This window comes from Flavobacterium chungbukense (genome assembly GCF_020805785.1).
Taxonomy (GTDB): Bacteria; Bacteroidota; Bacteroidia; order Flavobacteriales; family Flavobacteriaceae; genus Flavobacterium; species Flavobacterium chungbukense.
This window is the reverse complement of record NZ_JAJGZV010000001.1, coordinates 57,672-115,342: the sequence shown is the minus strand read 5'-3', so window position 1 is coordinate 115,342 and position 57,671 is coordinate 57,672. Positions and strand designations below refer to the sequence as shown.

The 57,671-nt window shown below is 32.5% G+C and carries 53 protein-coding genes (2 of these 53 cut by a window edge); 24 read left to right on the top strand and 29 right to left on the bottom strand.

Going from position 1 to position 57,671, the window contains the following annotated elements; all coding sequences use genetic code 11:
• Both LL966_RS00565 and LL966_RS00560 read right to left on the bottom strand, forming a co-directional pair.
• Window positions 1-1,271, bottom strand: partial view of a sialate O-acetylesterase gene (locus tag LL966_RS00565; protein ID WP_229349176.1) — the 5' portion only. It extends 112 nt beyond the left edge of the window; only the first 1,271 of its 1,383 coding nucleotides appear in the window; the start codon lies at window positions 1,269-1,271; the stop codon falls past the left edge of the window.
• Window positions 1,261-2,322, bottom strand: coding sequence for an SGNH/GDSL hydrolase family protein (locus LL966_RS00560; protein WP_229349174.1), 1,062 nt, complete (start codon window positions 2,320-2,322; stop codon window positions 1,261-1,263). Before LL966_RS00560 ends, LL966_RS00565 begins: the two co-directional genes overlap by 11 nt.
• A gap of 257 nt (window positions 2,323-2,579) precedes the next feature.
• Here LL966_RS00560 and LL966_RS00555 point away from each other — a divergent pair, with 257 nt between their 5' ends.
• Window positions 2,580-3,089: a C40 family peptidase gene (locus tag LL966_RS00555; protein WP_229349172.1), complete on the top strand. Its 510-nt coding sequence runs from the start codon at window positions 2,580-2,582 to the stop codon at window positions 3,087-3,089.
• Between the two features lie 101 nt (window positions 3,090-3,190).
• Here the strand turns inward: LL966_RS00555 and LL966_RS00550 are convergent, their stop codons facing one another.
• Window positions 3,191-4,771 (bottom strand): L,D-transpeptidase family protein, encoded by a 1,581-nt coding sequence (locus LL966_RS00550; RefSeq protein ID WP_229349169.1) that lies wholly within the window; start codon window positions 4,769-4,771, stop codon window positions 3,191-3,193.
• A gap of 124 nt (window positions 4,772-4,895) precedes the next feature.
• Window positions 4,896-5,312: a DUF1573 domain-containing protein gene (locus LL966_RS00545; RefSeq protein ID WP_229349167.1), complete on the bottom strand. Its 417-nt coding sequence runs from the start codon at window positions 5,310-5,312 to the stop codon at window positions 4,896-4,898.
• 164 nt (window positions 5,313-5,476) lie between these two features.
• On the opposite strand from LL966_RS00545, the gene LL966_RS00540 reads away from it, so the two are divergent.
• Together LL966_RS00540 and LL966_RS00535 are read left to right on the top strand one after the other, a co-directional pair.
• On the top strand, window positions 5,477-6,742 hold the full coding sequence (locus LL966_RS00540) for a sensor histidine kinase (protein WP_229349165.1): 1,266 nt from the start codon (window positions 5,477-5,479) through the stop codon (window positions 6,740-6,742).
• Window positions 6,739-7,425, top strand: coding sequence for a response regulator transcription factor (locus LL966_RS00535; RefSeq protein WP_229349163.1), 687 nt, complete (start codon window positions 6,739-6,741; stop codon window positions 7,423-7,425). Before LL966_RS00540 ends, LL966_RS00535 begins: the two co-directional genes overlap by 4 nt.
• A 688-nt stretch (window positions 7,426-8,113) precedes the next feature.
• Here the strand turns inward: LL966_RS00535 and LL966_RS00530 are convergent.
• The gene (locus LL966_RS00530) at window positions 8,114-8,419 is read right to left on the bottom strand and encodes a GIY-YIG nuclease family protein (protein ID WP_229349161.1); all 306 of its coding nucleotides are present in this window, start codon (window positions 8,417-8,419) and stop codon (window positions 8,114-8,116) included.
• Window positions 8,420-8,514: 95 nt separating this feature from the next.
• Here LL966_RS00530 and LL966_RS00525 point away from each other — a divergent pair, with 95 nt between their 5' ends.
• Window positions 8,515-9,279, top strand: a complete 765-nt coding sequence (locus LL966_RS00525; protein WP_229349159.1) for an MBL fold metallo-hydrolase — start codon at window positions 8,515-8,517, stop codon at window positions 9,277-9,279.
• Between the two features lies 1 nt (window position 9,280).
• On the opposite strand, the gene LL966_RS00520 is transcribed toward LL966_RS00525, so the two are convergent.
• Complete coding sequence (locus LL966_RS00520; protein ID WP_229349157.1) at window positions 9,281-11,467, bottom strand: B12-binding domain-containing radical SAM protein; 2,187 nt, start codon at window positions 11,465-11,467, stop codon at window positions 9,281-9,283.
• 112 nt (window positions 11,468-11,579) lie between these two features.
• Between LL966_RS00520 and LL966_RS00515 the strand changes: the two genes are divergently transcribed.
• Window positions 11,580-15,647, top strand: coding sequence for a DUF7948 domain-containing protein (locus LL966_RS00515; RefSeq protein ID WP_229349155.1), 4,068 nt, complete (start codon window positions 11,580-11,582; stop codon window positions 15,645-15,647).
• A 69-nt stretch (window positions 15,648-15,716) separates the two neighbouring features.
• Here the strand turns inward: LL966_RS00515 and LL966_RS00510 are convergent, their stop codons facing one another.
• Window positions 15,717-16,994, bottom strand: coding sequence for an MFS transporter (locus tag LL966_RS00510; RefSeq protein WP_229349153.1), 1,278 nt, complete (start codon window positions 16,992-16,994; stop codon window positions 15,717-15,719).
• Between the two features lie 272 nt (window positions 16,995-17,266).
• On the opposite strand from LL966_RS00510, the gene bshC reads away from it, so the two are divergent.
• From bshC to LL966_RS00495, 3 genes are all read left to right on the top strand, one after another.
• The gene (gene bshC, locus LL966_RS00505) at window positions 17,267-18,856 is read left to right on the top strand and encodes a bacillithiol biosynthesis cysteine-adding enzyme BshC (protein WP_229349151.1); all 1,590 of its coding nucleotides are present in this window, start codon (window positions 17,267-17,269) and stop codon (window positions 18,854-18,856) included.
• Between the two features lie 122 nt (window positions 18,857-18,978).
• Window positions 18,979-20,250, top strand: a complete 1,272-nt coding sequence (locus tag LL966_RS00500; RefSeq protein ID WP_229349149.1) for an acyltransferase family protein — start codon at window positions 18,979-18,981, stop codon at window positions 20,248-20,250.
• A gap of 174 nt (window positions 20,251-20,424) precedes the next feature.
• Window positions 20,425-20,844 (top strand): nucleoside-diphosphate kinase, encoded by a 420-nt coding sequence (locus LL966_RS00495; RefSeq protein WP_031456090.1) that lies wholly within the window; start codon window positions 20,425-20,427, stop codon window positions 20,842-20,844.
• 100 nt (window positions 20,845-20,944) lie between these two features.
• On the opposite strand, the gene LL966_RS00490 is transcribed toward LL966_RS00495, so the two are convergent.
• Genes LL966_RS00490 through LL966_RS00480 form a run of 3 tightly spaced genes read right to left on the bottom strand, consistent with a single transcriptional unit; the run spans window position 20,945 to window position 22,130 of the window.
• A complete protein-coding gene (locus LL966_RS00490) occupies window positions 20,945-21,382 on the bottom strand; it encodes a hypothetical protein (RefSeq protein WP_229349147.1) in 438 nt (145 codons plus the stop codon).
• A gap of 30 nt (window positions 21,383-21,412) precedes the next feature.
• Window positions 21,413-21,709 (bottom strand): DUF721 domain-containing protein, encoded by a 297-nt coding sequence (locus LL966_RS00485; protein WP_229349145.1) that lies wholly within the window; start codon window positions 21,707-21,709, stop codon window positions 21,413-21,415.
• Complete coding sequence (locus LL966_RS00480; protein ID WP_229349144.1) at window positions 21,690-22,130, bottom strand: lipocalin family protein; 441 nt, start codon at window positions 22,128-22,130, stop codon at window positions 21,690-21,692. Before LL966_RS00480 ends, LL966_RS00485 begins: the two co-directional genes overlap by 20 nt.
• Window positions 22,131-22,447: 317 nt before the next feature.
• On the opposite strand from LL966_RS00480, the gene LL966_RS00475 reads away from it, so the two are divergent.
• On the top strand, window positions 22,448-22,969 hold the full coding sequence (locus LL966_RS00475) for a hypothetical protein (RefSeq protein ID WP_229349142.1): 522 nt from the start codon (window positions 22,448-22,450) through the stop codon (window positions 22,967-22,969).
• An 87-nt stretch (window positions 22,970-23,056) separates the two neighbouring features.
• Window positions 23,057-24,127, top strand: coding sequence for a serine hydrolase domain-containing protein (locus LL966_RS00470; RefSeq protein ID WP_229349140.1), 1,071 nt, complete (start codon window positions 23,057-23,059; stop codon window positions 24,125-24,127).
• 17 nt (window positions 24,128-24,144) lie between these two features.
• Here the strand turns inward: LL966_RS00470 and LL966_RS00465 are convergent, their stop codons facing one another.
• The 12 genes from LL966_RS00465 to LL966_RS00410 all read right to left on the bottom strand — a co-directional run bounded on the left by LL966_RS00465 (window position 24,145) and on the right by LL966_RS00410 (window position 34,128).
• The gene (locus tag LL966_RS00465) at window positions 24,145-24,741 is read right to left on the bottom strand and encodes a Zn-dependent protease (protein WP_229349139.1); all 597 of its coding nucleotides are present in this window, start codon (window positions 24,739-24,741) and stop codon (window positions 24,145-24,147) included.
• Between the two features lie 231 nt (window positions 24,742-24,972).
• A complete protein-coding gene (gene ftsY, locus LL966_RS00460; RefSeq protein ID WP_229349138.1) occupies window positions 24,973-25,926 on the bottom strand; it encodes a signal recognition particle-docking protein FtsY in 954 nt (317 codons plus the stop codon).
• Between the two features lie 188 nt (window positions 25,927-26,114).
• A complete protein-coding gene (locus LL966_RS00455) occupies window positions 26,115-26,267 on the bottom strand; it encodes a DUF4295 domain-containing protein (RefSeq protein WP_008468081.1) in 153 nt (50 codons plus the stop codon).
• 74 nt (window positions 26,268-26,341) lie between these two features.
• Window positions 26,342-26,524, bottom strand: a complete 183-nt coding sequence (gene rpmG / locus LL966_RS00450) for a 50S ribosomal protein L33 (protein WP_011963553.1) — start codon at window positions 26,522-26,524, stop codon at window positions 26,342-26,344.
• Between the two features lie 27 nt (window positions 26,525-26,551).
• Window positions 26,552-26,788 carry a 50S ribosomal protein L28 gene (gene rpmB, locus LL966_RS00445; RefSeq protein ID WP_008468080.1) on the bottom strand — a complete coding sequence of 79 codons (237 nt, stop codon included), beginning with the start codon at window positions 26,786-26,788 and terminating at the stop codon, window positions 26,552-26,554.
• A 71-nt stretch (window positions 26,789-26,859) separates the two neighbouring features.
• A complete protein-coding gene (locus tag LL966_RS00440) occupies window positions 26,860-28,113 on the bottom strand; it encodes a CinA family nicotinamide mononucleotide deamidase-related protein (protein ID WP_229349136.1) in 1,254 nt (417 codons plus the stop codon).
• Between the two features lie 154 nt (window positions 28,114-28,267).
• Window positions 28,268-28,612 carry an Hpt domain-containing protein gene (locus LL966_RS00435; RefSeq protein ID WP_184159882.1) on the bottom strand — a complete coding sequence of 115 codons (345 nt, stop codon included), beginning with the start codon at window positions 28,610-28,612 and terminating at the stop codon, window positions 28,268-28,270.
• Window positions 28,612-29,223 carry a fumarylacetoacetate hydrolase family protein gene (locus LL966_RS00430; protein WP_229349135.1) on the bottom strand — a complete coding sequence of 204 codons (612 nt, stop codon included), beginning with the start codon at window positions 29,221-29,223 and terminating at the stop codon, window positions 28,612-28,614. The genes LL966_RS00435 and LL966_RS00430 overlap by 1 nt, the downstream gene beginning before the upstream one ends.
• A gap of 92 nt (window positions 29,224-29,315) precedes the next feature.
• Window positions 29,316-30,086, bottom strand: coding sequence for a 3'-5' exonuclease (locus LL966_RS00425; RefSeq protein ID WP_229349133.1), 771 nt, complete (start codon window positions 30,084-30,086; stop codon window positions 29,316-29,318).
• Window positions 30,087-30,304: 218 nt separating this feature from the next.
• Window positions 30,305-31,663, bottom strand: a complete 1,359-nt coding sequence (locus tag LL966_RS00420; RefSeq protein ID WP_229349132.1) for a dihydrolipoamide acetyltransferase family protein — start codon at window positions 31,661-31,663, stop codon at window positions 30,305-30,307.
• An 84-nt stretch (window positions 31,664-31,747) separates the two neighbouring features.
• Window positions 31,748-32,911, bottom strand: a complete 1,164-nt coding sequence (locus tag LL966_RS00415; protein ID WP_229349130.1) for a glycosyltransferase family 2 protein — start codon at window positions 32,909-32,911, stop codon at window positions 31,748-31,750.
• Between the two features lie 32 nt (window positions 32,912-32,943).
• Window positions 32,944-34,128, bottom strand: coding sequence for a BamA/TamA family outer membrane protein (locus LL966_RS00410; RefSeq protein ID WP_229349128.1), 1,185 nt, complete (start codon window positions 34,126-34,128; stop codon window positions 32,944-32,946).
• 145 nt (window positions 34,129-34,273) lie between these two features.
• On the opposite strand from LL966_RS00410, the gene LL966_RS00405 reads away from it, so the two are divergent.
• Window positions 34,274-34,834, top strand: a complete 561-nt coding sequence (locus LL966_RS00405; RefSeq protein WP_229349126.1) for a hypothetical protein — start codon at window positions 34,274-34,276, stop codon at window positions 34,832-34,834.
• A 213-nt stretch (window positions 34,835-35,047) separates the two neighbouring features.
• Here LL966_RS00405 and LL966_RS00400 read toward each other — a convergent pair whose 3' ends face one another.
• Window positions 35,048-36,238 (bottom strand): DUF5009 domain-containing protein, encoded by a 1,191-nt coding sequence (locus LL966_RS00400; RefSeq protein ID WP_229349124.1) that lies wholly within the window; start codon window positions 36,236-36,238, stop codon window positions 35,048-35,050.
• Window positions 36,239-36,349: 111 nt separating this feature from the next.
• Here LL966_RS00400 and LL966_RS00395 point away from each other — a divergent pair, with 111 nt between their 5' ends.
• The gene (locus tag LL966_RS00395; protein ID WP_229349122.1) at window positions 36,350-37,087 is read left to right on the top strand and encodes a tyrosine-protein phosphatase; all 738 of its coding nucleotides are present in this window, start codon (window positions 36,350-36,352) and stop codon (window positions 37,085-37,087) included.
• 6 nt (window positions 37,088-37,093) lie between these two features.
• On the opposite strand, the gene LL966_RS00390 is transcribed toward LL966_RS00395, so the two are convergent.
• Window positions 37,094-38,512, bottom strand: a complete 1,419-nt coding sequence (locus LL966_RS00390; RefSeq protein WP_229349120.1) for an undecaprenyl-phosphate glucose phosphotransferase — start codon at window positions 38,510-38,512, stop codon at window positions 37,094-37,096.
• Between the two features lie 144 nt (window positions 38,513-38,656).
• On the opposite strand from LL966_RS00390, the gene LL966_RS00385 reads away from it, so the two are divergent.
• The 4 genes from LL966_RS00385 (at window position 38,657) to LL966_RS00370 (ending at window position 42,972) form a co-directional block, all read left to right on the top strand.
• Entirely contained in the window at window positions 38,657-39,622 is a 966-nt protein-coding gene (locus LL966_RS00385; protein ID WP_229349118.1) for a T9SS C-terminal target domain-containing protein, read from the top strand.
• A gap of 49 nt (window positions 39,623-39,671) precedes the next feature.
• The gene (locus tag LL966_RS00380) at window positions 39,672-41,534 is read left to right on the top strand and encodes an ABC-F family ATP-binding cassette domain-containing protein (RefSeq protein WP_229349116.1); all 1,863 of its coding nucleotides are present in this window, start codon (window positions 39,672-39,674) and stop codon (window positions 41,532-41,534) included.
• A gap of 140 nt (window positions 41,535-41,674) precedes the next feature.
• Window positions 41,675-42,148, top strand: a complete 474-nt coding sequence (locus LL966_RS00375; protein ID WP_229349114.1) for an FKBP-type peptidyl-prolyl cis-trans isomerase — start codon at window positions 41,675-41,677, stop codon at window positions 42,146-42,148.
• 20 nt (window positions 42,149-42,168) lie between these two features.
• Window positions 42,169-42,972: an O-methyltransferase gene (locus LL966_RS00370; protein WP_229349112.1), complete on the top strand. Its 804-nt coding sequence runs from the start codon at window positions 42,169-42,171 to the stop codon at window positions 42,970-42,972.
• A gap of 55 nt (window positions 42,973-43,027) precedes the next feature.
• Here LL966_RS00370 and LL966_RS00365 read toward each other — a convergent pair whose 3' ends face one another.
• The gene (locus LL966_RS00365) at window positions 43,028-43,687 is read right to left on the bottom strand and encodes a DUF6565 domain-containing protein (RefSeq protein WP_229349110.1); all 660 of its coding nucleotides are present in this window, start codon (window positions 43,685-43,687) and stop codon (window positions 43,028-43,030) included.
• A 288-nt stretch (window positions 43,688-43,975) separates the two neighbouring features.
• On the opposite strand from LL966_RS00365, the gene LL966_RS00360 reads away from it, so the two are divergent.
• The 4 genes from LL966_RS00360 (at window position 43,976) to secA (ending at window position 49,283) form a co-directional block, all read left to right on the top strand.
• On the top strand, window positions 43,976-44,662 hold the full coding sequence (locus LL966_RS00360) for an ABC transporter ATP-binding protein (RefSeq protein ID WP_229349108.1): 687 nt from the start codon (window positions 43,976-43,978) through the stop codon (window positions 44,660-44,662).
• Between the two features lie 136 nt (window positions 44,663-44,798).
• Window positions 44,799-45,368: a cob(I)yrinic acid a,c-diamide adenosyltransferase gene (locus LL966_RS00355; protein ID WP_229349106.1), complete on the top strand. Its 570-nt coding sequence runs from the start codon at window positions 44,799-44,801 to the stop codon at window positions 45,366-45,368.
• A gap of 261 nt (window positions 45,369-45,629) precedes the next feature.
• Window positions 45,630-45,851 (top strand): DUF2795 domain-containing protein, encoded by a 222-nt coding sequence (locus LL966_RS00350; RefSeq protein ID WP_007138072.1) that lies wholly within the window; start codon window positions 45,630-45,632, stop codon window positions 45,849-45,851.
• A gap of 87 nt (window positions 45,852-45,938) precedes the next feature.
• Window positions 45,939-49,283: a preprotein translocase subunit SecA gene (gene secA / locus LL966_RS00345; protein WP_229349104.1), complete on the top strand. Its 3,345-nt coding sequence runs from the start codon at window positions 45,939-45,941 to the stop codon at window positions 49,281-49,283.
• Window positions 49,284-49,425: 142 nt separating this feature from the next.
• On the opposite strand, the gene LL966_RS00340 is transcribed toward secA, so the two are convergent.
• Together LL966_RS00340 and LL966_RS00335 are read right to left on the bottom strand one after the other, a co-directional pair.
• Window positions 49,426-50,091, bottom strand: a complete 666-nt coding sequence (locus tag LL966_RS00340) for a TrmH family RNA methyltransferase (RefSeq protein ID WP_229349102.1) — start codon at window positions 50,089-50,091, stop codon at window positions 49,426-49,428.
• A complete protein-coding gene (locus LL966_RS00335; protein ID WP_229349100.1) occupies window positions 50,084-50,719 on the bottom strand; it encodes a hypothetical protein in 636 nt (211 codons plus the stop codon). Before LL966_RS00335 ends, LL966_RS00340 begins: the two co-directional genes overlap by 8 nt.
• A 95-nt stretch (window positions 50,720-50,814) precedes the next feature.
• On the opposite strand from LL966_RS00335, the gene LL966_RS00330 reads away from it, so the two are divergent.
• The 3 genes from LL966_RS00330 (at window position 50,815) to LL966_RS00320 (ending at window position 55,476) form a co-directional block, all read left to right on the top strand.
• Window positions 50,815-51,504 (top strand): SIR2 family NAD-dependent protein deacylase, encoded by a 690-nt coding sequence (locus LL966_RS00330; RefSeq protein WP_229349098.1) that lies wholly within the window; start codon window positions 50,815-50,817, stop codon window positions 51,502-51,504.
• 207 nt (window positions 51,505-51,711) lie between these two features.
• A complete protein-coding gene (purB, locus tag LL966_RS00325) occupies window positions 51,712-53,058 on the top strand; it encodes an adenylosuccinate lyase (protein ID WP_229349096.1) in 1,347 nt (448 codons plus the stop codon).
• A 180-nt stretch (window positions 53,059-53,238) separates the two neighbouring features.
• Window positions 53,239-55,476, top strand: coding sequence for a cation:proton antiporter domain-containing protein (locus LL966_RS00320; protein ID WP_229350865.1), 2,238 nt, complete (start codon window positions 53,239-53,241; stop codon window positions 55,474-55,476).
• 166 nt (window positions 55,477-55,642) lie between these two features.
• Here LL966_RS00320 and LL966_RS00315 read toward each other — a convergent pair whose 3' ends face one another.
• Window positions 55,643-56,281, bottom strand: coding sequence for a peroxiredoxin (locus LL966_RS00315; protein WP_229349094.1), 639 nt, complete (start codon window positions 56,279-56,281; stop codon window positions 55,643-55,645).
• A gap of 110 nt (window positions 56,282-56,391) precedes the next feature.
• The gene (locus LL966_RS00310) at window positions 56,392-57,303 is read right to left on the bottom strand and encodes an AEC family transporter (RefSeq protein ID WP_229349092.1); all 912 of its coding nucleotides are present in this window, start codon (window positions 57,301-57,303) and stop codon (window positions 56,392-56,394) included.
• A 253-nt stretch (window positions 57,304-57,556) separates the two neighbouring features.
• Between LL966_RS00310 and LL966_RS00305 the strand changes: the two genes are divergently transcribed.
• On the top strand, window positions 57,557-57,671 hold the beginning of the coding sequence (locus tag LL966_RS00305) for an RrF2 family transcriptional regulator (protein WP_229349090.1). The gene runs 293 nt beyond the window's last position; only the first 115 of its 408 coding nucleotides appear in the window; it begins with the start codon at window positions 57,557-57,559; its stop codon lies beyond the right edge, outside the window.

Genomic DNA, 57,671 nt, shown 5'->3' with positions numbered 1-57,671 from the left:
CTTGTCAAAATCACTTCCTTATTTTTAATTGAAGCTTCGGCAGGATAAAAAACTCCATCGGTACCCGCAACTTCAAATTGATTCGAAACTTTATTTTTAAAATATAATCCGTCAGCGTAATCAAAAGAAACAATAAGTTTATTTTTCTCGATTTTAAAACTTTTAAAAAGTGGACTATTTGCCAAGTTTATATTTACTTTATAAGTATCAGCCAAAGCTAAATCTGCTAGACGAATTCCAACCGATTTTTTATTTTTTGGATGAATATCTATTGTATCCGAAATATCGCTGATCACGACCATTCCTGTTTTTGAAACTTCTTTTAATAATTTTCGCTGCGAATCTCTAACTGTTACATTAGAGAAATTATTCGATCCTGTTTTATAAGGCGCAATCTGAACATAATAAAATGGAAAATCGTCTTTCCATTCTTTTCTCCATGAAGTAATTAGTGCTCCTAAAGTTTTATCATAAACCAAAGAACCCACATTCGATTCTCCCTGATACCAAAGCGTTCCTGCGATTTTAAAGCCAACAATTGGATGAATCATGGCATTATAAGCACGTCCAGGTTGTCTTGGTCCGTATTCTTGTTCATTTAGTTTTTTGGCATTTTCTAATAAAACCGCATCGTTATTTACAACTTCTGCCGGCATCCAGATTTCAGCCGGAGTTCCGCCCCAGTTGGAAGAAATCAATCCGATTGGAACATTTTTCAACTCTTCGCGAAGGCGTTTGGCAAAAAAGTAACCGACAGCACTAAAATATTTCATCGTTTCGGGAGTAGATTCTGTCCAATTTCCCAATAAGTTATTCTGCGGATTTTCTGCTGTTAATTTCGGAACTGTAAAAAATCGAATGTTCGGATTAGTCGCATTTTTAGCTTCTTCTTCGCCATCGTCAATTCCCCAACTTGCTGACATTTCCATATTCGATTGTCCCGAACAAAGCCATACTTCTCCGATCAAAATATTTTTTAAAACCACTTCATTATATCCTTTTATCGAAATAGTAAAAGGACCACCCGCTTCTGGAGTTTTAATTATAATTTCCCATTTTGCTTGATTATTGGCAACCGTTTTATATTCCTGATTGTTCCAGCCAGAAACCAGTTTAATTTCTTCTTTTGGATTTCCCCAACCCCAAATTTTCACTTCAGAATTGCGCTGTAAAACCATATTGTCACTAAAAATATTCGGAAGCGAAACGTTTGCCATCATAGTACTGGAAATCAATAAAAAGAAAACAAACTTATATATATTATTTTTCATTTAGTAATTTCTTTAAAAATGGAGCATATTCCTCTGCCAAAATTTTATGATCTGCCACATCAGGATGTCCAGAACAACCTTTTGGTGTCATTGGTTTAAACTTAAAAATCTTGATAGCTTTATGTTTTTTATCAGAATCAAAGGCTGCTTTTACTTTTTTAAGACAATCTTCAAAAACAACTCCTCTTTCTCCTCCAACCATTGGACTGTTTGTAATTACAATCTGCACATTCGGATTATGTTTATACAACATTTTGATGAAGTTGATATAATTCGAAACATACTTTTCTGGATTAAAAGGCAAACGTTCTTTTTTCCCATCTCCGCCAGAAAAATCATTTGTTCCTAAAGCAATACTGATAATATTGGGCTGAAAAGCAAAATCATATTTAGGTTTTGAAGCATCTTTTGTTAAATATAAATTGGGATAAACATCTGGCATTATGGCTTCATCTTTGTTTTCATCATTCCAATTTCGATACATTCCAATTCCAGAAACACAGCTCATTAAATAATCGACACCAATTGCTCTTGAAAGCGTTGGCCCATAAGCATAATAACCATTATGATGATCCATATATTCTCCTTTATCACAAGGAATATCAGACGGATCGCTTGCTGCGCCGCAAGTAATAGAATCACCAATAAACTCGATTTTCTTTTTCTTTTTAAATGAAATTGGAATTAGTTTTGCCGTTGTTCCAGCAAATAAAACATTTCCGCTTTGTGCCTCTGTATTCTTATAGATTTCTAATCGATGCTCTTTTTTAGTTGAAGTTACTTTTATTGGAAAAGATTGAGCTGCAACTTTTTCAATTCTAATTTTTCCAATATATTTTCCATCCAAAACCAACTGAACATAATTATGATGTTCATAAGAATCAACGCTTTGAAGCGATATTGAGCATTCTTTTCCTGTAAAATTAAAAGAAACAGAAGCGGCTGTTCCGATTAAAATAACATTATCATTTTGAAGTTGATCTACTCTACCTTGATATAAAAAAGTTTTATTTGAATTTTGAGTTTGTGAAGTCGAAAAGAGTGAAATCATCAAAAACAAAATTAAAAGAGCTATTTTTTTGGGAAACATAATTAATTTGTTAAATATAAATACGATTCACAAATATATTTGAAATGAATTATACAGAAAGATACTAAAATGTCAAAATGCAATAAAAAAACACCACATAAACACATCATTTAAAGCTCAACAAATGCTTATTTGTACTTTTTAGGGTGTTTCCGTTCTTTTTCAAATGAAATAACAGTTTATATTTAGCGTTTGAATATATATTTAAGACTAAAAAAATGAAATCACGCCTACTATTATTTTTGTTCCCTATTATTTTACTTTCCTCTTTCACTCTAAAAAATAAAGAACCGCAAATAGTAGTTCAAAATACGAAGATTGAGACCGAAATTAATCGTGATTCTATCATCGTTTATGCCAAAAAATATTTAGGAACACCTTATGTATACGCTAGCAGTAATCCCAAAAAAGGTTTTGACTGTTCTGGTTTTGTAAGTTATGTTTTCAGCAATTTCGGAATGACATTACCGCGAAGTTCAAGCGGTTATAAAAATTTAGGAAAAGCTTTAAAACCAGAAGATTTTAAAGTTGGTGATATTTTAGTTTTCTACGGATATAAAGACAGAACTATCGTTGGACATCTAGGAATTATCTGCGAAGCCAACGGAATGCATTCAAAATTTATTCACGCTTCTTCAGGAAAAGCGCAACAAGTTACGATAACAGCACTTGACACAGAACACTATACTAAACGTTTTTATAAATGTATTGATGTTTTGAGTAAATAGTTTTTTTTTGCCACTAATTACACTAATTTTCACTAATTTTTTTCTGCATGTACAGATAAATTAATTCGCGGAAATTGGTGTAATTCGTGGCAAACTTAATTTTATTCCTCCGTTAAGAGTTTGATAAGACTTTCATCTCTTCCGTAAATGTCTTTATAGAAATTCAAATTTCCGTCACGATCTACCCAAGCGGTAAAATAACCGATATAAACTGGAACTTTTTTCTTAAGTGTGTACCAGCTTTCTTTTCCGGCATGCATCGCTTTGTCAATTCTCGCAGGATTCCATTGCGGATCTACTTTTAGTAATTCAATTGCCAATTCGCGCGGTTTTGCCACACGTACGCAACCATGACTAAACGCTCTACTTTCTCTCTCGAACAAACTCTTTGAGGGTGTATCGTGCAAATAAATATTGCTTGAATTTGGAAATAAAAACTTCACTAAACCTAAAGAATTATTTTTCCCAGGAAGCTGACGAACAGCTCCATTATTCCATTCCAGATTTTTCTTTTGCAAATAGTTTTTATCCTTGGCCATTCCGGGTTTAATCTCAGATTTGATAATACTCGGCGGCACATTCCAATACGGACTAAAAACAATGTTATTCATCATTCCGCTGAAAATAACTGTTTTTGTCATCGCTCTTCCAACCACAACTGCAGAAGTAAAAGCAATTTTTCCATCTTCGATTATATATAATTTAAATTCTGGAATATTAACTTCAATATATTTTTGACCTTTTTCTAATTCGGGATCAATCCAACGGCAACGCTCCATGTTCGCAATAATGGTCTTGATTCTATCAGAAACAGGAATATTTAAATCCTTAATATGTTCTAACAAAATGGTGTTTTTCGGCGTATAACCGTGATGAATTTCGTAGTTTTTAATTGCTTTTATGAAAGTCGTATCGCAAATAGGACTTTTAGTATTTTCCTTAATGTCTTTAGTTACAAAAAGTCTTTCTCTAATCTGAGCCACAACATTTGATGAATCGCCAACTTTTAAAGATTCATAATCTTCACCAACTTCAATAGTTTTCCATCCGCCATTTTTTTCAATTTTTCTGTATTCTTTTAAAGCATCACGAAGCTTGTAATATTGGCTGAACATCTTTTTTTTCTTATCATCCAAAATGGTTGATTTTTTAAAAATAGAATCTGAAAGCACTTGATAATTGAACTTTTTTCTAGGCAAAAGCCATTCTAACGAAATACTTGTTTTTTCATCAAAACCAGCATACACTTTCTCCGCATAATAGTAATACAAGTTCGAAAGCAATAAATCGGTATCTTCTTTGGATAATTTTTTAGTCGGATTATTTTCAAAAACGGAATTAAGTTCTTCCTTATAAGGATAATTGGCTTTTAATCCTTCTTGATCCAAATTTTTATATTGATTGAACAAAGTGTTTCCAAACTCTACAACTCCTTTATTATCCTGCCATAATTGAGTCGATTTGTTTTTCTGATATAAAGAAGTTACATCGGTCTTAAATTTTGACAGTTTAGGATAACTTTCGTAAAACTTTGCGATACGTGCTGTATCTATTGTAAGTTTTAATTCTGGAATCTTTTCCTCTTTTTTTATTGCCTTTTCCTCTTTTTTATCTGCTTTGGAATTACAAGAAAAAACCATCAAAAAAACAACTGCAATAAAGGGCGTATACCAAATTTTCATAAGTAGGAATTTTTATTAAAAGTAAAAAAAATTCTATTAAATCAAAATCGAATCACTGCAAATAAAAAACTCCAAACAATTTCTTGTCTGGAGTTTTCGCCATATAACCAACCTATTAAAATTCTTAAATAACCGTACCTTTTAAAGTAAGGATTTTTGGAGTAGTTTCTGCACTAGTTGTTACAGTAACTGTTTTGGTAAAAGCACCTTTATTTGCAGCATTGTAAGTTGCAGTAACTTTTGCAGACTTACCTGGCTGAATTGGTTCTTTTGTGTAATCTGTAGCAGTACATCCGCAAGATCCTTGAACGTTTGTAATTACTACCGCTGTTTTTCCTGTATTTTTAAACTCGTAAACAATTGCTTTTGGAGTTCCTTGTGGAATTTGTCCTACATCAATTGTTTCTGCTTTCCAAACAATTGTAGAAGCTGTAGTTGCCGAAATTTTAGTTTCAGAAACTAAAGATTGTACTGGAGCAATTGCCGAAAAAGACATTAAGCCAAGAGCTAAAGCTAACATAGAAATTTTGATCATTTTCATAACAGATATATTTAAAATGGTTTATAGTTCAATTTGATATTACAAAGGTAATTCAGACAAAAAGGAATCGCTGTTAACTGGTTTCAAACGTTTGTTAATGACTTGTTAATCGGCTGTTTTAAGGCTAAAATTGATTAATATTACACTCTCAAAATCCTTTATTCTTGAAAATTAATAAACTCAACAGCATCATTCTCTTAGGATTGGTAGCCATAATCAGTATTTTGGTGGCACAATTGCTTTGGACAAAAGAGGCTTTTACGATTGAACAGAAAAAACTGAGTCAGAAAGCCCATATTGCTTTATTGGAAGTGGCTAAAAAATTGTATGAGGGAACTAATCACGAACTTCCTGCACAAAATCCGGTACAGAAAATATCAAATGACTATTATATAGTAAATGTTGACAATGAATTTGAACCTGAAATTTTAGAGTTTTATCTAAAAACAGAATTCAAAAAAATGAATATCACAACGGATTTCGAGTATGCGATGTACAATTGCCAAAGTGATGAAATGGTTTATGGCGATTATGTTTCTCTTTCTAAGAAAAAAGCGGAATGCAAAAAAACGGTTTATTTCCCTAAACATAAAAATCTAGTTTACTACTTCGCTGTTCGCTTTCCTAACGAAACCACTTATTTATTTAGTTCGATGCGATTCTGGTTTATACTTTCGACAGCTTTGATTCTAATTTTACTGATTTACGTTTATTCGATTTTTACGCTTTTGCAACAGAAAAAATATTCCGAGTTGCAACGCGATTTTATCAATAATATGACGCATGAATTTAAAACACCATTAGCTTCCATTCTTATCGCTTCAAAATATTTAATTGAACAGAATCCGATTAAAGAAGACAAAAAACTTTTTACTTATACCGATATTATCATCAATCAGAGTAATAAATTGAACAGTCATATCGAGAAAATTCTAAATATTTCTAAATCAGAATACACTCCTTTAGAATTAAAAAAAGAAAACATTCTGATTATTCCGATTATTGAAGAAGCTATTTCAAATATTAAATTGAAATATCCTGAAGCTTCAGTTAAGATTGAAACTGTTTCTGATGAATATTTAATAGAAACTGATGGATTTCATTTTGCCAATTTAGTGTATAATTTATTAGACAATGCTGTAAAATATTGTAACGAAAAACCTGAAATTACCATTAAATTTAAAGAAGAAAATAATTGTTTAAAACTAGAATTTATTGATAACGGAATTGGTATAAATTCTAAAAAAATATCATTTATCTTTGATAAGTTTTATCGCGTTCAAAATGAAAAAAGCAATGAAGTGAACGGATTTGGCCTTGGATTATATTATGTAAAAGAAATCTGCAATTTGCAGAACTGGAAAATAAAAGCCGAAAATAATACTGAAAAAGGTGTTACGATAACCTTGTCAATCCCAAATAAAAAATGAGAAATTTCAAAATACTTTATGCTGAAGATGATGAAACCCTTGCGTTTCTAACCAAAGATAATTTGGAGCAAAACAATTATGAAGTTATACATTGCTCGGACGGAAAAGCGGCATTGAAAATTTTTGAGGAAGAGGAATTTGACATCTGTATTTTTGATATTATGATGCCAAAAATGGATGGTTTTCAATTGGCAGAAGCCATTCGTAAAATAGATGTTGATGTTCCTATTATTTTCCTTTCGGCTAAAACATTAAAAGAAGATCGAATAAAAGGTCTGCGTTTGGGTGCCGATGATTATTTGGTTAAACCCTTTAGTATTGAAGAATTATTGTTGAAAATTGAAATTTTCTTAAAGCGTTCGCAGAAAAATATTCCCGCAATAAAAACGATTTATGAAGTAGGAAAATATCAATTTGACACCAAAAATTTTATTCTTTATAATGATGAAGAAAAAGTAGGACTAACACAGCGTGAAGCAGAATTATTGAAGTTATTTCTAGATCATAAAAATTCTGTTTTAAAAAGAGAACAAATCTTAACCTCATTATGGGGAACGGATGACTATTTTATGGGAAGAAGTTTAGATGTTTTTATTTCTCGTCTGCGAAAAATTCTTGCCAATGAGGAAGGAATTTCAATCGAAAACCTACACGGAATTGGATTTAGGTTTTCTATTGGGTAAAAACATTCCTGAGTTCCGTAACCTTACAGTTTGTCATTCCGAGGAATGACAAACTGAACTTGAAATTAAGTAATTAAACATATAGTAACCGCAAAGGTTTGTCATTCCGACGGAGGAGGAATCTCCACGACAATTTTCCACAAAGTTATTCCACAAAGTTATTCCAATCTTTGGTTAGCCACTTACGGAGATTCCTCGTTCCTCGGAATGACATACTGAACTTGAAATTAAGTAATTAAACATATACTAACCGCAAAGGTTTGTCATTCCGACGGAGGAGGAATCTCCACGGCAATATTCCACAAAGTTATTCCAATCTTTAGCGAGCTACTTACGGAGATTCCTCGTTCCTCGGAATGACATACTGAACTTGAAATTAAGTAATTAAACATATAGTAACCACAAAGGTTTGTAATTCCGACGGAGGAGGAATCTCCACGACAATATTCCGCAAAGTTATTCCAATCTTTGGTGAGCCACTTACGGAGATTCCTCGTTCCTCGGAATGACATACTGAACTTGAAATTAAGTAATTAAACAGATAGTAACCGCAAAGTTTTGTCATTCCGACGGAGGAGGAATCTCCGCGACAATATTCTACAAAGTTATTCCAATCTTTGGTGAGCTACTTACGGAGATTCCTCGTTCCTAGAAATGACATATTAGACTTTAAAGACTTTATCTTCAATTAATAGTCTAAAAATTCCAATTCAGGATTCATAGTTTTAATTAAAGCAATTTTCTTTTCTCTTCTCCAGCCTTTGATTTCTTTTTCTCGCGAAATTGCTTCTTGAATCCAAGTAAACTTTTCATAATAAAGCAAAAATTCAACATTATATTTTGAAGCAAAAGTTTTGCTTTCCAGCAAAATATTTTCTCTATGCTTCATTATTCTTTTTTTTAAATTATTGGTAACCCCGACATAAAAAACAGATTTCGCTTTATTTGTCAAAATATAAATAAAATAGGTGTGAAAACCTTCTTGTAAATGCATAAAATTAATTAATAACAATCTTGTTAAAAATAAAGAAAAATCTGTAAATTAATTTTCGAAAAACTTTGTATTTTTAATATCTAATTTTCTTGGATATGAAATTACATCATTTGCGAAATGCCACTTTGGTGATTGAAACAGAAAAGCATGTCATTTTAGTTGACCCTATGTTAGGTAAAAGAAAAACGATTCCGCCTTTTACTATTTTCAGATACAAACCTAAAAGAAATCCGTTGGTTGCGCTGCCTAAAAACAGCCGTGAAATATTAAGCAAAGTAACGCACTGCCTAATTACACATTTGCATCCAGATCATATTGATAAAGCAGGTGAAGTTTTTTTACGACGAAAAAGTATTCCAGTAATTTGCAGTTCTAAAGATGAAAAAGCTCTAGTACAAAGAGGATTGAGTGTTATTCAAACTTTAGAATATTGGCAGCCTCAATTATTTTTGGATGGAAAAATAACTGGAATTCCGGCTATTCACGGTTACGGATTTATTGCAAAATTGATGGGAAATGTAATGGGTTTTCTTATCGAATTGGCCAACGAAAAGTCTATTTATATTAGTTCTGACACCATTTTTACAGAACATGTACAAAAAGTTCTAACCCAATTTAAACCAGACATTTCTACTGTGGCTTGTGGCACTGCAAGATTAGATTTCGGACAGCCTTTATTAATGCGAATGGACGACATTTTAAAATTTGTAACTCTTGCTCCAGGAAAAGTAATCGCTAATCACTTAGAAGCTTTAAACCATTGCCCGACTACAAGGCTACAATTGAGAACTGCACTTGCAGATCATGGACTTTTAAGTAAAACTGCGATTCCGAATGATGGTGAATGTTTGGAATACTAAATTACAAAACTAATAATCCAAATTCGCGTAGCGTGTTTATTGGTTTAGAATACCAAAACAATTCAAAATCTTCTAAAGAAGTTTCGAAGTCGTTTTTAACTTCCTGAAAAGTATAGCTTTTAGAACCTGAAACAGCTATTTTTGACAAAATTGAAATTAGCCATTCGCCTTCTTCTTTACTGGTTTGAATGTCAAAACTTTCTTTTTTATCATGAAAAGTTAGCACCATCATTTCCCAACTTCTTCCTTTTTTTGATTTTGTAAAGATTTCTGCTGAAGGTTTTCCGCCAAGCCAAACTACTTTTGCATTTGGTTTTGTATTAAAATCATTTTGCTCCTGAAGTGCATCGAAAATAAAATCGGGATGAATTTTTGTTTTCGGGATTTTGAAATCGAACCAATCTTGAAGTTCATAATCAAAACAGATTCCGTGCATGAAATTAAAAAGTGATTTCTTTAATCCGAAGCTAAATTTATTATGATTTATTCCTGTTGCATCGGTATATTCGATGTCATTATTAGCAAAAGTTCCAATTGTTTCTGTTTTCTTGGTTACACCAAATTGTTCTGGATATAATCCAACCGGACTATGTGCTGTCAGCGCAAATTGATGCCAAAATCCAGATTGTAAAACTCCGGCTTCAAACAATTGCCTAACCATTTCTAAACTATCAACCGTTTCTTGAATGGTTTGTGTCGGATATCCGTACATTAAGTACGCATGAACCATAATCCCAGCTTCGGTAAAATTTCGGGTTACTTTTGCAACTTGTTCAACCGTAACGCCTTTATCAATCAGTTTCAACAATCGATCAGAAGCTACTTCTAAACCTCCAGAAACGGCAATACAGCCCGAAGCTTTTAATAAAAGGCATAAATCTTTAGAAAAGCTTTTTTCAAATCGAATGTTTGTCCACCACGTTACAGCGAGTTTTCTTTTTAAAATTTCAAGAGCCAAAGCACGCATTAAAGCTGGCGGTGCGGCTTCATCAACAAAATGAAAACCGTTTTGGCCTGTTTTTTCGATTAATTCTTCTATTCTATCGCAAAGTAAACTTGCAGCAACGGGTTCGTATACTTTTATATAATCTAATGAAATATCACAAAAAGTACATTTTCCCCAGTAACAGCCATGTGCCATTGTGAGCTTATTCCAACGTCCATCACTCCACATTCTATGCATCGGATTTACAATTTCAATAACTGAAATGTATTTATCTAAAGGCAAATCAGAATAATCTGGGGTTCCCACATAAGCTTGTTTATAATCGTGTTTTAAAGAATTGTTTTTATAAACTACTTCTCCATTTTCTAAAAGAAATGTTCTTTTAAAAGAATCCGAATCGGGATTTTCTAAATGAAAAATTAATTCTTCAATTGGAACTTCTCCATCATCTAAAGTAATAAAATCGAAAAACTCAAAAACACGTTTGTCTGAAAGGGATCGTAATTCAGTATTTGGAAAACCACCTCCCATTGAGATTTTTATGTTGGGATGATTTTGTTTTACCCACTGTGCCGATCGAAATGCACTGTATAAATTTCCAGGAAAAGGAACAGAAATTAAAAACAAAGTTGGTTTTACGGCTTCAATTTTAGCCTTCAAAAGCGAAATTAAAATCGAATCGATATAAGTTGGCTCTTTTTGAAGCTCATTATACAATTCATCAAAAGAATTGGCACTTCGTCCTAAACGCTCTGCATATCGGCTAAATCCAAAATTTTCATCGACACATTCTACGATAAAATCCGAAATATCTTCGAGATATAAAGTGGCTAAATGTTTTGCTTTATCTTGCGTTCCCATTGTTCCAAAAGCCCAATCGAGTTCTTCTAATTGCGCAAAACGAGAAGCTTCTGGAAGAAAATCTTCTTGACAAATCTGTAATGCCAAAGTTGGGTTTTTTCCTTGCAAAAACTGAATTACAGAATCAATAGTTTTGATATATTCATCTTGTAAAGCAAAAATTCTTTTGCAGTTGTCAGTTATTGGTTGTTGGTTGTTGGACTGAAACAAACTTTCTAATCCTTTCTTCGAAAACAATTCTAAAATGACATCAATACCCAAATCTGCTTGAACCGATTCGATATTTTTAGTGTTTAGAAAACCTTTTATATAGGCCGTTGCCGGATACGGTGTATTCAGTTGTGTAAATGGAGGCGTAATTACAAAAAGTTTCGTTTTCAAAAGGAATTATTTTTTTGCAAAAATACGGGTTATTAGGGACTTTTTAGCATTTCATTTTTTGATTTGAAATTGTAAACATTTAATTACATTTGTCACTGACCAAATTACTCAAATGAAACAAAAATTACTTTTTATTTTTTTCCTTATTACTGTTCACTTATTTTCACAAAATAAAAATCAATCTATTGGTTTCAAAGAAAATAAAGGGCAAATTGTCGATCAAAATGGAAAACCAAATACTGCTGTAAAGTATTTATTGAATACAAATGGATTAAATGTTCAATTAAAGAAAAATGGATTTTCTTACGATGTTTATGAAGTAAAAAAGACGCCTATCATTCATTCTACAACTGCAAAAACACTTCCTTATTTAACTCCTGAAAAAGACAATGAAGTAAAAGAAGAATTTAATCTAGAATATGTTTTCCATCGAATAGATATTGATTTTGTAAACTCCAATTCTAAAGTTGAATTAATTACGGAACAAAAATCAGCTGATTTTGACAACTATTATAATATTCCGAATAGACCTGAAGGAGTTACTGGAGTTCATCAATACAAGCAAATTACATATAAAAATATCTATCCCAATATTGATGTTGTTTTTACAATTCCCGATGATCCCAAAAAAACGGTTGAATATAATTTTGTAATTCATCCTAAGGGAAAAATCTCTGACATAAAACTAAAATTTAGCGGTGCAGAAACTGATTTAGTTGATAATAAGATTCAGATGAATGTTCGCTTTGGGAAAATGGAAGAAACGCTTCCTGCGAGCTGGATTGAAGATGGGGGAAGTAAAAAAGAATTAGCAGTTGGTTATACCAAAGTTAAGAAGAATGTTTATGGGTTTAATGCTCCAAATAATGTTTCTGATAAAACTGTGATTATTGATCCAGTGCCTGTGAGATTGTGGGGAACTTATTATGCTGGAAATAATAGTGAGTATTCAACTGCCATTTGTAACGACCTAAACAACAATGTATACTTTTCAGGATATACTTGGAGTACTGCAAATATTGCAACTAATGGTGGGTATATAGAATATTATTATGCTCATTTTTATGGAAATGGCTTTGTAGCTAAATTTAATGCAAATGGTGTTAGACTTTGGGGAACTTATTACGCTGCAGTTCCGACGGCTATAAAAGTTGATAAAAATGAAAATTTATATTTTACCGGAAGTGTAAATGTAGGCAGTAATATTAATAATTCCTTAATAGCAACACCTGGATCCCACCAACCTGAATCTAAAGGATATTATTTTAATGCCTTTTTAGTAAAACTTAATTCTTCTGGAAATAGAGAATGGGCAACTTTTTATGGAGGCGATTATATGGATATAGGATATGATATTGCAATAGATGCACAAAATAACACCTATTTAGTTGGTATGGCCATGAGTTCTAATAATATTGCTTCTACAGATGCCTATCAACCTAGACATGCTGATGATTATTATGGAGATGACGCTTTTATTGCAAAATTTACACCACAAGGAGTGAGGGTTTGGGGAACTTATTATGGAGGAGAAAGAGATGAACGAATTCTTTCTGCTAACATTTCTGACGATGGCTTTTTGTATGTAACGGGAAGAACAAGTAGTACTTCTGGCATATCAACTACTAATAGTTTAGTTGGTTTTGTTTCAGGAATGATTTCAAAATTTAATTTGGAGGGACAACAAATTTGGGGAAGATACTTTAATGGATCAACATTTAGTTTAATAGACAAATCTACCCTAAAAGGTCAGTTTTTATATTTTATCGGTACTACAAACGATCATAATAATTTAAAAAGCATCAATACTTTCAATGAAAATTTTATTGATCTGCCAATGAATTTTGGAACCAGTAGTTATATTGCCAAATTTGATATCAATTCGCAAAATCTGGTTTGGGGAACATATTTTGGGGAAATTATTCAAGATCTAGCTGTAAACTCTAAAGACAAGATTATAATAGAAGGGTGTACTAGTTTAAAATCTGGAATTGCTACTGCTGATGCATACTCTATAACACCCCAATATGGAGATGCATATATGATTAAACTTAGCGAAAATGGACAAAGAGAATGGGGCACATATTATGGAGGAAATGCCAGCGAAGGCACTAATGGAGCTGCAGATGTAAACAATAAAATTTCTTTAGATCGTTTAGATAATATTTATTTGGTAGGAAACACTCAAAGTTCGTCTGGTATTTCTACCCCTGGTGCACATCAGGAAAATTATTCATTAAACTCGGTTGGAGGGCTTTATAACGTATATTTAGCTAAGTTTCTAGATTGTCTATCAAATCCAATAGCATCAAGCAATTCCCCAGTCTGCATAGGCAATACCTTAGAATTAAAAGCCTCAGGAGGAACTAACTACTTATGGACTGGACCAAACGGATTTACATCAACAGATCAAAATCCGACAATTCCAAATGCAACGTCTGCCAATACTGGAGAATATAGTTGTTTAATTACTGGAACAGGCGGTTGCGATGATACAAAAAAAATAAATGTCGTTATTGGAGACATTGAAAAACCTGTTCCAAATGTTACGAATCTACCATCTATAACAGGAGATTGTTCTACTTCCATAACCACAATTCCAACTGCAACAGATGCTTGCGCTGGACAAATTACAGGAACAACTACAAGTCCATTATCTTACTCTTCACCTGGAACTTATACTATTGTATGGAATTATAATGATGGAAACGGTAATTCATCAACACAAAATCAAACCATTATAATTACCAGCCAGCCCTTACCAACAGCAGATCCTCTACAAACTTTCTGCGTTAATCAAAATGCAGGATTGAATGACATTCAAATTACTGGACAAAATATAAAATGGTACAGCAACTTAACGGGAGGAACTCTTGTACCGACCACAACTGTACTTCAAGACAACGCAACTTATTATGCATCTCAAACCATTAATGGATGTGAAAGCGAAAGAGTTCCAGTCAAAATCAATATTCAGGTTACATTTCCTCCAACAGGAAACTCAAATCAACCATTTTGCACCGGACTAAATCCTACGATTTCAAATCTTCAAATTATAGGAACTTCAATAAAATGGTACGATGCATTAAGCAATGGTAATTTATTACCTGAAACAACAGCTTTAGAAAACGGAAAAACATATTATGCTTCTCAATCCGTAAATAATTGTGAAAGTCCTAGATTTGGGATTACTGTTTCAATTATCAATACACCTTCTGCTCCATCGGGAAATCCAGAGCAATCTTTTTGTAAGAAAGAAAACAAAACTCTTAATGATATTCAAATAACGGGACAAAATATCAAATGGTTCGATACCAATTTTTCTGCGGCACCGTTACCAAATACAACTTTATTAGAAGATAATCGAACTTATTATGCCTCTCAAACAATTGGATGCGAAGGAGACAGAACTCCAATTTTAGTAAAAATTTACAATACACCATTACCAACTGGAAATAACAACCAACAATTTTGTATTGATGAGATTGCTATTTTAGAAGATTTAAATATAGCAGGAACGAATATTAAATGGTACAATTCTCCAACAAACGGAAACATTTTACCTGAAACAACATTATTGCAAAATACTGTTTATTACGTTTCGCAAACATTAAACAATTGCGAAAGCGAAAGATTAGCTGTAACTGTAAAAGTACAAGACACTCCAATTCCAATTGCAGATTCTCGTCAAATATACTGCAGCCAAAAGAATGCTAAAATAAGTGATATTGTAATTTCGGGACAAAATATCAAATGGTATGAAAATGAGTTTTCAAATATTGCTATTTCAGAATCAACACTTCTTGAAAATAGAATAACATATTATGCTACACAAACTATCAATAATTGCGAAAGTGATAGAATACCTGTTACAATAAGTATTCTTGAAGCCAAAAATAGTGATTGTATCAATTTTGCTGAAGAACTTCCCTATCCAAAATTCTTTACCCCGAACGGTGATGGCTTCAACGATTTTTGGACAATAGATTCGGCATATTTGGCACCAGGTACAGGAATTAAAATATTCAACCGATATGGAAAACTGTTAAAAGAATTAGGCCTTAATACCTCTTGGGATGGAACTTTCATAGGTCAGCTTCAACCTGCAACAGATTATTGGTTTACAGCCATTAGATTAGATGGCAAAGAATTTAGAGGCCATTTTAGTTTAAAAAGATAAAAAGAAAAGTCCGCAAAGTGTATTTACCCTGCGGACTTTTTTATAAAACCTAATAATGATTCTTTCAATTTAAAACTTATGCTCGTCTTTACTAATCACCAAAAAAGAAACTAGAGATATCAGTGCGGCAATAACTAGATAAAAGCCCACATAGCTTACATCATATGTTTTAGCTAACCAAATGGCAATCATTGGCGCAAAAGCTGCTCCAAGAATTCCAGCCATATTGAAGGTCAAAGAAGCTCCAGAATAACGAACTGTTGTTGGAAATAATTCGGATAAAAAAGTTCCTAAAGGTCCATATGTAAATCCCATCAAAGACATTCCAATACAAGCAAAAATAGTGACTAAGACAATATTTCCTGAACTTAAAAAGTATGAAAAGAAAAACCCAAAAATGGCTATCGCAGCTGTAGCCAGAATTAGCATTTTACGACGTCCAATTTTATCGGCCACTACAGCTGAAACTGGAATAAAAATAGCAAAAAACAATACCGAGAACAATTGAATTAACAATCCGTCTCTTTTAACAATGCCTAAATCTGAAGTTGCCCAGCTTAAAGTAAAAACGGTCATTAAATAAAAAACCAAGAATGTTGTAATGGCAGCAAAGGTTCCAAAAATTAGCTGATTTTTATATGATTTTACCAATTCTAAAAATGGCATTTTTACCTCTTCTTGTTCTTTTTTAGAATTTTCGAATGATGGTGTTTCTGTAATTTTAGTTCTAATGTAAAAACCAACTATAACCAAAAGTGCACTTGCGATAAAAGGAATTCTCCAGCCGTAATTCATAAAATCCTCATTACTCATTGAATCAGTTAATAGCAAGAAAGTTCCACCAGAAAGCAGCAGTCCGATTGGAGCTCCTAATTGTGGAAACATTCCATACCAAGCACGTTTATTTGGCGGTGCATTTTCTATCGCCAATAAAACGGCTCCTCCCCATTCGCCTCCTAAACCAACACCTTGACCAAAACGACATAACATTAATAACAAAGGCGCGGCAACACCAATACTTTCATAACTTGGTAAAAATCCGATTGTAACGGTTGAAATTCCCATTGTAAGCAAAGCTGCCACTAAAGTAAACTTACGGCCTATTTTATCTCCATAATGTCCGAAAAATGCAGAACCTAACGGTCGAGATAAAAAAGCAATTGAAAAAGTTGCTAAAGATTCCAAAGTTGCCATCGTCGAATCTGAACTTGGAAAAAATAATTGAGGAAAAACCAATACTGCTGCATTGGCATAAATATAAAAATCAAAAAATTCGATTGTGGTACCAATAAGGCTTCCAAAAAGAACGTGTTGAAGAGAGTTCTTTTTACTAGGGATATTTTTCATGTAAAATAGATATAACTTTTTTTTTGCTCACAAAAATATGGTTTCATTATTAATAATTTATATTTAGAAGAAATAGTTTTAAAACACTCACTGTTTTTTAACAAATTTCATGTTTTTTCCATTTTAAAAACAACAATTAAAAGCAAAACTAAAAACTTGATTATCGGAGCTTTAAAACAAAAATCAAAAATCAAATCTTAAGCAATCGTTAAAAGCATTTTTAACTGTATATTTTCCTTAAATTTACAGCTATCAAAAATAAATTTAAAATTATGCCTACCGACTGTATCAGCTTTCAATCTTCTGGATATTTTTCTAAACTAATGCAAGATTATTTAGACCAGAAAACAGAATTAAAAACGCTGTACAATAATTTTCCAACAATGGAAAATTTCGAAAAACAGATTAGCGAAAAAGCAGCAAATTTTGATAACAAAAATCGAACTGCATTAATTCAGACTTTGCAAAAGCAATATCAGAATATCGAAATTTCAGACGCTACCAAACAAAACATTACGCTTTTAGCACTCGAAAATACGTTCACAATTACAACTGGACATCAATTAAATCTATTTAGCGGACCTTTATATTTTTTGTATAAAATTATTTCGACGATTAATCTAACCAAAGAATTAAAATCAAAATATCCTTCATACAATTTTGTTCCAGTTTATTGGATGGCAACTGAAGATCATGATTTTGAAGAAATTAATTATTTTAATTTTAAAGGAAAGAAAATCCGCTGGAATGCTGAAAGTACCGGCCCAGTGGGAAGACTATCAACAAATGGATTAGAAGATTTGTTTGAAGTTTATTCTAAAGAATTAGGTTCAAGTAATAATGCCAATACACTTAAAAAGCTTTTTGAAGACGCTTATTTAAAACATGAAAACCTAGCCGAAGCTACTCGTTTTTTAGCCAATAGTTTATTTTCTCAATACGGTTTAGTTATTCTAGATGCAGATGAAGCCGATTTGAAACGTGCTTTAGTTCCCTTTATTAAAGAAGAATTAGAAAACCAAACTTCATTTAAAACAGTTCAAGAATCAATTAAAAAACTTGAAAATTATAATGTTCAGGTAAATCCGCGCGAGATTAATTTATTTTATATTGAAGATAAACTTCGGGAGCGAATCATTTTTGAAAATGACAAATTTGTAGTTAACAATACCAAAATTTCATTTTCTAAAGAAGAAATTTTCAAATTGCTGGAAAGTAATCCAGAAAAATTCAGTCCTAATGTGATTATGCGTCCTTTATATCAGGAAATTATTTTACCAAACCTTTGTTACATCGGAGGAGGCGGAGAAATTGCTTATTGGTTAGAATTAAAAGATTTCTTTGATGCCGTAAATATTACTTTTCCGATTTTATTAGTTCGAAATTCAGTTCTTTTAGCAACTGAAAAACAAGCCAAAAAAGCAGATAATTTAAGTTTATCCTGGAAAGATTTATTTAGTAAATCAGAAAATTTAATCAATGAAATTACACATAAACTTTCTCCATTTCCGATAGATTTAACTGTTCAAAAAGAAGCTCTTGAACAACAATTCAATTATCTTTTTGAATTAGCAGAAAAAACGGATAAATCTTTTTCAGGAGCCGTAAAAGCTCAAGAAGTAAAACAAAAGAAAGGTCTAGAAAATTTAGAAAAACGTTTACTAAAAGCTCAAAAAAGAAAATTACAGGATCAATTACAGCGTGTAACAGATTTACAATGCGAATTGTTTCCTAATTATGGACTTCAAGAACGTCAAACCAATTTTTCTGAATTTTATTTAGAAAATGGAGAACAACTAATTCCGCTTTTAATCCAGAAATTAAAACCTTTAGAACACAATTTTGATATCATAATAATCTAAAATAATTATCTTTAGAAATTAAAAGTGATAATTTAGGAACAAATAACCAGCTCATTTCCGACATTATTGCTCTCTCAAACCAAATAGAATTATATTTTATAACCTATTAACTAACTAACCAAATGGTAAGAGAACGACTAATTTCGCTTGATGTCTTTCGCGGACTAACTATTCTATTGATGACTATTGTAAACAACCCTGGTGACTGGGGTAATGTTTATCCACCTCTTTTGCATGCACATTGGAATGGCTGTACGCCAACAGATCTCGTATTTCCATTTTTTATTTTTATAATGGGAGTTGCAGTGCCTTTAGCAATGCCAGAGAAAAAATATGACGGCACTACTTTTAATAAAATACTGATACGCTCTTTAAGAATGTTCTGCCTTGGAATTTTCTTTAATTTTTTCGGCAAAATTCAATTATTTGGATTGGATGGAATTCCGCTTCTTATTGGACGTTTAGCCATTACCATTGCTGTTGGTTATGCTTTGATGGGAAATTTTAGTAATCGACTAAAAAACATATTTGCTATCGGAATTCTGTTAATTTACCTAATTCTAGCTTATGGAGGTTTTGAGAACTATCAAGATGTTAGACTTCCTGGAGTGTTGCAACGTATTGCTATTGTCTATTTTGTTGTTTCCCTTCTATATTTAAAAACATCGCAAAAAATACAGATTGTTACAGGAATTGTTTTGCTTTTAGGATATTGGGCAGTAATGACCTTAATTCCTGTTCCTGGTGTTGGAGAAGCAAATCTAGAAATAGGAACTAATTTAGCCGCATGGGTAGACAGTATTTTGCTGAAAGGTCACATGTATCATGAAACCAATACTTGGGATCCAGAAGGAATTCTAAGCACACTGCCCTCAATCGTAAATGGAATTATTGGATTAATCATAGGTCAAATTTTATTACTTAATGTAACCAAAGTTCAAAAAGCCCAAAGAATGGGAATAATAGGAACATCACTTATATTTTTCGGATTAATTTGGGATTTGGTTTTTCCAATAAACAAATCTATATGGACAAGCAGTTATGTTTTATTCACCACCGGATTAGCAACAATATGTCTAACAGTCCTATATTTTGTAATCGACATTAAGGAATACAAAAAAAGCTTTAAACTATTTATTATCTGGGGAGTAAACCCAATGATTGTTTTCTTTGCCTCACAGATTATTCCACAGGCATTGGTAATGATTCGCTTTCAGAATCCGTCAAATCCAGCAGAACAAACTAATTTATTAGATTATTTATACCGTTTCGGAATTGCGCCTTTATTTTCTAATCCGATGACGGCTTCTTTGGCTGGCGCCTTAACTTATGTCGGAATCTGGTCTTTTATTTTATGGGTCTTCTACCGAAATAAACTCATATTCAAAGTTTAGTTTTTAAAATTATAACTTAAAGAGGCGTACGGATGTGCGCCTTTTTTTTGCCATAGTTTGATTTTTTGATCTTTCTTGCTCAAAACAGCATTCGAACACATTTAAATTAAGAATTTATTAAAATCAATTCGTAAAAAAAGTATACTTTTGCACAAAATTTAATAAAATATAAAAATGGCAACAAATAGAACTTTTACAATGATTAAGCCAGATGCTGTTGCAAATGGGCACATCGGGAACATCTTAGCAATGATCACTAACGGTGGTTTTAAAATCGTTTCATTAAAATTAACTCAATTAACTGTAGCAGATGCAAAAGCATTTTACGCAGTTCACGCAGAAAGACCTTTCTACGGAGAATTAGTTGAATTTATGTCTCGCGGACCAATTGTTGCTGCCATTTTAGAAAAAGACAACGCAGTAGAAGATTTCAGAACTTTAATTGGAGCTACAAACCCAGCTGAAGCTGCTGAAGGAACTATTCGTAAAGCATATGCTACTTCTATCGGAGAAAATGCAGTTCACGGATCTGACAGCGACGAAAACGCTGCTATCGAAGGTGCATTCCACTTTGCAGGAAGAGAGCAATTTTAATAATTAGTTTCAGTCGCAGTCACAGTTTTTCAGTGATTGTAATTCATAAAAAAATGCTGTTTGTAAATCAAACAGCATTTTTTTTATTCCCTAGCAGGAACTATTTTCTCTCTCCTAAATCGGCTACATTTTCTTTCAAACGTAACTTTAAAGCATCAAAATTTTTATGATAAAAACTCGAAATGCAGCCTATTCGTTTCCCTTTTTCAATAATAAAAATTGACTCATAAGTAATTCCCCTACCAGATTCAAATACATTTACAAAACCATCTAATGCAATATTTTTATACTCGATGGGTTTTCCAATTCCAAGGTAACGTCTCATCATGATACTATCTTGAGTAATTTTTATACTGTTGGCTCTTATTCTTAAAGCTTTAAACCAAAAGATGGCAATAAGTATTAAAAGCAAAACAGGAAAAATCACACTTACATCTGGCGAAACAAAATACAAGTAAACCGCTAATAGAGGAAAAGCACTTAAATAAGTGATCAAAATAATCGGAAAAACTTTGAATTTTGATTCTAAATATACCATAAATTAACGCTCTTATTTAGTACCGAAGGATTATCTTAAAACCACTTCTTTCACTACCTCACGTCCAAGTTCTTCATTAATCATTTTTACGATTTTAGACTTTCCGTGACTTAATTCTTCACGCAGAACGGCAGAGCCCAATTCAACATAAAGTGTGCTGCCTTTTAAAATAACATTTCTGGTATACGTGTTCACTCCGCTTCCCATCAATTGTTTCCAAGCATCACGAACATCAATTTGATCCATGCCCGGCTGTAACTTATTCACTTGAATAATCTGTTGCAAAACAGCGCTAATAGTAGATTCGTTATTTAGTCTTTTCGCCATCGTTCAGAAGATTTATTGGTGCTGCTTTTTTATAATGATATTCTATTTTTTGTGGATTTTTAGTCACAAATTTTTCATCTGAAATCGAAATAACTTCCTCACTCCATTTCGCATAATCTGTTTTATAATCTAAAAAAACCTTTTCTCCTGCAAAACGAACAGAAACATTCTCAAAGGTATCTGTCGTCAAAAACGTCCCATCAAATTGGGGCATTACTTTCGTTCGAACTCCTTTATTATTTTTAATTTGAAAAAAATCAAAAGTCTCGTTCATTTTATACTCCTTCTCCTCTCCTTTCTCAAAAACAACTTTTTCAATTTCCCAATAGCCATTTAATTTAGCCATATCATCAGGCTTAATTTCCTGTTTGCAGCTTACAAATAAAAGCGACAAAACCAAAACTATAAAAGTGTTTTTCATAAATAATAAATATTTTTTTTTAGCAGTAACTTACTTGGTTAACTGACTATAGCATCTCGCTATTTTTTGCAGAAATTTTTCTCGGACTACAAAGATAGTCTTATAATCATCAAAAGAAATACTTTATACATTAATTATTTTACTGTTTTAAAAAACATTTTTTCAAGAATAAAAACAGAAAAATGTCTTATTCTGTTACTATTAAAACTTTTATGAGTAATAATTATTTTGTAACATATAGATTTTTATAGCATAATTGTTTCGAAGAAAAATTTGCTATAAATGATCAAATTTAAAGTTCCTATTTTCAATCAAAAATGAAAAAAACATTACTATTAATTTTTAGCTCCTTAATTCTATTTTTAAAATGCGATCATCAAAAACAAGAAAAAAAAGCTCCTGTCAAATTAGAAAATCATTCAAAAGAAAACGAAAGCAAAACTGACACTCATTCTACAGTAAAAAGCATCTCAAAAACTACAAATTCAGAAGATTCTCCAATAAAAATCGTTAAAGCAATACTAATCGACAATAGCTATTCTCATCATAAGGACATCAAAATAGTTTACAAGAATTCGAGCAGAAAAACAATTAAAGCCATAAAACTTAAATGGTTTTGCATCAACTCATTTGAAGAACCCGCAAGCGGTAATTATTTTTATGGTGAAGGAAATTTTAACGGAAACATAACTTGTTTAATAAAACCTGGAGAAACCAAATCAAAAATATGGGAAGATTTCTCGACAGATGCAGATAAAATCATTAAAGTCACAGTTTATTACATTGTTTATAATGATGGAAGCAAATGGGAATTAAACGAAGAAAAAAAACCAATATAATCCTTATAAACCTAAAAATAAGTTTGTTAACACATTAAACTTTTTTACATATTTTTGGTCAAACCCCAAAACCAAAAACAAAAAGACATGACCAAATCTATTTGCACCATTTTGCTAGCGCTATTTTTTATAGCCTGCAGTAAAGATTCATCCGAAACAGATCCAACTCCAATTCCCGACGAAAAAATGTATTTCCCGCCAATAACTGGGTCTAGTTGGGAAACAAAATCAATTACTGAGCTAAAATGGAATCAAAATGCAGTACAGCCTCTTCTGGATTATTTAGAACTCAAAAACTCTAAGTCGTTTATCATTTTAGTTAATGGACGAATCGTTTTAGAAAATTATTTTAATAAACATACTGCCACAACAAACTGGTACTGGGCTAGTGCAGGAAAGACTTTAACCTCTACTATGACTGGAATTGCGCAGCAAGAAGGACTTTTAAATATCAACAATAAAGTATCAGATTATATCGGAACTGGATGGACAAGCGAAACTTTAGCTCAAGAAAACCAAATTACCTGTAAAAATTTACTTTCTATGACTTCTGGACTTGACGACGGCACAGACGATGTTGACACCGAAGATTTAATCTATAAAGCTGATGCAGGAAAAAGATGGGCTTATCATAATGTTTATGTAAAACTTCAAGACGTTGTAGCTAAAGCAAGCAAACAAACTTGGGAAAATTATTTCAACAACAAATTAAGAAATAAAATCGGAATGGACGGCAATTGGGTACAATTGGGTGTTAATAGCGTTTACACGAGCACTACAAGAAGTATGGCCCGTTTCGGACTATTAATGTTAAACAATGGAAAATGGGAAAACGAAACCATTTTGAATGAAGCTTATTTTAATGAAGCAACATCAACTTCGCAAAATATTAATTTAGGATACGGTTATTTATGGTGGCTAAATGGAAAAACGAGTTATCATTTACCCCAATCTCAACTTGTTTTTCAAGGAAGTATAATCTCAACTGGACCAAACGATATGTTTATGGCTTTAGGAAAAAATGATCAAAAGATCTATGTAGTGCCAAGCAAAAAAATGGTAGTAATAAGAATGGGAGACGCCGCAGATAATGTAAATCTCGCTCTATCAGATTTTGACAAAACTTTGTGGGAGAAAATTAATGCTTTGTATCAATAACAAATAAAATTAGCAATTCAAATTAATCGCCAACCTTTACTTTTTAAAAAGCTTTTGCAATTATTGCAGAAGCTTTTTTCTTGATCAAAAGGATTTCCGCCTTCTGCATCACGCATCAAACAAGCTTTTTCTTTACAATGGGGCAAACCTTCAGTATGTCCCAATTCATGTAGAACCAACTTATAAAACTGTTCGTTTTTATTTTTGCTAGACAATCTAAAATCAGAAACGACACAGGCTTTTCCAGGTCTATAACCCAAACCCATTATTCCCCAATCTTTGATACCATTTTTTGTAGTACTAATATCAAAATGCGACAATCCAACAATTACAGAATCTTTACCGATTTTATTTTTTAGATTTTTAATAATACTGTCCGCACGATATCTATTTCGAGGACTATAAAAGGATTTTTCAGGAAACTCAATATTATCCATCAAAATCACTTTCGAATTAATGGCTTTTATCTCCGCAAAAACCTTTTGAGATTGTTTTTGCTGGAAATTACCTAAAGGCTGAATAACAATAACTTTTTGAGCTATTATTGTATTTTCATTGTTCTTATTTTTACAAGACAACAAGCTTAAGAGAAAAATGAAAACGCAATATTTCATAAAAGTTAAATACTCAACAAATCAGTTGTTATATTTTCTTACTACTATCGTTTGGTTTGAATTCTTTTAAGAATTCCTAAAAAAAATAAAATTACCCCAAGCACCAAGAGTACATAATAAATCGAAAGATTATTATCTTTCAAAACATTCGCCAAAACAAAACTTATAATACTGGCAAAATAAAAAGTAACAGCCGATATATTTTTTATAGATTCAAAACTCATTATAAATTTATTTAAAGAAACTGTCTACGAATTCATATTTATTAAAGACTTGCAAATCTTCAATTCCTTCGCCAACACCAATATATTTTACAGGAATCTGAAACTGATCTGAAATACCAATTACAACCCCACCTTTAGCAGTTCCGTCTAATTTAGTTACAGCTAATGAAGTTACTTCTGTTGCTGCAGTAAATTGTTTCGCTTGCTCAAAAGCATTTTGACCAGTAGAACCATCTAAAACCAAAAGCACGTCGTGAGGCGCATCGGCAACAACTTTCTGCATAACACGTTTTACTTTTGTTAACTCGTTCATCAAATTAATTTTATTATGAAGACGTCCAGCAGTATCAATAATAACAACATCAGCATTTTGAGCAACAGCAGACTGCAAAGTATCAAAAGCTACAGAAGCTGGATCACTACCCATATTTTGTCTTACAATTGGCACATCTACTCTATCTGCCCAAACTTGCAATTGATCAATCGCCGCAGCACGGAAAGTATCCGCAGCTCCTAAAACTACTTTATGACCCGCTTTTTTAAACTGATACGCTAATTTACCAATGGTTGTTGTTTTACCAACTCCATTTACCCCTACAACCATTAGAACGTAAGGTTTTTTATCTTTTGGGATTTCGAATTCGGTTGCTTCACCAGTATTGGTTTCAGACAACAATGCACCAATTTCATCACGGAGAATTTGATTAAGCTCATCTGTACCTAAATATTTATCTTCGGCAACACGTTTTTCAATTCTTGAAATGATCTTCAAAGTAGTATTTACACCAACATCCGAACCAACTAGAACCTCTTCTAAATCATCTAAAACATCATCATCGACTTTAGATTTTCCAGCAACGGCTTTACTTAACTTTGAGAAAAAAGTAGTTTTTGATTTTTCAAGACCTTTGTCTAAAGTCTCTTTTTTATCAGTAGAGAATAATTTTTTAAAAAAACTCATTTTTTTGTAGATTTTTAGATTTATTAGACCTCTTGATTTTTAGATCAGAAATCCAAATCTTTAAAGAAACTGCAATTCTCTTTCAAAAAAGAGCAAATTATTACAATTCTTTAAAATTTCAGACAAATATAGGTAATAAAAAAGCTACTTCCGAAAGAAAGTAGCTTTTCTATATAATGTAATTGTAATTATTTCTTTTTCAAGAATTCATCAACTTCTTCAGGAGCCATAATAGATTCTACGAATGTATATGCACCAGTTTTTGGAGATTTTACCATTTTGATGGCTTTTGATAATCTCTTAGAAGATGTTTGTAACGATGCTACGGTTTTCTTTGCCATGATTCAATGTTATTTGAAATTCAATAAATCTTCAAATGAAAAACCATTTGAGATTTTATCAAAATCTCTAATTATTACTTAATTTCTTTGTGAACAGTTACTCTTTTCAAAACTGGATTAAATTTTTTAATCTCTAATCTGTCTGGAGTATTTTTTTTGTTCTTAGTTGTAATGTATCTAGAAGTTCCTGCAACACCAGAAGCTTTGTGCTCAGTACATTCTAAAATTACTTGGATTCTATTACCTTTCTTTGCCATCTTGCTATATATTTATTTAGGAAAAGATTATTTGATAAATCCTTCTGACTGTGCTTTTTTCAAAACAGCAGTGATTCCATTTTTATTAATTGTTTTTATCGTAGATGCTGCTACTCTAAGAGTAATCCATCTATCTTCTTCTGGAAGATAAAAACGCTTTTTAACTAAGTTTACAGAAAACTTTCTCTTAGTTTTGTTCATAGCGTGAGAAACGTTATTTCCTACCATCGCTCTTTTACCTGTAAGGTCACAAACTCTTGACATTATACTTATCTTTTATCGTTATTCAAAATCAGGGTGCAAAGAAAAGAAAAATAAACCATTGTAGCAAAAAATTATTGCACAATTTTTAAAATTTCTTTCTGTAATATTTCCAAACTCTTAACAGATGCCCTATCTATCACTTTTTCACGCGGTTGTCCGAAGTTAAATTCTTCTACTATTACTTCGTTTGGCGTTGCTAAAGCAATAAAAACAGTACCAATTTCTGCGTCAGAATCACCTTTTGACGGACCAGCATTCCCCGTCGTTGCTATTCCGTAGTCTGTTTTTAGTAAGTTTTTCACATTCAAAGCCATAGCAGAAGCAACTTCAGCACTAACTACTGAGAATTGATCTATTACATTTTGAGAAACGCCAAGAACATCCACTTTGATTTCGGTTGCATAAGAAACAACACTTCCTTTAAAATAGCTGGATGATCCTGGAACAGCAGACAAAAGCGACGCTATTCTTCCTCCAGTGCAACTTTCGGCTGTAGAAACAGTTTTATTTTGCTTAGACAGCAATTTACCAATAACCGTTTCTATTGTTTCGTTTTCTTCGTAACCAACTATGATATCATGAATTATTGCATCTAAAGATTTGACATTAGACTCAATAGCTTCTTCCAACACTTCTTTATCCGTTCCTCGAGCTGTTAAACGCAAACGAACTCTTCCCGGATTTGGCAGATAGGCCAGCTTTATAAACTCTGGAAGATTATTTTCCCATTGCTCAATACGCTCTGCAACTAAACTTTCACCTTGCCCGTAAGTTAAAATCGTTTTATGAATGATATAAGGACGTTTGTATTCTCGTACAATTTTTGGAATTATCTGCTCTTCTACCAAATATTTCATTTCATAAGGGACCCCTGGAAGCGAAATAAATACGGTATCTTCTTTTTTCATCCACATTCCCGGTGCGGTTCCAACTTGATTATGCAATACCGTACAAGTTGAAGGCACCAAAGCCTGATCTTTATTTAATTGCGAAATAGGCCTTTTATAAAAACCTTCAATCAATTGCGTAACATGCGCCAGAACTTCTGGATTCACAACCAGTTCATCATCAAAATAGTCGCAAAAAGTCTTTTTTGTAACATCATCTTTAGTCGGTCCTAAACCACCAGTAACTATTACAACATCTACTCTATTCTGAAATTGCGAAAAAGTATCTAGAATATGTTTTTTATCATCGCTAATCGAAAGCATTTCTACTACCTCAACCCCAATTCTATCAAGCGATTTAGCAATAAAAGCTGAATTTGTATCTACTATTTGACCAATTAGAATTTCATCTCCAATTGTTATGATTGCTGCTTTCATATCTACTTAAAGAAAATTTTACCTGATTTAAACAGGTTATTATTTAGGAAGAAAATCCAATATTGGAATCTGACTTTGCAGAACCTCTATTTTTAAAACTAGAAAAAAAAACCCAATCCTTTTCAAAACAAGAATTGGGTTTTATGACATTTTATTACAAATCAAAGTCTTTTTTTATCTCTTTGATCGCTTCTTTAACTTGTATCTTAATACTCTTAAAAGTCTCAATAATATCCTTTTTCTTACCTTCAGCTTTTGTCCAAGCTTCTACTTGAAGAATTTCTTCAAAAGCTACATTTAATCCCATTAAATCCAAAGTAGGCTTTATTTTATGCGCATAAGAATAGGCATATTTATGATCCTTTTTCTTGATTCCTTCTTTGATTTGTTTTAAATCTTCCGGAACTTCTGTTACAAATAAAGTCAAAATCTGATTTACAAATTCAGGATCATTGTCAGAAAGCGCATACACTTTCGAAAGGTTATATTTTAAAGCCATTATTTTACTTGTATTCTGAATAATTTTTTATCTTCTAAAAAGCCTTCTAAAACATCATTTGGTTTTACTGCCGAAACGCCTGCTGGTGTTCCTGTAAAAATAACATCTCCAATTTTTAATGTAAAAAATTGAGACACATGCGAAATCAGTTCATCAATCTTCCAAAGCATCATGCTTGAATTTCCTTTCTGAACGGTTTCTCCATTTGTTCTTAATTCAAAATTAAGGTTTTCCATAGAAACAAAATCAGTTTTTGGCAAAAAATCACCAATAACTGCTGAACCGTCAAATGCTTTGGCTTTTTCCCACGGAAGTCCTTTTTCCTTAAGCTTACTCTGTAGATCTCGCGCTGTAAAATCGATTCCAACACTTATTTCATCATAATACTTATGAGCAAATTTCGGTTCGATGTATTTTCCAACTTTATTAATCTTTACGATTATTTCAACTTCGTGATGAACGTCTTCAGAAAATTCAGGAATCACAAACGGATGCTGTTTCAACAAAACTGCAGAATCAGGTTTCATAAAAACAACTGGCTCGCTTGGACGCTCGTTTTTCAATTCTTCTATATGATTGGCATAATTCCTGCCGACACAGATAATTTTCATTCTTTTTATAGTTACTAAGGCACTAAGGATCTAAGTTGCTAAGAAACTAAGAAAAAAAACTCAGAACCTTAGAAACTTAGTCCCTTAGCACCTTATTTCGTATTTAATTTTCTTAACTTAATTGCTGTCAAAACTTTTTTGGTATACAAAGGGAAATCAGCATTTTGAATCCAGCTGAAATAGCCAGGTTCTGATTCTAAAACTTTTTCCACTTTAGCTCCCTTATGTTTTCCAAATGTAAAAATTTCTTCGTCATCTTTATCGAAAGCGATCATTCCTGCAAAATCTGCTATTTTTTTACGGGTTGTAAATTCAGACAGCGACTTCATATCGTTTTCCAGTTCAGGATAACGATCTAATTGTGCTTTTAGAATTTCGTAAGTTGCCATGGTATCTGCTTCAGCCGAATGTGCATTTTCAAGACTTTTTCCGCAGTAAAATTTCAAAGCCGCACTCAAAGTACGTTCTTCCATTTTATGGAAAATAGTTTGCACATCTACAGAAACTTTATTTTTCATATCAAAATCAACTCCAGCACGAAGCAATTCTTCTGCTAAAAGCGGGATATCAAAACGATCTGAATTAAATCCGCCCAAATCACTATCTTTAATCATGTTGTGAATTTGCGACGCAAGTTCTGCAAAGGCTGGTTCATTTGCTACTTTTTCATCGGTGATACCGTGAACAGCAGTGGTTTGCGGAGGAATTGGGATTGTTGGATTAACCAACCAGGTTTTACTTTCTTTGTTTCCGTTAGGAAAAACTTTGAATATTGAAATTTCTACGATTCTATCTTTACCGATATCAATTCCCGTTGTTTCGAGATCAAAAAAGCAAATTGGTTTGTTAAGTTTTAATTCCATTTCTAATTTTTATAAGTTTACAAATGTAATTTTTAAAGCCGAATATCCTCCTTTATTCTTATTTTTTTTGTCTAAAAATGCTTTCAAATTCGTGAATTTAACATTTACAAAACAAGCCTTAAACAAGTTTACTATACGAATCTTACTTTTTCTTACAAAACAAAAAATCCGACAAGTTTAAAACTTATCGGATTTGAATTTATTTCTATGTTTAAATTTTAGAAATCTCTATCTACATCAAAAGCTTCTAAATATTCTGCTACTCTTTTCACAAAACTTCCTCCTAATGCACCGTCTACTACTCTATGATCATAAGAGTGAGATAAGAACATTTTCTGGCGAATACCAATAAAATCACCTTCAGGAGTTTCAATAACCGCAGGAACTTTACGAATTGCACCAAGCGCTAAAATACCCACTTGCGGCTGATTGATAATCGGGGTTCCGAAAACGCTTCCAAAGGTACCAACATTTGTTACCGTGTAAGTTCCGCCTTGAGTATCGTCTGGTTTCAATTTTCCAGCTTTAGCACGGTTTCCTAAATCGTTAACCGCTTTTGCCATTCCAACCAAATTCAACTGATCTGCATTTTTAATTACAGGAACAATTAAATTTCCGTTTGGCAAAGCTGCAGCCATTCCTAAATTGATGTTTTTCTTTTTGATGATATAATCACCATCAACAGAAATATTCATTCCAGGGAAGTCTTTTAAAGCTTTTGCTACTGCTTCCATCATAATTGGAGTAAAAGTCAATTTCTCGCCTTCTCTTTTCTCAAAAGCTGTTTTTACTTTATCTCTCCATTTTACAATATTAGTCACATCAACTTCGATGAAAGACTGAACATGAGCAGAAGTCTGAACTGAAGCCGTCATGTAACCAGAAATCAGTTTACGCATTCTGTCCATTTCGACGATTTCGTCTCCTCCATTTACAGAAACCGGAACTGCCTGCTGGCTTTTTTGAACAACTGGCTCAACCACTTTTGGAGCTTCAGCAACAGGTTTTGGAGCTTCTTCAACCGCTTTTGGAGTTTGAACAACACCAGATTTACGATCTTCTATATATTTTAAAATATCTTCTTTTGTTACTCGGCCGTCTTTTCCTGAACCATTTAAATTTTCCAATTCACTTAAAGATACACCTTCTTCTTTGGCAATATTTTTAACTAATGGAGAAAAGAATTTATCTGATCCCGAAGTTTCGGGAGAGAAATGTTGAGATACAGCAACCGTTTCTTTTACTTCTTCAATTGATTTTTCAATTTCAGCAGCTTCAGCAGGAACAGCAGCTTCTTCAACTGCATTTACAGCTTCTGGCGTTGTAGTTTCTCCGCCTTCAGTTTCAATAATGGCGATAGTCTGCCCTACTTGTACCAAATCATCTTTACCAAACAATTGCTCAACTAAAATTCCTGATACTTCACTAGGCACTTCACTGTCAACTTTGTCTGTTGCAATTTCGAGTACAGCTTCATCAGCTTCAATTTTGTCTCCAACCTCTTTCAACCAATTAGTAATGGTTGCTTCAGCGACGCTTTCTCCCATTTTCGGAAGCTTTAATTCAAATCTTGCCATATTGTTAATCTAAAAGATGTTTTTGATTTTCAGATTGCGAAATTACTGAATATTTTAAACATAAATTACATTTAATATAATTTTTTACTCAATTTTTATAATTTGCCCTCTGTCATTTCTAGAATTGCTTCCAATAATAAAACGGGCTTTTTTGGGTAAAATTTTAAAAGTAATACTCTTATCTCTAAGAGTTTCTATGATTTCGATACATTTTTTAAACGAAATGTATTGATTATCCAAAATGATTTCGACCTTTTTCTCCTTAAAAATCAGGCACGAATTTACCATTTTTTCTTTTTTGAATTCTAAAAAACCAACTTTATTTTCCAAAATCGAAGCCAGTTTTTTAGTGAAATTCTCATTTTGGGAGTAGAAAATATAACTTTCTGGCAATGGCCTATCTTTTGGTTTTCCTTGAAACATTTTTGCAAATGAAAATAGAAAAGCACCTATTTGAATAAAAATACTAAAAAACCATGATTTTTTGAAATGTTTTTGATAAAAGAAATTCATCGATTCTTGAAAACGCTTCATGTACTTTTCATCTTTCACCGTACTTTCTCCTTTATAATGCAGAACTGTAGTTTCATGAAAATAATAATTTATTTTCTGCAAAAGCAAAGCGCGATACGACAAATCAATATCATCTGCATACATAAAACAATCTTCATCAAAACCATTTAATTGTTCGTAAACTTTGCTTTCTAAAAACATGAATGCTCCAACCAGAATCTCAACTTTGCCAGTTTCATCTTCATCTAAATGTTGTGCATAATATTGATTAAAAAGACTAGTTTTCGGAAATATTTTATAAAGACTAAAAACCTTTGTAAAGGCAACCCAAGGTGTTGGAATTCCTCTTTTACTTTCGGGAAGAAAATCTCCTGTTCCGTCAATCAATTTACAGCCAATAATTCCGAGATTATTCTGCCTTTCGGCGAAAGCCAGAATTTTAGTAAATGTATCTTCTGCAACAACGGTATCGGGATTTAAAATACAAACGTACTTCCCTTTCGCTTGACGAAAACCAATATTATTGCCTTTTGGAAAACCAAAATTTTCTTCGTTTTGAATCAATTTGACATCTGGAAACTTTTCTTTTATCATCAAAACACTTTCGTCTGATGAATTATTGTCTACTACAATAATTTCTGCATCTATTGTTATGATTGCTTCCTGAACACTTAAAACGCATTGTTCCAGAAAATAACGCACATTATAATTGAGAATAATAACCGATAACTGCATGAATAATTGCTCTTGTAGATTTTGGCTGAAAGTTAGAAATTTTCTGATAACCCTAAACGCAATGACCAATCGTTTTTACTAATTCCGTAATCGAGCGCCAAATTACTGCCGTTTCGTTTATTCCATTTTATACGAATTCCGGTTCCAACAGCTGGATTCCATTTTTTAAATTGGTAGGTATCCAATTTAGAAACTGATGAAATATTGGTAAAAAACACAGCCCCCAAGAAACCATTTTGAGTAATATCTGTTCGATATTCCGTTTCAAAATAAATAAGAGCATTGCTTCTATATCTATTTTTAGTAAATCCGCGTCCCGTTTTTCCTTCTCGATCCCAACCAATGCTTGGCAGATCTAAATAATGTGGTTTTCCTCCGAAAGTAGACCAATAAAAAGCTCTTGAAGCCCAAACTCTATGTTTTGTTTTACTGAAAGAATGGTATTTTCTTGCATCTATATATAAGGACCGCCATTTATCATTTTCTACTCCGCTAGTATTAATGCGCAAATCGGCTTCAATATATAATCCTTGTTCTGGATTAATGATATTTTCCCGAGAATCATACAAACCCTGAATTGCTAATCCGAAAGAAGTTTCGTCTGTATAATCTCCATTCATATATTGATAATAGTCGGTTTCCTGATCTATATAAGATTCCTCAGAAATATTTTGATAATTATCAAAAAGAAATCCCATTCCTAAACGATAATTACCAACAATTTTCCTTGTAACAAATTGGTAGAATCGCCATTGCTGATAATCAAGTGTAGACATTTTATCTTTAGAATCATGTTCGCCCAAACCATAAGTATCCTGAGGATATATCATATAGCGATAATCGCCAGTAAAATTCCATTTGTTCTCGCTTGTATAAATATAAGACTGAACAGGAAAAACGTATTGTTTAGTAAAACTAAAATAAGGCGAAAAAGTAACCTGAGACATTTTAGTCTTTTCATGATTTTCGCCTAAATAAAAAGTAGTTAAAAAGGAAACGACCAAACCTGTACTAGAGTTGACATCGACAGGAACCGGGAGCAATGAGAATGCCAACTTTTTTTGATTGTCTTTTTTGATTGTGTCGTTTTTATAAAAAATTTTATGAATGACATCTAATATATCTCTATTTCCCATAGTTAAGCTATCGTTCTGAGCATAACAAAACGAGCTTATCAGTAAAAAAAGGAAGATCTGCAGATTTTTTAAACTATTCATTTACAATATTTTAAAAAACATATCTTACAAATTTAAAATTTTAATTAAGAATTATACACAAAATTATTCGTGAATAAAAAAGAATTGAAAATGAGGCAAAAAAGTTACATTTGAGTTTCTAATTATCGGATTTAAAAAGAGTTTTATGCGTCAATTATTATACGGCTTTTTGTTTCTTTTCCTGTTTACTTTTTCAGCTAAAGCTCAGAATAAACCAATAGATATCGTGAAATCTAACAAATGGTTTATTGCAGGGCCTTCAAAAGAAAGTGAGGAAACAATAAATACCATTCGCTTAAAAAGAGGAATAATTACAGTAACAGCAAAAGACAATCCGAAAGGAGAAATTGAGCTGAATGTTATGATTACTGCATCGGAAAGCAATGACGGAGTTCCGACAAATCTACCAAGTGAATCAAAATTTGTCGAAATTACGTATCAATCTTCTCAAATTATAAAATTGCAAGCGAGAGAAGGAAATTCAGAAGGAACTGGCTGCGTGCATGGAGGCTCACATCCGAGAGTTACTCTGCCGGCTTCTCCAAACAAATTTAAAACTATAAAAATTCCTTGGACCCATTTTAAACAGGATGAACTTCCAAATGGAAAACTTTTGAATATTCACAATCTATGCAAATTCAACTTTGTGAATTATAATCCTGTTTCTGGTTCTGTATTGAAGATAAAGTCGGTTATTATAAATTGATCGAGAATATAATTTTAAATTTTAACGTAAAGCTCGCTAAGATTTTTCGCAAAGAACACAAAGCTACATTAAGTGAGTTTTACAAACTGTAAGTTCCCAAAGCTTTGTTTTGATTAGGCTTTGTGAGCTTTTTATATTTTTCTCAAAAAAAAACTTTGCGCGCTTTGCGAAAATCCTTTTTGCACTTTGCGTTAAAAATCATCCCAACAAAAACTACAAATGCAACTGAATCCTGTATTTGTTCATTATTCTCATTACGTAAAGCATAATTGTTGAAAAAACTAAAGACCATATAATTCCTGGAAGTCCTTCTGAAAAGAATGCTGGTAAAATATAAACATGGAATGTTTTAGAGAAATAGTAAATAACGCCTGGCAAAATATAAATCAATAACGGATTTGCTGCCGCTGGCATAAAAAACTCACTCCATTTGGTTTGTTTTTTAACTTCCATAATCCAATATAAAAAGTAAAATAATATAGTACAGATTCCTGCAGACAACATAGTCCAAGACGGAGTTCCTTGTATTTTTGAAATTCCAAACAAAGGTCTTAACGAAAAACCTACTACAAAAAATAATAGTATAAAAGCGATAACTGGCCAATTGATTTTATTCTCTATTTTTCGATCAAAAAAGAGTAGCGAGATTACAATACCAGCAGAAACAAGTGCAGCATGAGTAAGATGTCCTGCAATAAAACTCAACCAGGAAGTATTTTGAACAAATGAATTTTCAGTCAAGTTTAGAGAATTCATCACGACGCAGAAAACTAAAAAACCGATCATTGCCCATAAATTTCCAGAAACCAGCCAATAATAAACAACTGTAAATAGATACGCCCAACCGATTAAACCCAGAATTCCCCACCATTTTGGAGTCATTCCTATTTCTCCTGTATCTCGAATGTATAAAAAATAAAGCCCAATCAGAACTAAGATCCCTCCATATTGAAGCAGATTTTTTAACCAAACCGAAAAATCTTTAGGATATTTGTTCCAAATAAGAATTGGCATTAAGTAAGCCAAAAGTCCCCAGAATGCTGGTGTAATCAACATTTTAGCAGAATCATAACCATATTCGGCATTTACCATAAAAACACCAATAATAATCAGTGCAAAAGCTCTTTTTAAAGTGTGCGTCCAAATTGTTTTGGCACTGTCACCTTTTATCAATCTAGCATTAAAAGCAAACGGAACAGACATTCCAACAATAAATAAAAAAGCAGGAAAAACTAAATCAACAAAAGTCATTCCATCTGCATCTGCCGGCATATGTTTCATCCATTCTGGAACAGAATTAACACTCGATAATTCGTTTACGAAAATCATTACAAAAATGGTAATTCCACGCAAGGCATCAATAGAAATAATTCTTTGATTAAACAAATTCTCTTTTATTTTCATAATTTTTTACACTTTTACTAAAAATCAAATATAACATAATTCTAAAACGACTAATTGAAAATTCTACATTAATTTTGTAATCTATAAAATTGATTTGTAAAGTTTTTCCCCATGTTATCTTTTTTTAAATCCAAACCTATATTAAAGGATCTATTAGACGGGAGTTTTGTAGATATCCATTCTCACTTATTGCCTGGAATTGACGACGGAGCTCAAACTATTTCAAATTCTATAGCTCTTGCTTCGTCTTTAGAAAAAATAGGCGTTTCTCAACTTATTACGACCCCTCACATCAATCATTATATTTGGAATAATTCTCCGGAAAGCATAAAATCCAAACTTCAAGAAACTCAAAATGCGTTCGTAGAAAAGAATATTCAATTACCGCTTCAGTCTGCTGCTGAATATTTTATGGACGATTGGTTTGCGAATCATCTTAAAGAAGAAAAATTGCTAACCTTAAAAGACAATTATGTTTTGATTGAAATGTCTTATTTGAATGTACCTTTAACGTTATATAAAACTATTTTCGATTTACAAGTTGCCGGTTACGTACCTGTTTTGGCGCATCCTGAACGCTATACTTTTTTTCATAAAAAATTTGATGAATACAAGAAACTTAAAGATGCAGGATGTCTTTTTCAATTAAATTTGCTCGCTACTGTAGAGTACTACGGATCAAAAATTGCTAAGACAGCCGACGAACTTTTAAAGAAAGGAATGTATGATTTTTGCGGAACTGATGTTCATCATAAAAACCACATCAGAGCATTTGATCAAAAAGTAAAAATTGAGAGTATTGAAAATCTAAAAGAAATTATCACTAATAATCAGTTTTTTAAATTCTAAAATTGATTAATATGCGTTCTCTTCTCCTTTAAGAATATTGATTACAGTTTTTATGACAATTTTTATATCAAGCAAAAAACTCCAGTTTTCGATATACCATATATCATATTCTACTCTATTTTCCATATCACTTAAAACTTTCGTTTCTCCTCTATAACCATTTACCTGCGCCCAGCCCGTAATTCCGGGTTTAGCATATTGACGAACTAAATAATTGCTAATTAGGTCACTATATTCTTTGGCAAGATTGACCATGTGCGGCCTTGGTCCAACTACTGACATATCGCCCCAAAAAACATTGAAAAATTGAGGTAGTTCATCTATACTGGTTTTACGAATAAATGCTCCAAATTTAGTAATTCTCCTATCTCCTTTTTCGGCTTGCTTATTGTCTGCCAAAACATTGACATGCATACTTCTAAATTTCAAACACATAAAAGAACGATTATCTCTTCCTGCTCTTTCTTGTTTAAAAAAAATAGGCCCTGGAGATTCTAATTTTATGATAATCATTATTATAGGAAAAAGCCAAGGAAAAACAAACAATATAACCAGACCTGAAAAACAAATATCAAAAACCTTTTTCAGAACCCTGTTTGAAGCGTACTCCATTGGTTCTGTTCGGAACATTAATACAGGTATATTTTCATAAAAAGTTACCTCGACTTTACTGGCTTTTGTATAGAGCTGAAAATCTGGAATAAATTTAATACGAATCATATTCTGTTCGCAGATTTCAATCAATTCATTTATTACTTCAATATTATCAATATGCAAAGCAACATACATTTCATCTATCTTCTTGTCTATTGCAAACTTTTTTACATTTTCAAATGAACCTACAATCAATTTAGGATCAACAAATGTCTGACTTTGTTTTTCATCAAAAAAACCTAAAAATTTATAGCCATAAGTCAAATCTTTAGCCAATACTTTACGGATTTTTTCACCGGTTTCGTTGGCACCGACAATAATAAAGGTTTTAAAATTATATCCTTTGCTTCGAATATATTTTAGAAGTTTCATTGATAAATACCTTGTAATCATCAACAATCCAAAAAAGATCAAATAAAAATATACCATTCGAAGTCTCGAAATATCGGCATATTTCAAATAAACAACTGATATAGAAATTATAGCGGCATGAAAAGAAATCTTTTTTATTGTTCTCCATAAAATAGATTCAATCGGTTCAACACGAATACTCCTGTTGGAGTCGTTCTGAAGCAATAAAGCAATCCATACAAAAATTGCCAAAAGCGAAATAGTCTGCTCTTCTTTTGTCAGTAATTTATCTAAACTCCCAAATCTTGCCAATGAAGAAAGTACCGTTGCCAAATTGAGCAATATTACGTCGACTATAACAAACAATAGCTTGAAGTAACGTGAGATTCGGTAATGCGACAGTTTTTGTAAAATCTTCATTATAGGTTTAACTTTATTCTAAAGAATAGAAAACAATGGTATTTTAGTGCTGCAAAGTAACATTTAAATTATATTTTTTAATACATATTTTATTCTATTATTTAAAACTTTACTTTTAAGGTATGCAAATTTAATATTGCAATCATGCTAAAAATTATTTTCTTCTTTCTTACAATAAGCACAGCGGCTTACGCACAAATTTCGGGATGCACAGATCCTAAAGCCGACAATTACAATTCCGAAGCTACTTTAAATAACGGAAGTTGCAGTTATAAAAATTTAAAGCTGAAACCTGAATATTCCATTCGCTTAAGCGATTCTATAAAAGAAACTTCTGGAATAATTGCTTTTCAAAATTTATTATGGACACATAATGACGACCATGACCAAACGATTTACGGATTGGATTCCTTGGGAAAAATTAAAAGAAAAATTATTCTTAGCACCATAACAAACAACGATTGGGAAGAGATCACACAAGACAATACGCATATTTACATTGGTGATTTTGGCAATAATTACGCTGGAAACCGATCTGATCTTAAAATATTTAAAATCGAAAAAAAATCATTTTTAGAAGGAAATCCAAAAATAGAAACGATTTCTTTTTCTTATGCTGATCAAAAAGATTTTTCTGCTTCAAAACCCAATAAAACCGATTTTGACTGTGAAGCTTTTATTGTTTTTGAAGACAGTATTTATCTCTTTACAAAACAATGGAAATCTTCTAAAACAGCCATTTACGTTTTACCCAATCAATCAGGAACTCAAATCGCTTCCTTAAAATCTACTTTAGACACAAAAGGTTTAGTTACTGGAGCGACTTTTTTGGAAGAAAAAAAATTGATTACTCTGTGCGGCTATACCAAAGTCGGAAAACCTTTTCTCTACCTCCTATATGATTTTAAAAATGATGATTTTTTATCTGGAAATAAAAGGCGAATTGATTTAAAACTTCCTTTTCACCAAATTGAAGGTATCGCAACTAAAGACGGACTTCATTATTTTTTAACCAATGAAGCCTTGGTTCGAAAACCAGTTATTAATATTTCACAACAGATTCATTACTTAGATTTAAGTGATGCACTTGACTCGTACCTCCATAAATAATTCGCAAATAGTGAGATAATAGTTTACTTTTGCAAAAAATTTTATTCTTGTGAATTATCTATCTGTAGAAAATATATCGAAGTCATTTGGAGAAAGAGTCCTTTTTGACAACATTTCTTTTGGAATCAACAAAGACCAAAAAATCGCTTTTATAGCTAAAAACGGTTCTGGAAAAACAACTATTATGAGTATCATTAATGGTTTGGACGAACCCGATACTGGACAAGTTGTTTTAAGAAAAGGAATTAGAATGGCGTTTCTTTCGCAAGATAACAATCTGCAGGATGAACTTACGATTGAAGAAAGTATTTTCGCTTCAGATAATGAAACGCTAAAAATCATTGAAGCATACGAAAAAGCACTCGAAAATCCTGATGATGAAGAAGCATATCAAAAAGCTTTTGACGGAATGGATCAGCATAATGCATGGGATTTTGAAACGCAATACAAACAGATTTTATTCAAATTGAAACTGGAAGATTTTAAACTTAAAGTAAAAAATCTTTCAGGAGGTCAAAAAAAGCGTCTTTCATTGGCTATTATATTAATCAACAGACCTGATTTATTGATTTTGGATGAGCCAACCAACCACTTAGATCTTGAAATGATCGAATGGCTGGAAAGTTACTTTGCCAAAGAAAACATCACTTTATTTATGGTAACGCACGACCGTTTCTTTTTGGAGCGTGTCTGTAACGAAATCATTGAATTGGACAATGGAAAGCTATACCAATATAAAGGAAACTATTCTTATTACTTAGAGAAAAAAGAAGAACGAATTACTTCTGAAAACTCTAGTATTGACAAAGCTAAAAATCTTTTTGTAAAAGAATTAGAATGGATGCGCCGCCAGCCAAAAGCGAGAACAACCAAATCTAAATCGCGTCAGGATGATTTTTATGTAATTAAAGAAAAAGCACAAAGCCGCCGAAAAGAAAATAAAGTGGAACTTGAAATTAATATGGAAAGAATGGGGAGCAAAATTATTGAGCTTCATAAACTTTCTAAAAAATTCAAGGATAAAGTTATTCTGGATAATTTTAGTTTCGATTTTCAGCGTGGCGAAAGAATAGGAATTATTGGTAAAAACGGAACTGGAAAATCGACTTTCTTAAATCTTTTGACAGGAACAATTCCGCCAGACAACGGACGAGTTGTGAAAGGAGATACCATTAAAATTGGATATTACACACAATCTGGAATTAACCCAAAACCGGGACAGCGTGTTATTGACATTATTAAGGAATACGGAGAATATATTCCGTTGGCAAAAGGAAAAATTATCTCGGCTTCGCAATTGTTAGAGCGTTTTCTTTTTGATGCAAAAAAACAATATGATTATGTCGAAAAATTGAGTGGTGGAGAATTAAAACGTTTATATTTATGTACGGTTTTAATCCAAAATCCAAACTTTTTGATTCTCGATGAGCCAACAAACGACTTAGATATTGTAACGCTTAACGTTCTAGAGAGTTTTCTTTTAGATTATCCTGGCTGTTTATTGGTAGTTTCGCACGACCGTTATTTCATGGATAAAATTGTGGATCATTTATTTGTTTTTAGAGGACAAGGCGAAATTGAAAATTTCCCAGGAAACTATTCTGATTTCCGTGCTTATGAAGACAGCGCCGATGTTGCTCAAAAAGAAGAAAACAAAGCAGAAAAGAAAGACTGGAAACAAAATAATCCAACAGGAAATCTAAGCTTCAACGAGCAAAAAGAATATCAGAAAATTGAAAGAGAAATAAAAGATCTAGAAATCGAAAAAACTAAAATCGAACAATTGTTCTCTGACGGAAAAGTAGCTGATGCTGATATTGAGAAAAAAGCGAATGAACTGCAAAACATCATAAAAAAAATCGACGCAAAAGAAGAACGCTGGTTCGAGCTTTCTGCAAAGATTGAAGGGTAAATTTGTCACACAGAGATTCACAAAGAAATCTCAGAGCTACACAAAGCTTTTTGTGAATCTTTGAGTCTACTTTGTGAATCTTTGCGAAACATAAAATCATTTTTTACTATATTCGGAGCATTAAAAAACAAAATACCACAATGAAAAAATTATTAGTCGCATTATTTAGTTTAACGTTATTTGTTTCATGCGTAAGTTCAGATAAAGATTCATCTTCTGAACCGGCAAAAGATTACAAAGAACAAAATGAACAAGAAATCAAAGATTATATTGCTAAAAACAATTTAACGGCACAACGATCAGCTTCTGGCTTATACTACATTATTAATGAGCCTGGAACTGGCAAACAACCAACCGCTACATCATCTGTTACAGTTGCTTACACGGGTTCTTTCACAAGCGGAAAAACTTTCGATCAAAGCACTAGCGCTGGAATCACCTTTCCTTTAAATCAAGTTATACAAGGATGGACAGAAGGAATTCCGTTATTTAAAGAAGGCGGCAGCGGAACACTTTTGATTCCTGCTCATTTAGGATACGGAAGTTATGACAGAGGAGGAATTCCTGCAGGTTCTGTACTTATTTTTGACGTAAAATTGATTAAAGTAAATTAATCTCTCATTGCAAATTTCTAATGCTTTTTCAAATAAAATCTTATCTAAAATTCCTTTGGAATTCTAAAAATGAACATGCCGTTCATTCGCCTTTTGTTTTTAATTTATTAACGAAATGTTTTTATGATAAGAAAAGAAAACCTGAATATCGCATTCTGGAAAATTACAGAAAGTCACTTTTAAAGAATAAAAATTTCATTGAAGTAACCGATTTTGGCGCAGGTTCTAAAGTTTTCAAATCAAACCGAAGACAGATTTCCAAAATCGCGCAAACAGCAGGAATTTCGTCAAAACGGGCAGAATTATTGTTTCGTGTAACGAATTATTTTCAGCCAGAAACCATTTTAGAAATCGGAACATCTTTAGGATTAGCCACTTCTGCTTTGGCTTTAGGATCCCGAAGCCTCGGGACGAAAGCGAAAGTGATCACGCTTGAAGGCTGTCCGAATACTGCAGGAATTGCAAAAAATCAATTAAATGAATTTGATTGTAAAAATGTAGAGAATATAATTTCAGAATTTGAATCTTTTTTAATTGCTGAAAATCTATCCCGAGACTTCGGGACTAAAATCTACGATCTAATATATTTCGATGGTAATCATTCTAAGAAAGCAACTTTAGCTTATTTTGAGCTTTTACTATCAACCATTAACAACGATTCAGTTTGGATTTTCGATGATATTCATTGGTCAGAAGAAATGGAAGAAGCTTGGGAAAACATTAAAAATCATCCAAAGGTAAAAGTCACAATCGATACTTTTCAATGGGGATTTGTATTCTTTAGACGAGAACAGGAAAAAGAGCATTTTATAATAAGAGCATAAAAAAAAGACAATCATTTCTGATTGTCTTTTTTTATACTAATTCAAAATTTTAAGCTTATTTTTTAGCTTCTTTATTTTCTTCTGCTTTTGCTCCCATTCTGTTTACAGTATACATTGGTGCAAATTTAATTTTCAATCCAGCAATTTTTCTATTGTCTTCAGAAGTTAAACCTTCTTTTTCAACAGTATTTTTACGGCTGTCAAGCGCTTCATACAATACTTTAATTTCATCCCAGTCTTCTCTAGTATATTTATCTTTATTATTTTCTACTGTATGAACAAACTGTTGGTAAACACTATGAATATTTTGAGCATTTACCCAAGCAAAGCTCATATCATCTCCAATTTTCCCTTCACCAAATAAGGCATTTCTTAATTGTTGTTTAGGACTTGGAGCCGGTGGGGCAAGAAGGGTGGTCATTTCATTTTTAAAATCTTCGTACTTCGCTTTACTCGTATTTATTTTTTCTGTTTGAGAAGCATTATCTTTAATATCTGCCAAAGCTAAACTAGCTTCTGCAGATCTTCTATCATATTCTGCTTCTACAGCTTGCCAATTTTCTTTTAAATCTTCAGCTTTTACATTTTTAACCGAATCGACGTAGGTTACATAAGAATCAATTGTTCGCTGTGCTTTTTCTTGTTTTTCATCTTTACATGATGTGAAGCTTAACGCTAATAATGCAATTCCTGTAGCTATTTTGATATTTCTCATAATTTTGTTTGTTTAATTAATAATATCAAATTTAGTCAAATCACAATGCCTAAAATTACATTATTACCATATTTTAACAATTAAAAATGTATTAAAACTATAAAAACATTTAAATAATGAGAATTATACAACACGAATCAAAAATAGTATAACATTCTTTAAAATAAATTATGCACATCTATAGAGTAACAATAAAAATTGCCAATTGTAACAAAAACCAAATATCAGCTACTTATCCATTTTATTGAAAAGTGTTTTGTACTTTTAAATCCAAAATTGTAAAGCAAAATGGCCGAACCATTAATTAAAATAACCGACATTAAACGAGATTTTGTTCTAGGAAATGAAATTGTATATGTTTTAAAAGGAATTAATCTAGAAATAAAAAAAGGCGAATATGTCGCTTTAATGGGTCCTTCTGGATCTGGAAAATCTACTTTAATGAATTTATTAGGCTGTTTAGACACTCCTACTTCTGGACATTATGTTTTAAACGGAAAAGACGTCAGTCAAATGAAAGACGACGAATTAGCCGAAATTAGGAACAAAGAGATTGGTTTCGTTTTTCAAACCTTTAATCTTTTACCAAGAACAACCGCTTTAGACAACGTAGCGCTTCCTATGATTTATGCCGGTTATGGAAAATCGGATCGTATAGCACGTGCAACAGAAGTGCTGAAACAAGTAAATCTTGCTGATAGAATGGATCACCAGCCGAATCAGCTTTCTGGAGGACAACGTCAGCGTGTTGCAGTTGCAAGAGCTTTAGTGAATAAACCTTCGATTATTTTGGCCGATGAACCTACAGGAAACTTAGACAGTAAAACTTCTGTAGAAATCATGAAGCTTTTCGGAGATATTCACGCACAAGGAAATACTGTAATTCTAGTAACTCACGAAGAAGATATTGCTGCTTATGCACACCGCGTAATTCGTTTGCGTGATGGTTTAATTGAAAGCGACACGACTAAATAATTTTAGATTTCAAATAGTTTAACCGTTTATTTGGTTAATTGTTTAATCGGAAAAGAAAAGCTAAAATTTAGATAATTCATAAAGAGAGAAACCTTAGCACCTTTAGCACCTCAGAACCTTAGCATCTTTAAAAAAAATGAAAGTATATACCAAAACAGGCGATAAAGGTACAACAGCTCTTTTTGGAGGAACTCGCGTACCTAAAGACCATATAAGAATTGACAGTTATGGAACTGTTGATGAATTGAATTCCTATATCGGATTAATCCGTGACCAGGAAATTGATTCTCATTACAAAACGATTTTAATAGAAATTCAAGACCGTCTATTTACTGTTGGTGCCATTTTGGCAACTCCACAGGAAAAAGAAGTTTTAAAAAATGGAAAACTTCGGTTAGAAAATTTAGGCATAATTGATTCGGATATTGAATTATTAGAAAACGAAATAGATAAAATGGAAGAAAGTCTTCCTCAAATGACTCATTTTGTTTTGCCAGGTGGTCATCCAACCGTGTCACATTGTCATATAGCCCGTTGTATTTGCCGTCGCGCCGAGCGTTTAGCTGTACATTTAAGCCATAATGAACACGTTCCTGAAATTGCAATTATGTACTTAAACCGACTTTCTGACTACCTTTTTGTCTTGGCACGGAAGTTGTCGTTTGACTTAAAAGCGGAGGAAGTGAAATGGATTCCGAGGAAGTAAAATTTCTTAAAAATTCCAAATTTTGTAAATCCCAAATTCCAAATAAAAAATTAAATTCTTTCGAATTTTTAAAGTGAAATAAAGTTCTAAAAATTGGGATTTTGAATTTAAACATTGAGATTTCAAATATCTTTTTTGGGATTTGGAATTTAAATTTTGGAATTTAACAAGAGACGTTCTTAAATTTTATTAAAATAAATCAAAATTTACTTGTCTTTTTCAGTAAAAAATTTATTTTTGCACAAACTAAACAGATAACAGATGTATTGGACATTAGAATTAGCATCTTATTTAAGTGATGCGCCATGGCCTGCTAACAAAGACGAACTTATTGACTACGCTATTAGAGCTGGTGCTCCATTAGAAGTAGTGGAAAACCTTCAGTCAATCGAAGATGAAGGCGAGATATATGAATCAATGGAAGAAATTTGGCCAGATTATCCAACAGACGAAGATTATCTTTGGAATGAGGATGAATATTAAAAAAATAAACCAAAGGAAAAAGTCTCATCACAGAGACTTTTTTTTTGGTTCAAATACATATTAAATAATAAAGAAATACAATAAATCATGAGTTTCATAAACAGTATTATTAAAGTCTTTGTAGGTGATAAATCACAGAAAGATGTCAAAGCTTTACAACCTTACTTAAATAAAATTAAAACATTCGAAGCTCCCTTAATGAGTCTATCTAACGACGAGTTAAGAGGCAGAACTGTTTATTTTAAAGATAGAATAAAAGAAGCTAGAGCTGATAAAGATGCTAAAATTGCTTCGCTTAAAGCGGAAGTAGAAAACATCGAAGACATCGACAAAAGAGAAGATCTTTATGATGCTATTGATGCTCTTGAAAAAGAAGCTTACGAGATTTCAGAAAAAACTTTGTTGGAAATTCTTCCAGAAGCATTTTCTGTTGTCAAAGAAACGGCTCGTCGTTTTAAAGAAAACTCACATATCGAAGTTACTTCAACTCCAAGAGACCGCGAATTCTCTGCAACAAAACCATATATTACTATTGATGGCGAAAAGTCTATTTGGGCTAACAAATGGAATGCTGCCGGAAAAGACATCACTTGGGACATGATTCACTACGATGTTCAATTAATTGGTGGTATGGTTTTGCATGAAGGTAAAGTTGCCGAAATGCAAACGGGTGAAGGTAAAACTTTGGTTGCTACTCTTCCACTTTACTTAAACGCTTTGACTGGAAATGGAGTTCACTTGGTAACAGTGAATGACTACTTGGCAAAACGTGATAGTACATGGAAAGCACCTTTATTCGAATTCCACGGTTTATCTGTTGATTGTATCGACAATCACCAGCCAAGTACAGAACAAAGAAAGAAAGCTTACGATGCTGATATCACTTACGGAACCAACAACGAATTTGGTTTTGACTATTTAAGAGATAACATGGCGCACTCGCCTAGCGATTTAGTGCAGAGAAAACACAATTATGCGATTGTCGACGAGGTCGATTCTGTATTAATTGATGACGCTAGAACACCGCTTATTATTTCAGGACCAGTTCCGCAAGGAGATCGTCATGAATTTAACGAATTGAAACCAAAAATTGAAAACTTAGTTGCTCAACAACGTCAGTTAGCAAATGGTTTCTTAGCAGAAGCTAAAAAATTAATCAAAGAAGGAAATACTAAAGAAGGTGGTTTCTTATTATTAAGAGCTTACAGATCTTTACCTAAAAATAAAGCATTAATTAAATTTTTAAGTGAAGAAGGAATTAAACAATTGCTTCAAAAAACTGAAAATCAATACATGCAAGACAACAATCGCGAAATGCATAAAGTGGATGAAGCTTTATATTTTGTGATTGAAGAAAAAAACAATCAAGTAGAATTGACAGATAATGGTATTAAATACCTTTCTGGAGATACTGATGCTGATTTCTTCGTGTTACCAGACATTGGAACAGAAATCGCTGCGATTGAAAAACAAAAATTAGACAAAGACGCTGAAGCAGAAGCTAAAGAAAGATTGTTCCAAGATTTTGGAGTAAAAAGCGAGCGTATTCACACACTTACTCAACTTTTAAAAGCATACGCTTTATTCGAAAAAGATGTAGAATATGTGATCATGGACAACAAAATTATGATTGTCGATGAGCAAACAGGTCGTATCATGGACGGACGTCGTTATTCTGACGGTCTTCACCAAGCGATCGAAGCGAAAGAAAACGTAAAAATCGAAGCTGCTACACAAACTTTTGCTACAGTTACATTACAGAATTATTTCAGAATGTACAGCAAATTAGGTGGTATGACAGGTACAGCGGTTACAGAAGCTGGAGAGTTATGGCAGATTTATAAATTGGATGTTGTTGAAATTCCAACAAACCGTGGAATTGCAAGAATTGACAAAGAAGATTATATCTACAAAACAACTCGTGAAAAATTCAACGCTGTTATTGAAGACGTTACTGAATTATCACAAGCTGGAAGACCAGTATTGATTGGAACAACTTCTGTAGAGATTTCAGAATTATTAAGCCGTATGCTTAAAATGAGAGGAATCACTCATAACGTATTGAATGCTAAAATGCACAAGCAAGAGGCTCAAATCGTTGAAGAAGCTGGTAAAGCTGGAGTTGTAACTATTGCAACAAACATGGCTGGTCGTGGTACCGATATTAAATTATCTCCAGAAGTAAAAGCTGCGGGAGGTTTAGCAATCGTGGGTACAGAGCGTCATGATTCTCGTCGTGTAGACAGACAGTTACGTGGTCGTTCTGGTCGTCAGGGAGATCCAGGAAGTTCTCAATTCTATGTTTCTCTTGAAGATAACTTAATGCGTTTATTCGGTTCTGAAAGAGTTGCAAAAGTAATGGACAGAATGGGATTGAAGGAAGGTGAAGTTATTCAGCATTCTATGATGACTAAATCTATCGAACGTGCTCAGAAAAAAGTAGAAGAAAATAACTTTGGTGTTCGTAAACGTTTATTAGAATATGATGACGTAATGAACTCTCAACGTGAAGTAGTTTACAAACGTCGTCGTCACGCATTATTTGGTGAGCGTTTGAAACTAGATATTGCTAATATGCTTTATGATACTTGTGAGGTAATTGTAGGCAACAGCAAAGTAACAAATGACTTTAAAGGTTTTGAATTTGATTTAATTCGTTATTTCGGAATTACATCTCCAATTTCAGAGTCAGATTTTACAAAATTATCTGATATCGAAGTTACTGGAAAAGTTTACAAAGAAGCTTTGGCTTTCTATACAGAAAAAACAGAAAGAAGCGCAAGAGAAGCTTTCCCAATTATTAAAGGAGTTTACGAAGAGCCAAACAATCATTTTGAAAGAATTGTAGTTCCATTTACAGACGGAATCAAAACTTTGAATGTGGTTACCGACTTGAAAAAAGCTTATGATAGCGAAGGCGCTCAATTAATTGCTGATTTCGAGAAGAACATCACACTTTCTATTGTTGATGAAGCTTGGAAAAAACACTTACGTAAAATGGACGAATTGAAACAATCTGTTCAATTGGCAGTTCACGAACAAAAAGATCCATTGCTTATTTACAAATTAGAAGCTTTCAACTTGTTTAGAGGAATGTTAGACAACGTTAACAAAGAAGTTATTTCATTCTTATTCAAAGGTGATTTACCAGCTCAAGAAACTCCTGAAATTCACGAAGCAAGAGAAGTAGCTCGTCCAAAAGAAAATTTACAATTAAGTAAAGACGAAATTCCAAACAGCGAAAGCATCAACCGTGAAGCTGGAGAAACACAACAGCGTCAGGTAACGGAAACTATTGTAAGAGATATGCCAAAAATCAATAGAAACGATACTGTTACAGTTCAAGAAGTTGCTACTGGTAAAACAGAAAATATGAAATTCAAAAAAGCAGAAAGCCTTATTGCAGATGGAACTTGGGTTCTTGTTAAATAATCTTTAGCTGATAGTTTTAAAGCAAAACTAATATTTCAAAATTATAAAACCCGACAGTTTAAATTGTCGGGTTTTTATTTTTTTAACTTTCTCGATTCCAATTTTCTATCCCAATACTAAGACTGTAATCTGTGACTGAAAACTAATTTCTGGGATTATCCTGATAATATCTTTCTTCTATTCTTTTAATATCTTTTATAGAATTTTTCGCCCATAGCAAACGTTTTACTAAAATTTCTTCATCAGATAATTTCCAATTAATATCAGATCGACGAAGTCTGTTGGTCAAACTTTGAATAATAATGGCTGCAGAAACTGAAATATTCAAACTTTCTGTAAAACCAACCATTGGAATTTTTAGAAATCCATCGGCATTATCCATAATTTCTTTAGACAAACCTTCTTTCTCCGTTCCAAAGAAAAGTGCACTCGGTTTAGTAATATCGAAATCTTCTAACATACAATCCTTTTCATGCGGTGTTGTAGCAATAATTTGATAACCTTTACTTTTTAAATCAGAAAGACAGCCCGAAACGGAATCAAATCGATTAATATCAACCCATTTCTGTGCGCCAAGAGCAATTTCTTTATCAATACGTTTTCCAAAACGTTGTTCAATTACATTCAATTCCTGAATTCCGAAAACTTCACAACTTCGCATTACAGCACTTGTATTGTGCATTTGAAAAACGTCTTCTACTGCAACAGTAAAATGTTTAGTTCTATTTTCTAATACTTTTAAAAAATTACTTTTTCTATTTTCTGTTAATATGTTTTCTAAGAATGCGAGGTAATCTAAATCAATCATTTTTAATATTTTTATTGGCAATAATGGTAGTAACTACGTTATATAAAACAAATGTATTCCAGTCCTTTTGATAAGAATAACCGCGATTAAAATCTAATGGATTTTCTTTTGAATAGACAGAAACGTAAGTTGTGTATTTTCTAATTCCAACATCATTCCATGAAATTAGCTTTTCTTCCTGTTTTAGAAGTTTCGAAACAGCAATAATTATACCTTCCGGATTAATATTTACTTCTCCAATTAAAAAAGATTTACCTTCTTTAAAATCTTCAATAAATGCCATTGTTTTTTCTTTAAAATACAAATCCCAAACTGAAGTGATTATTTCAGAATAAAGTTCATGAACTTTAAGCTTTTTAATTCCAAAATAACTTGTAAACTTTATTTTTAAAATATCGTCATCAAAATTTTTAATACAAACTTGATATTCTCTTCCAAAAACCAAACGATATTGATATAAAGTAACACCATATCGAAATTCTTTTATTTCATTGGTTTTAAAAGAAGTAAAGCCATTATTTCTTAAATCCTTATCTTCAAATCGAATAAAATCAGGATGCAGATGTAATTCTCTTTTATAATTATCCAAGAAACTTCTTTTAATCTTTAATCTAAGTTCCGTTTTCACATCAATTAAATTTAGTTTGCGAAAATAACTATTTCATTTGAAAAATTTCTCATTTCGTTATCTTTGAATGAGAATCAAAAAATTCCATATAAAAAATGAAAAAGAAACTTGTAGTCTTAACTGGAGCAGGAATAAGTGCAGAAAGCGGAATTAAAACTTTTCGAGACAGCGATGGCTTATGGGAAGGTCATGATGTTATGGAAGTGGCAACTCCAGAAGGCTGGCATAAAAATCAGGAGCTAGTTTTGGACTTTTACAACAAAAGACGCCAACAATTAAAAGAAGTGAATCCTAATTTGGGTCATATTATTTTAGCCGAATTAGAAAAAGATTTTGACGTTCATATTATAACTCAAAACGTTGACGATCTGCATGAACGCGCAGGAAGTACAAACGTTTTGCATTTACATGGCGAATTACTAAAAGTTAGAAGCACACAAAATAAAAACTTAATTTTAGATTGGACTGAAGATTTATTTACTGGAGATTTTGACGCTAATGGTAATCAACTTCGACCACACATTGTTTGGTTTGGTGAAGAAGTTCCAGCACTCGAAGAAGCAATTGACATTACAGAAACGGCAGATTATTTTGCCGTAATTGGAACTTCGCTGCAAGTTTATCCTGCAGCTGGATTAATTTCCTACACACCAAGCACAACGCAAGTTTTTTATATTGACCCTAAACCAATTGCAATTCCAAATATCAGAAATAAAGTAGAAACGATTGCCAAATTTGCTTCAGAAGGAGTTGCAGATTTGAGAGAGAAATTAAAATCTATTTAAACACATAGTTTATTGAACACAAATTTCACGAATTGACACGAATCTCTTACGTTATCTATTAAGTAGCAAAAAAAAATCCGTGTTAATTCGTGAAATTTGTGTTATGTTCTCTTTTTTCCCTTTTTAAATTTATTCAATTGACTTTCTGATTACTTTAAATCCGCAAATTCTGTTTATATTTGCACCTTTCGAAAAAACAACATAACAATGACTACTCTAAACGAATTGAATGCTATATCGCCAATTGATGGAAGATATAGAAATAAAACTCAAAACTTAGCACCTTTTTTCTCTGAAGAAGCTTTAATAAAATATCGCGTTTTAGTTGAAGTGGAATACTTCATTGCGTTATGCCAAATTCCATTGCCTCAATTACAAGGCATTGATTCTAGTTTGTTTGAAAGCTTGAGAAATATCTACAAAAACTTTTCTACCGAAGATGCACTTTGGATTAAAGAAACAGAAAAAGTAACCAACCATGATGTAAAAGCGGTTGAATATTTCATTAAAGATGCATTTGAAAAATTAGGTCTATCTCAATATAAAGAGTTCATTCACTTCGGATTAACATCTCAAGACATTAACAATACTGCCATTCCGCTTTCTACAAAAGAAGCGTTTGAGCAAGTTTATATGCCGACTTTAATTGCTGTAATTGCAAAATTAAAAGAATTATGCGTTGAATGGAAAGACATTCCGATGTTGGCGCGCACACACGGACAACCAGCCTCTCCTACTCGTTTAGGTAAAGAACTTTTAGTTTTTGTAGAACGTTTAGAAGAGCAGATGCGTTTGTTATTCAATATTCCGTTTGCGGCTAAATTTGGTGGCGCAACAGGAAACTTCAATGCACATCACGTTGCTTACCCACAAATTGATTGGAAACAATTCGGAAATAAATTTGTTGAAACAGACCTTGGATTGAAACACTCTTTTCCAACAACTCAAATTGAGCATTACGATCATTTTGCAGCATTTTTTGATGCTTTAAAAAGAATCAATACTATTGTCATCGATTTAGACCGTGATATCTGGACGTACGTTTCGATGGATTATTTCAAACAAAAAATCAAAGCTGGAGAAATTGGATCTTCTGCAATGCCACATAAAGTAAACCCAATTGATTTTGAAAATTCTGAAGGAAATTTAGGTATTGCAAATGCTATTTTTGAGCATTTATCTGCAAAATTACCAATTTCAAGATTACAACGTGATTTAACTGACAGTACTGTGTTACGTAATGTTGGCGTTCCGTTTGGACATACTATTATTGCATTTGAAGCTACTTTGAAAGGATTAAACAAATTGCTTTTAAACGAAAGCAAGTTTGCTGAAGATTTAGAAAGAAACTGGGCAGTTGTGGCTGAGGCAATTCAGACTATTTTGCGTCGCGAAGCTTATCCAAATCCGTACGAAGCTTTAAAAGGTTTAACCAGAACAAATGAAGCGATTGATAAAAATGCCATTCATAATTTCATTGCAACACTAGAAGTTTCTGATGCTGTTCGTGCAGAATTATTAGCGATAACGCCTAGTAATTACACAGGAATTTAGAAAAAAAACTAAAATATTTTACCAAAAAAAGCTATCTTTATCGAGATAGCTTTTTTTATTTAATTTGGAGTTATTTGCCCAGATTATTTCGTCGTGCTTTATAATTGATATAGAGTTTTGCGAGTTTCATTTAAAATGAAAAAAACTGGATCTGCTCCTAAAACAATACCACTTTTTTATATGATTGCATTAAATGCCGCAGCCGAAAGTACACACCACTTACAACCTCTAATTAGTGATTTGGGATTAATCCTAATGACTGCAGGAATTGCTGTGCTATTATTTAAAAGACTGAAACAGCCCTTGGTTTTAGGTTATCTAATCGCTGGATTTTTAGCTGGAAACCATTTCGATTTTTTCCCTTCTATTACCGACATGAAAAGTGTTGAAGTCTGGGCAGAAATTGGGGTTATATTTTTACTTTTTAGTTTAGGACTCGAATTCAGTTTTAAGAAACTAATGAAAGTTGGAGGAACCTCATCGATCACCGCCATAACCCAGATTTTATTCATGACATTGATTGGATATTGTGTTGGACAATGGATGGGATGGGGAAAAATGGACAGTATTTTTCTCGGAGCAACACTTTCTATTTCGTCAACAACCATTATTATTAGGGCTTTTGATGAATTAGGGGTTAAAGGGAAAAAGTTTGCTGGAATTGTATTTGGGGCTCTCATTGTTGAAGATATTGTGGCTATTTTAATGCTCGTTTTATTATCCACCATTGCTGTAAGTGATCAAGTTTCTGGAACCGAATTATTGCAATCTGTATTAAAATTAGTTTTCTTTTTAATCATTTGGTTTTTGGGTGGAATATTTATTATTCCGACTATTTTTAAAAAGGCAAAACATCTTTTAACAGATGAAATGCTACTCATAATATCATTAGCCTTATGTTTAATGATGGTTATGTTTGCGGCAAACGTTGGGTTTTCTCCTGCATTAGGAGCTTTCATTATGGGATCTATTATTGCTGAAACGACAATGGCCGAAAAAATAGAACATTTAATCCAGCCCGTAAAAGATTTATTTGGCGCTGTTTTCTTTGTATCTGTAGGAATGTTAATTAATCCTGGAACATTGTTTTCCTATGCACTTCCTGTTGCTTTAATAACATTCATAACCATTTTCGGAAAAGCACTCAGTTCTTCATTCGGTGCATTGCTTTCTGGACAGCCGCTAAAACAATCTATTCAAACTGGAATGAGTTTAGCACAAATTGGAGAATTCTCGTTTATTATTGCCACTCTAGGCATGACTTTAAAAGTAACAAGCGATTTCTTGTATCCAATCATTGTAGCTGTTTCTGCTATTACAACATTTACAACTCCATTTTTAATTAAATATTCTGAAACATTTGCTTTGTATTTAGAATCAAAAATGCCTAAAAGATGGGTTAAAAACATCAACAGATATAGTGTCAATGCACAAGCGATTAAATCTGTTAGCACTTGGCAGATTGTACTACGTTCTTCCATAACTCAGATTATTCTTCATACCATAATTATTACTGCCATTATTTTATTGTCATCAAAATTTGTCGCGCCTTTAGTCGCCGATACAAGATTCGGAAATACTTTAGCCGCTTTATTAACTTTAGTCGTTATTGCTCCTTTTTTATGGGCTCTTTCACTAAGACGTGTTAAAGTTGAAGAAGTAGAAATTTTGTGGGAAGAACGAAAATATCGTGGCGCATTATTGATGCTAATTTTAATTAGAATGAGCCTTGGTTTGTTTTTTGTTGGATTTTTATTGAATATTTTCTTCTCGCCATTAGTCGCTTTTATTGCCTTAATAATCGCGATTGGAGCGTATCAAATTTTCCCTAAAAAATTAAATGAGCAATATCATAAAATTGAAAATCATTTTCTAAAAAATCTTAACGATCGCGAAAATAAAAAAATAGATAGAAGATATGCCAATCTAATGCCTTGGGACGGACATATGTCTTTTTTCGAAATTAAAAAAGAGTCTAATTTAGTTGGACAGACATTACAGGAACTTAAGATTCGTGAGCAATTAGGAATTAATATCGCTTACATTAAACGTGGTGAAGTTACTATTCCGATTCCAACCAAAAACGAACGCTTATTTCCTGGAGATGAAATTTGCGTAATTGGTACCGATGCCCAGATTGTTGAATTTACAAAATACCTCAATCAAAACGAAACTGAAGCCCGTGGAAAAGTAGAAGAAACCAACATTGTACTTCGCCAGCTGGAAGTTTCTCAAGAAGAATTTATTCAAAAAAGTATTGGTCAATTTAGAACTAAAACAGACGGAATGGTCGTAGGTATTGAACGAAACGGAAATCGTATTCTAAATCCCGAATCTAGCTTAATTTTAGAGAAAAACGATATTCTCTGGGTTGTAGGAGATAAAAAAAGAATGACTGCTTTGTTGGCGGTTAAATAAGGTTCTGAGAATCTGAGGTACTAAGTGGCTAAGGTTCTAAGATTTTCTCTCCACTCTTTTAAGTTATAAAAAATAAAGCGCTAAGATTTCACAAATTGAAATCTTAGCGCTTTTATATTAAAGACCTTAGAACCTTAGTACCTCAGTCACTTAGAACCTCAAAAAACTACTTATTCGGCTGCGGAGTCAAACGCAGATAAGGTTTAATTGGAGTATGTCCTTTTGGGAATTTTGCTGGAATATCGCTGTCTGGAATTGCAGATGCAATAACAACATCTTCTCCGTCTTTCCAGTTTGCTGGAGTTGCAACGCTATAATTTGCTGTCAATTGCAAACTATCAATTACTCGAAGTAATTCGTCAAAATTTCTTCCTGTTGAAGCTGGATACGTCAAAGTCAATTTGATTTTTTTATCTGGTCCGATAACAAAAACAGAACGCACTGTAAATTTGTCACTTGCATTTGGATGAAGCATATCGTAAAGATTCGCAACTTTTTTATCCTCATCTGCAATAATCGGAAAATTAACCTCCGTGTTTTGAGTTTCGTTAATATCTTTAATCCACTCCTTGTGCGAATCTAAACCGTCTACACTCAAAGCTATAACTTTAGTATTTCTTTTTGTAAATTCAGGAACATAGTTTGCTACAGTTCCCAATTCAGTTGTACAAACAGGTGTAAAATCTGCTGGATGCGAAAATAAAACACCCCAAGAATCTCCTAACCATTCATGAAAATTGATTGGTCCCTGCGTGGTTTCTGCATGAAAATCCGGAGCTATATCGCCTAATCGTAATGTTGACATAATTTAATTTTTTAGTTCCTCTAAAATTAATTAAAAAATGCATTTAGAAAACATCGAAAATGTAAAAAAAAGTTAAAATTCTACTTTCTCGATATAATTACTATTTTAAACTATATAAAACTTAAGATAAAGTACCAAACAGCAAGGGTTAAAAACGAAATTGGAATTCCAAAACCAATCATCATACTGCTTAATTTTGGCTTTAGACCATAAGTCGATGCCAAAATTGCACCAGTAATCATTGGCGCCATTGCAGTTTCCATTAAAGTGATTTTTATAACTTCAGAACGCTGATTGAAAATAAAAACGTATAGCACAAAAATCACAAAAGGAACTAAAATTAATTTAAAGAAAAGCCCTAATCTTAAAAACTTCCAATGCTGGCTTTTTCGATCGAAAGTTAATTGCAATCCAACAGAAAGTAAAGCCAAAGGCGTCACCAAACTTCCAATTTTCAATAATAAGGATTGAATATTTTCATTTAAATCTACTTGAAAGATGTTCATCGAACAAGCCAATACAAACATGATAAATGGAGGAAACAGAATTATTTTTTTGAAAATTTCTAAAGCGTTCGGACTTCCTTTCGAGTAAAAAGCTGCTGTAAAAACGCCAAGCGTAGACACCACCACAAAAGTTCCTGGCTGATCGACTAAAACGGCTGTTTCTAAACCTTTTTTCCCAAATAAAGCTTCAATAATCGGATAACCCAAAAAAGAACTATTGCTTAATCCTGCTGTTAAAATCAAACATCCTATCAGTTTATTCGACCAGCCATTTCTTCTTCCTAAAAAATGAAAAAATACAAAAGCTAAAATGTAAGTTATCCATCCCGCTCCTATTGGAAACAATAATTCACTGCTCCATTTTATTTTAGGAATATGATATAAAGTAATTGCTGGAAGGCAAAAATAGATTACAATTTTATTGAGTGTTTTATAGATATGTACAGGAAATTGCTTCACTCGCTGTAAAACTAAACCGAGTGCAAGGAATAAAAATATTAAGATAAAGTTGTTCATTAATTAGTGATTGGTAATTAGTCCATAGTAAATAGTAAGTTGTGTTAGCGGTGAGATTATAAGAATTTAAACTAAGTTCTGACAATACTTTTTACTAATTACTAGACAAAAGTAATGATTACTAAGTATTAAAAGCTAAAGACTATTTACTAATCACTAATTACTAAAGTCTAATCACTAATCAATAAAAAAAAGTTAAATTAGTATTTTGTATTACAAAAATGCATAAATTTGTAACATATTTTATTACAGTATGATTTCAGGTAAATTTGCCATAACGATTCACATTCTTACTTTGCTCAATAAATTTCCAAATGATTATTTGTCATCGGAGTTTATTGCAGGAAGCATGAACGTAAATCCAGTTT

Coding starts and splice junctions, on each gene's coding strand:
- LL966_RS00560 (WP_229349174.1), bottom strand. CDS start 2,322: ATGATTTCACTCTTTTCGACTTCACAAACTCAAAATTCAAATAAAACT.
- LL966_RS00555 (WP_229349172.1), top strand. CDS start 2,580: ATGAAATCACGCCTACTATTATTTTTGTTCCCTATTATTTTACTTTCC.
- LL966_RS00550 (WP_229349169.1), bottom strand. CDS start 4,771: ATGAAAATTTGGTATACGCCCTTTATTGCAGTTGTTTTTTTGATGGTT.
- LL966_RS00545 (WP_229349167.1), bottom strand. CDS start 5,312: ATGAAAATGATCAAAATTTCTATGTTAGCTTTAGCTCTTGGCTTAATG.
- LL966_RS00535 (WP_229349163.1), top strand. CDS start 6,739: ATGAGAAATTTCAAAATACTTTATGCTGAAGATGATGAAACCCTTGCG.
- LL966_RS00530 (WP_229349161.1), bottom strand. CDS start 8,419: ATGCATTTACAAGAAGGTTTTCACACCTATTTTATTTATATTTTGACA.
- LL966_RS00525 (WP_229349159.1), top strand. CDS start 8,515: ATGAAATTACATCATTTGCGAAATGCCACTTTGGTGATTGAAACAGAA.
- LL966_RS00515 (WP_229349155.1), top strand. CDS start 11,580: ATGAAACAAAAATTACTTTTTATTTTTTTCCTTATTACTGTTCACTTA.
- LL966_RS00510 (WP_229349153.1), bottom strand. CDS start 16,994: ATGAAAAATATCCCTAGTAAAAAGAACTCTCTTCAACACGTTCTTTTT.
- bshC (WP_229349151.1), top strand. CDS start 17,267: ATGCCTACCGACTGTATCAGCTTTCAATCTTCTGGATATTTTTCTAAA.
- LL966_RS00500 (WP_229349149.1), top strand. CDS start 18,979: ATGGTAAGAGAACGACTAATTTCGCTTGATGTCTTTCGCGGACTAACT.
- LL966_RS00495 (WP_031456090.1), top strand. CDS start 20,425: ATGGCAACAAATAGAACTTTTACAATGATTAAGCCAGATGCTGTTGCA.
- LL966_RS00490 (WP_229349147.1), bottom strand. CDS start 21,382: ATGGTATATTTAGAATCAAAATTCAAAGTTTTTCCGATTATTTTGATC.
- LL966_RS00485 (WP_229349145.1), bottom strand. CDS start 21,709: ATGGCGAAAAGACTAAATAACGAATCTACTATTAGCGCTGTTTTGCAA.
- LL966_RS00480 (WP_229349144.1), bottom strand. CDS start 22,130: ATGAAAAACACTTTTATAGTTTTGGTTTTGTCGCTTTTATTTGTAAGC.
- LL966_RS00475 (WP_229349142.1), top strand. CDS start 22,448: ATGAAAAAAACATTACTATTAATTTTTAGCTCCTTAATTCTATTTTTA.
- LL966_RS00470 (WP_229349140.1), top strand. CDS start 23,057: ATGACCAAATCTATTTGCACCATTTTGCTAGCGCTATTTTTTATAGCC.
- LL966_RS00465 (WP_229349139.1), bottom strand. CDS start 24,741: ATGAAATATTGCGTTTTCATTTTTCTCTTAAGCTTGTTGTCTTGTAAA.
- ftsY (WP_229349138.1), bottom strand. CDS start 25,926: ATGAGTTTTTTTAAAAAATTATTCTCTACTGATAAAAAAGAGACTTTA.
- LL966_RS00455 (WP_008468081.1), bottom strand. CDS start 26,267: ATGGCAAAGAAAACCGTAGCATCGTTACAAACATCTTCTAAGAGATTA.
- rpmG (WP_011963553.1), bottom strand. CDS start 26,524: ATGGCAAAGAAAGGTAATAGAATCCAAGTAATTTTAGAATGTACTGAG.
- rpmB (WP_008468080.1), bottom strand. CDS start 26,788: ATGTCAAGAGTTTGTGACCTTACAGGTAAAAGAGCGATGGTAGGAAAT.
- LL966_RS00440 (WP_229349136.1), bottom strand. CDS start 28,113: ATGAAAGCAGCAATCATAACAATTGGAGATGAAATTCTAATTGGTCAA.
- LL966_RS00435 (WP_184159882.1), bottom strand. CDS start 28,612: ATGGCTTTAAAATATAACCTTTCGAAAGTGTATGCGCTTTCTGACAAT.
- LL966_RS00430 (WP_229349135.1), bottom strand. CDS start 29,223: ATGAAAATTATCTGTGTCGGCAGGAATTATGCCAATCATATAGAAGAA.
- LL966_RS00425 (WP_229349133.1), bottom strand. CDS start 30,086: ATGGAATTAAAACTTAACAAACCAATTTGCTTTTTTGATCTCGAAACA.
- LL966_RS00420 (WP_229349132.1), bottom strand. CDS start 31,663: ATGGCAAGATTTGAATTAAAGCTTCCGAAAATGGGAGAAAGCGTCGCT.
- LL966_RS00415 (WP_229349130.1), bottom strand. CDS start 32,911: ATGCAGTTATCGGTTATTATTCTCAATTATAATGTGCGTTATTTTCTG.
- LL966_RS00410 (WP_229349128.1), bottom strand. CDS start 34,128: ATGAATAGTTTAAAAAATCTGCAGATCTTCCTTTTTTTACTGATAAGC.
- LL966_RS00405 (WP_229349126.1), top strand. CDS start 34,274: ATGCGTCAATTATTATACGGCTTTTTGTTTCTTTTCCTGTTTACTTTT.
- LL966_RS00400 (WP_229349124.1), bottom strand. CDS start 36,238: ATGAAAATAAAAGAGAATTTGTTTAATCAAAGAATTATTTCTATTGAT.
- LL966_RS00395 (WP_229349122.1), top strand. CDS start 36,350: ATGTTATCTTTTTTTAAATCCAAACCTATATTAAAGGATCTATTAGAC.
- LL966_RS00390 (WP_229349120.1), bottom strand. CDS start 38,512: ATGAAGATTTTACAAAAACTGTCGCATTACCGAATCTCACGTTACTTC.
- LL966_RS00385 (WP_229349118.1), top strand. CDS start 38,657: ATGCTAAAAATTATTTTCTTCTTTCTTACAATAAGCACAGCGGCTTAC.
- LL966_RS00375 (WP_229349114.1), top strand. CDS start 41,675: ATGAAAAAATTATTAGTCGCATTATTTAGTTTAACGTTATTTGTTTCA.
- LL966_RS00370 (WP_229349112.1), top strand. CDS start 42,169: ATGCTTTTTCAAATAAAATCTTATCTAAAATTCCTTTGGAATTCTAAA.
- LL966_RS00365 (WP_229349110.1), bottom strand. CDS start 43,687: ATGAGAAATATCAAAATAGCTACAGGAATTGCATTATTAGCGTTAAGC.
- LL966_RS00360 (WP_229349108.1), top strand. CDS start 43,976: ATGGCCGAACCATTAATTAAAATAACCGACATTAAACGAGATTTTGTT.
- LL966_RS00355 (WP_229349106.1), top strand. CDS start 44,799: ATGAAAGTATATACCAAAACAGGCGATAAAGGTACAACAGCTCTTTTT.
- LL966_RS00350 (WP_007138072.1), top strand. CDS start 45,630: ATGTATTGGACATTAGAATTAGCATCTTATTTAAGTGATGCGCCATGG.
- secA (WP_229349104.1), top strand. CDS start 45,939: ATGAGTTTCATAAACAGTATTATTAAAGTCTTTGTAGGTGATAAATCA.
- LL966_RS00340 (WP_229349102.1), bottom strand. CDS start 50,091: ATGATTGATTTAGATTACCTCGCATTCTTAGAAAACATATTAACAGAA.
- LL966_RS00330 (WP_229349098.1), top strand. CDS start 50,815: ATGAAAAAGAAACTTGTAGTCTTAACTGGAGCAGGAATAAGTGCAGAA.
- purB (WP_229349096.1), top strand. CDS start 51,712: ATGACTACTCTAAACGAATTGAATGCTATATCGCCAATTGATGGAAGA.
- LL966_RS00320 (WP_229350865.1), top strand. CDS start 53,239: ATGATTGCATTAAATGCCGCAGCCGAAAGTACACACCACTTACAACCT.
- LL966_RS00315 (WP_229349094.1), bottom strand. CDS start 56,281: ATGTCAACATTACGATTAGGCGATATAGCTCCGGATTTTCATGCAGAA.
- LL966_RS00310 (WP_229349092.1), bottom strand. CDS start 57,303: ATGAACAACTTTATCTTAATATTTTTATTCCTTGCACTCGGTTTAGTT.